Annotated in this window: 51 protein-coding genes (2 of these 51 only partly in view); 34 read left to right on the top strand and 17 right to left on the bottom strand. The window is 40.3% G+C overall.

Annotation, left to right across the window (positions count from 1 at the left end):
• The 3 genes from ACH11B_RS24625 to ACH11B_RS24615 all read left to right on the top strand — a co-directional run.
• Positions 1-441, top strand: partial view of a gluconokinase gene (locus ACH11B_RS24625; protein ID WP_130858456.1) — the final stretch only. The gene continues 1,053 nt to the left of window position 1, outside the view; the window shows 441 of its 1,494 coding nt (coding positions 1,054-1,494); its start codon lies beyond the left edge, outside the window; it ends in the stop codon at positions 439-441.
• A 239-nt stretch (positions 442-680) separates the two neighbouring features.
• Positions 681-1,934 carry an MFS transporter gene (locus tag ACH11B_RS24620; protein ID WP_377610907.1) on the top strand — a complete coding sequence of 418 codons (1,254 nt, stop codon included), beginning with the start codon at positions 681-683 and terminating at the stop codon, positions 1,932-1,934.
• A gap of 16 nt (positions 1,935-1,950) precedes the next feature.
• Positions 1,951-2,166 (top strand): DUF2905 domain-containing protein, encoded by a 216-nt coding sequence (locus ACH11B_RS24615; protein WP_013667779.1) that lies wholly within the window; start codon positions 1,951-1,953, stop codon positions 2,164-2,166.
• Between the two features lie 80 nt (positions 2,167-2,246).
• Here the strand turns inward: ACH11B_RS24615 and ACH11B_RS24610 are convergent, their stop codons facing one another.
• A complete protein-coding gene (locus tag ACH11B_RS24610) occupies positions 2,247-3,500 on the bottom strand; it encodes a BamA/TamA family outer membrane protein (protein WP_130858454.1) in 1,254 nt (417 codons plus the stop codon).
• A 319-nt stretch (positions 3,501-3,819) separates the two neighbouring features.
• On the opposite strand from ACH11B_RS24610, the gene ACH11B_RS24605 reads away from it, so the two are divergent.
• Positions 3,820-4,689 carry an SDR family oxidoreductase gene (locus tag ACH11B_RS24605; protein WP_377610905.1) on the top strand — a complete coding sequence of 290 codons (870 nt, stop codon included), beginning with the start codon at positions 3,820-3,822 and terminating at the stop codon, positions 4,687-4,689.
• Between the two features lie 74 nt (positions 4,690-4,763).
• Here the strand turns inward: ACH11B_RS24605 and ACH11B_RS24600 are convergent, their stop codons facing one another.
• From ACH11B_RS24600 to ACH11B_RS24590, 3 genes are all read right to left on the bottom strand, one after another.
• Entirely contained in the window at positions 4,764-5,189 is a 426-nt protein-coding gene (locus tag ACH11B_RS24600) for a thioesterase family protein (protein ID WP_130858452.1), read from the bottom strand.
• Between the two features lie 11 nt (positions 5,190-5,200).
• The gene (locus ACH11B_RS24595; protein WP_377610903.1) at positions 5,201-7,171 is read right to left on the bottom strand and encodes a M1 family metallopeptidase; all 1,971 of its coding nucleotides are present in this window, start codon (positions 7,169-7,171) and stop codon (positions 5,201-5,203) included.
• Positions 7,172-7,295: 124 nt separating this feature from the next.
• Entirely contained in the window at positions 7,296-8,573 is a 1,278-nt protein-coding gene (locus ACH11B_RS24590; RefSeq protein WP_013667774.1) for an NAD(P)/FAD-dependent oxidoreductase, read from the bottom strand.
• Positions 8,574-8,940: 367 nt separating this feature from the next.
• On the opposite strand from ACH11B_RS24590, the gene ACH11B_RS24585 reads away from it, so the two are divergent.
• Entirely contained in the window at positions 8,941-9,642 is a 702-nt protein-coding gene (locus ACH11B_RS24585) for a hypothetical protein (RefSeq protein WP_149105976.1), read from the top strand.
• 32 nt (positions 9,643-9,674) lie between these two features.
• Here ACH11B_RS24585 and ACH11B_RS24580 read toward each other — a convergent pair whose 3' ends face one another.
• Positions 9,675-9,917: a hypothetical protein gene (locus ACH11B_RS24580; RefSeq protein ID WP_130858448.1), complete on the bottom strand. Its 243-nt coding sequence runs from the start codon at positions 9,915-9,917 to the stop codon at positions 9,675-9,677.
• Positions 9,918-9,987: 70 nt separating this feature from the next.
• Positions 9,988-11,613, bottom strand: coding sequence for a dihydroxyacetone kinase subunit DhaK (locus ACH11B_RS24575; RefSeq protein WP_377610902.1), 1,626 nt, complete (start codon positions 11,611-11,613; stop codon positions 9,988-9,990).
• Between the two features lie 281 nt (positions 11,614-11,894).
• Between ACH11B_RS24575 and ACH11B_RS24570 the strand changes: the two genes are divergently transcribed.
• From ACH11B_RS24570 to ACH11B_RS24535, 8 genes are all read left to right on the top strand, one after another.
• Positions 11,895-15,047, top strand: a complete 3,153-nt coding sequence (locus tag ACH11B_RS24570) for a SusC/RagA family TonB-linked outer membrane protein (protein WP_377610900.1) — start codon at positions 11,895-11,897, stop codon at positions 15,045-15,047.
• A 10-nt stretch (positions 15,048-15,057) separates the two neighbouring features.
• The gene (locus tag ACH11B_RS24565) at positions 15,058-16,470 is read left to right on the top strand and encodes a SusD/RagB family nutrient-binding outer membrane lipoprotein (RefSeq protein ID WP_013667769.1); all 1,413 of its coding nucleotides are present in this window, start codon (positions 15,058-15,060) and stop codon (positions 16,468-16,470) included.
• Positions 16,471-16,501: 31 nt separating this feature from the next.
• Positions 16,502-18,607: a S9 family peptidase gene (locus ACH11B_RS24560; protein WP_377610898.1), complete on the top strand. Its 2,106-nt coding sequence runs from the start codon at positions 16,502-16,504 to the stop codon at positions 18,605-18,607.
• The gene (locus ACH11B_RS24555) at positions 18,604-21,042 is read left to right on the top strand and encodes a serine hydrolase (protein WP_377610896.1); all 2,439 of its coding nucleotides are present in this window, start codon (positions 18,604-18,606) and stop codon (positions 21,040-21,042) included. The genes ACH11B_RS24560 and ACH11B_RS24555 overlap by 4 nt, the downstream gene beginning before the upstream one ends.
• Before the next feature lie 137 nt (positions 21,043-21,179).
• Positions 21,180-22,214 carry a methionine ABC transporter ATP-binding protein gene (locus ACH11B_RS24550; RefSeq protein WP_377610894.1) on the top strand — a complete coding sequence of 345 codons (1,035 nt, stop codon included), beginning with the start codon at positions 21,180-21,182 and terminating at the stop codon, positions 22,212-22,214.
• Positions 22,207-22,863 carry a methionine ABC transporter permease MetI gene (gene metI / locus ACH11B_RS24545; protein ID WP_013667765.1) on the top strand — a complete coding sequence of 219 codons (657 nt, stop codon included), beginning with the start codon at positions 22,207-22,209 and terminating at the stop codon, positions 22,861-22,863. The genes ACH11B_RS24550 and metI overlap by 8 nt, the downstream gene beginning before the upstream one ends.
• A gap of 11 nt (positions 22,864-22,874) precedes the next feature.
• The gene (gene metQ / locus ACH11B_RS24540; protein WP_013667764.1) at positions 22,875-23,678 is read left to right on the top strand and encodes a methionine ABC transporter substrate-binding lipoprotein MetQ; all 804 of its coding nucleotides are present in this window, start codon (positions 22,875-22,877) and stop codon (positions 23,676-23,678) included.
• Between the two features lie 263 nt (positions 23,679-23,941).
• Positions 23,942-24,121 carry a hypothetical protein gene (locus ACH11B_RS24535; protein WP_377610892.1) on the top strand — a complete coding sequence of 60 codons (180 nt, stop codon included), beginning with the start codon at positions 23,942-23,944 and terminating at the stop codon, positions 24,119-24,121.
• Positions 24,122-24,242: 121 nt separating this feature from the next.
• On the opposite strand, the gene ACH11B_RS24530 is transcribed toward ACH11B_RS24535, so the two are convergent.
• Complete coding sequence (locus tag ACH11B_RS24530; protein WP_130858436.1) at positions 24,243-24,587, bottom strand: helix-turn-helix domain-containing protein; 345 nt, start codon at positions 24,585-24,587, stop codon at positions 24,243-24,245.
• Between the two features lie 251 nt (positions 24,588-24,838).
• Here ACH11B_RS24530 and ACH11B_RS24525 point away from each other — a divergent pair, with 251 nt between their 5' ends.
• The 7 genes from ACH11B_RS24525 to ACH11B_RS24495 all read left to right on the top strand — a co-directional run bounded on the left by ACH11B_RS24525 (position 24,839) and on the right by ACH11B_RS24495 (position 31,384).
• Positions 24,839-25,213 (top strand): helix-turn-helix domain-containing protein, encoded by a 375-nt coding sequence (locus tag ACH11B_RS24525; RefSeq protein ID WP_013667760.1) that lies wholly within the window; start codon positions 24,839-24,841, stop codon positions 25,211-25,213.
• Positions 25,210-26,166: a PstS family phosphate ABC transporter substrate-binding protein gene (locus ACH11B_RS24520; protein ID WP_013667759.1), complete on the top strand. Its 957-nt coding sequence runs from the start codon at positions 25,210-25,212 to the stop codon at positions 26,164-26,166. Before ACH11B_RS24525 ends, ACH11B_RS24520 begins: the two co-directional genes overlap by 4 nt.
• Positions 26,163-27,053: a phosphate ABC transporter permease subunit PstC gene (gene pstC / locus ACH11B_RS24515; RefSeq protein ID WP_013667758.1), complete on the top strand. Its 891-nt coding sequence runs from the start codon at positions 26,163-26,165 to the stop codon at positions 27,051-27,053. The genes ACH11B_RS24520 and pstC overlap by 4 nt, the downstream gene beginning before the upstream one ends.
• On the top strand, positions 27,046-27,888 hold the full coding sequence (locus tag ACH11B_RS24510; protein WP_377610889.1) for a PstA family ABC transporter permease: 843 nt from the start codon (positions 27,046-27,048) through the stop codon (positions 27,886-27,888). Before pstC ends, ACH11B_RS24510 begins: the two co-directional genes overlap by 8 nt.
• Positions 27,885-28,646 carry a phosphate ABC transporter ATP-binding protein gene (locus tag ACH11B_RS24505; RefSeq protein WP_013667756.1) on the top strand — a complete coding sequence of 254 codons (762 nt, stop codon included), beginning with the start codon at positions 27,885-27,887 and terminating at the stop codon, positions 28,644-28,646. Before ACH11B_RS24510 ends, ACH11B_RS24505 begins: the two co-directional genes overlap by 4 nt.
• A 363-nt stretch (positions 28,647-29,009) precedes the next feature.
• Entirely contained in the window at positions 29,010-30,746 is a 1,737-nt protein-coding gene (locus tag ACH11B_RS24500; RefSeq protein WP_013667755.1) for a GMC family oxidoreductase, read from the top strand.
• Positions 30,747-30,751: 5 nt separating this feature from the next.
• On the top strand, positions 30,752-31,384 hold the full coding sequence (locus ACH11B_RS24495) for a gluconate 2-dehydrogenase subunit 3 family protein (protein WP_013667754.1): 633 nt from the start codon (positions 30,752-30,754) through the stop codon (positions 31,382-31,384).
• Between the two features lie 14 nt (positions 31,385-31,398).
• On the opposite strand, the gene ACH11B_RS24490 is transcribed toward ACH11B_RS24495, so the two are convergent.
• From ACH11B_RS24490 to ACH11B_RS24475, 4 genes are all read right to left on the bottom strand, one after another.
• The gene (locus ACH11B_RS24490) at positions 31,399-33,624 is read right to left on the bottom strand and encodes a sensor histidine kinase (protein ID WP_404273990.1); all 2,226 of its coding nucleotides are present in this window, start codon (positions 33,622-33,624) and stop codon (positions 31,399-31,401) included.
• Positions 33,587-34,288 carry a hypothetical protein gene (locus ACH11B_RS24485; RefSeq protein WP_377610884.1) on the bottom strand — a complete coding sequence of 234 codons (702 nt, stop codon included), beginning with the start codon at positions 34,286-34,288 and terminating at the stop codon, positions 33,587-33,589. The genes ACH11B_RS24490 and ACH11B_RS24485 overlap by 38 nt, the downstream gene beginning before the upstream one ends.
• Before the next feature lie 280 nt (positions 34,289-34,568).
• Positions 34,569-36,932, bottom strand: coding sequence for a carboxypeptidase regulatory-like domain-containing protein (locus ACH11B_RS24480; protein WP_377610882.1), 2,364 nt, complete (start codon positions 36,930-36,932; stop codon positions 34,569-34,571).
• A gap of 86 nt (positions 36,933-37,018) precedes the next feature.
• On the bottom strand, positions 37,019-37,591 hold the full coding sequence (locus ACH11B_RS24475; protein WP_377610880.1) for a Crp/Fnr family transcriptional regulator: 573 nt from the start codon (positions 37,589-37,591) through the stop codon (positions 37,019-37,021).
• 403 nt (positions 37,592-37,994) lie between these two features.
• Between ACH11B_RS24475 and tpx the strand changes: the two genes are divergently transcribed.
• Positions 37,995-38,492 carry a thiol peroxidase gene (gene tpx, locus ACH11B_RS24470; RefSeq protein ID WP_130858429.1) on the top strand — a complete coding sequence of 166 codons (498 nt, stop codon included), beginning with the start codon at positions 37,995-37,997 and terminating at the stop codon, positions 38,490-38,492.
• Positions 38,493-38,662: 170 nt separating this feature from the next.
• Here tpx and ACH11B_RS24465 read toward each other — a convergent pair whose 3' ends face one another.
• Positions 38,663-39,859 (bottom strand): IS4 family transposase, encoded by a 1,197-nt coding sequence (locus tag ACH11B_RS24465; RefSeq protein ID WP_013663818.1) that lies wholly within the window; start codon positions 39,857-39,859, stop codon positions 38,663-38,665.
• Positions 39,860-39,979: 120 nt separating this feature from the next.
• Between ACH11B_RS24465 and xth the strand changes: the two genes are divergently transcribed.
• Entirely contained in the window at positions 39,980-40,759 is a 780-nt protein-coding gene (gene xth, locus ACH11B_RS24460) for an exodeoxyribonuclease III (RefSeq protein ID WP_377610878.1), read from the top strand.
• A 175-nt stretch (positions 40,760-40,934) separates the two neighbouring features.
• On the top strand, positions 40,935-41,363 hold the full coding sequence (locus ACH11B_RS24455; protein ID WP_377610876.1) for a CBS domain-containing protein: 429 nt from the start codon (positions 40,935-40,937) through the stop codon (positions 41,361-41,363).
• Positions 41,364-41,421: 58 nt separating this feature from the next.
• Here ACH11B_RS24455 and ACH11B_RS24450 read toward each other — a convergent pair whose 3' ends face one another.
• Positions 41,422-42,189 (bottom strand): methyltransferase domain-containing protein, encoded by a 768-nt coding sequence (locus ACH11B_RS24450; protein WP_377610875.1) that lies wholly within the window; start codon positions 42,187-42,189, stop codon positions 41,422-41,424.
• A gap of 603 nt (positions 42,190-42,792) precedes the next feature.
• Here ACH11B_RS24450 and ACH11B_RS24445 point away from each other — a divergent pair.
• From ACH11B_RS24445 to ACH11B_RS24405, 9 genes are all read left to right on the top strand, one after another.
• A complete protein-coding gene (locus ACH11B_RS24445) occupies positions 42,793-43,200 on the top strand; it encodes a DUF983 domain-containing protein (RefSeq protein ID WP_013667745.1) in 408 nt (135 codons plus the stop codon).
• A gap of 60 nt (positions 43,201-43,260) precedes the next feature.
• Positions 43,261-44,118 (top strand): helix-turn-helix domain-containing protein, encoded by an 858-nt coding sequence (locus ACH11B_RS24440; protein ID WP_377611589.1) that lies wholly within the window; start codon positions 43,261-43,263, stop codon positions 44,116-44,118.
• Positions 44,119-44,395: 277 nt separating this feature from the next.
• The gene (locus ACH11B_RS24435; protein WP_013667743.1) at positions 44,396-44,779 is read left to right on the top strand and encodes a helix-turn-helix transcriptional regulator; all 384 of its coding nucleotides are present in this window, start codon (positions 44,396-44,398) and stop codon (positions 44,777-44,779) included.
• A 257-nt stretch (positions 44,780-45,036) separates the two neighbouring features.
• The gene (locus ACH11B_RS24430; protein ID WP_377610873.1) at positions 45,037-45,501 is read left to right on the top strand and encodes a 3-oxoacyl-ACP synthase; all 465 of its coding nucleotides are present in this window, start codon (positions 45,037-45,039) and stop codon (positions 45,499-45,501) included.
• 474 nt (positions 45,502-45,975) lie between these two features.
• On the top strand, positions 45,976-46,329 hold the full coding sequence (locus ACH11B_RS24425) for a YciI family protein (protein WP_377610871.1): 354 nt from the start codon (positions 45,976-45,978) through the stop codon (positions 46,327-46,329).
• 17 nt (positions 46,330-46,346) lie between these two features.
• A complete protein-coding gene (locus ACH11B_RS24420; RefSeq protein WP_013667738.1) occupies positions 46,347-47,600 on the top strand; it encodes an RNA polymerase sigma factor in 1,254 nt (417 codons plus the stop codon).
• 227 nt (positions 47,601-47,827) lie between these two features.
• Positions 47,828-48,427 (top strand): hypothetical protein, encoded by a 600-nt coding sequence (locus tag ACH11B_RS24415; protein ID WP_013667737.1) that lies wholly within the window; start codon positions 47,828-47,830, stop codon positions 48,425-48,427.
• 539 nt (positions 48,428-48,966) lie between these two features.
• Positions 48,967-49,245 carry a hypothetical protein gene (locus tag ACH11B_RS24410; RefSeq protein ID WP_130858425.1) on the top strand — a complete coding sequence of 93 codons (279 nt, stop codon included), beginning with the start codon at positions 48,967-48,969 and terminating at the stop codon, positions 49,243-49,245.
• 6 nt (positions 49,246-49,251) lie between these two features.
• The gene (locus ACH11B_RS24405) at positions 49,252-50,901 is read left to right on the top strand and encodes a PepSY-associated TM helix domain-containing protein (RefSeq protein ID WP_377610869.1); all 1,650 of its coding nucleotides are present in this window, start codon (positions 49,252-49,254) and stop codon (positions 50,899-50,901) included.
• A gap of 86 nt (positions 50,902-50,987) precedes the next feature.
• Here ACH11B_RS24405 and ACH11B_RS24400 read toward each other — a convergent pair whose 3' ends face one another.
• Positions 50,988-51,392 carry a hypothetical protein gene (locus ACH11B_RS24400; RefSeq protein ID WP_377610867.1) on the bottom strand — a complete coding sequence of 135 codons (405 nt, stop codon included), beginning with the start codon at positions 51,390-51,392 and terminating at the stop codon, positions 50,988-50,990.
• Positions 51,393-51,864: 472 nt separating this feature from the next.
• Between ACH11B_RS24400 and ACH11B_RS24395 the strand changes: the two genes are divergently transcribed.
• Complete coding sequence (locus ACH11B_RS24395; protein WP_377610865.1) at positions 51,865-54,021, top strand: GH92 family glycosyl hydrolase; 2,157 nt, start codon at positions 51,865-51,867, stop codon at positions 54,019-54,021.
• Between the two features lie 20 nt (positions 54,022-54,041).
• On the opposite strand, the gene ACH11B_RS24390 is transcribed toward ACH11B_RS24395, so the two are convergent.
• The 3 genes from ACH11B_RS24390 to ACH11B_RS24380 form a co-directional block, all read right to left on the bottom strand.
• Positions 54,042-55,628, bottom strand: a complete 1,587-nt coding sequence (locus tag ACH11B_RS24390; protein ID WP_130858422.1) for a response regulator — start codon at positions 55,626-55,628, stop codon at positions 54,042-54,044.
• A 131-nt stretch (positions 55,629-55,759) separates the two neighbouring features.
• Positions 55,760-56,182, bottom strand: a complete 423-nt coding sequence (locus ACH11B_RS24385; RefSeq protein WP_013667730.1) for a VOC family protein — start codon at positions 56,180-56,182, stop codon at positions 55,760-55,762.
• Positions 56,183-56,276: 94 nt separating this feature from the next.
• Positions 56,277-56,678 (bottom strand): VOC family protein, encoded by a 402-nt coding sequence (locus ACH11B_RS24380; RefSeq protein ID WP_130858421.1) that lies wholly within the window; start codon positions 56,676-56,678, stop codon positions 56,277-56,279.
• Positions 56,679-56,956: 278 nt separating this feature from the next.
• Between ACH11B_RS24380 and ACH11B_RS24375 the strand changes: the two genes are divergently transcribed.
• Positions 56,957-57,671, top strand: partial view of a glycoside hydrolase family 2 TIM barrel-domain containing protein gene (locus ACH11B_RS24375; protein WP_377610863.1) — the 5' end (the start) only. The gene runs 2,168 nt beyond the window's last position; 715 of the gene's 2,883 nt are visible here — the first part of the coding sequence; the start codon lies at positions 56,957-56,959; the stop codon falls past the right edge of the window.

Below are 57,671 nucleotides of genomic sequence, written 5' to 3'. Positions count from 1 at the left end.
CGTGCTCCCCATTGGGACGCAAATGCAAAAGGCGTCTTCTTTGGTGTTCAAAAGCATCATAAACAAGCCCATTTTATTAGAGCCATGATGGAAGGTGTACTCTTTGGCTTGTACAGTGTGGCGCGGGCTTTGGAGGAGGCCTCCGGTTCTTTCCGTTGCATTTTCGTGAGCGGCGGTTTTGCCCGATCAAGTGATTGGGTACAAATGCTTGCAGATATATTCAACAAACAAGTATTTGTTCGAAAGACCATTGAAAGTTCAGCGATGGGAGCGACCATTGTTGGTATGAATGCATTACAATTAATCGATGGCTTTTCTATTTATAATGATCAAGATGTAACCATTTCTTCTTTTTTGCCAAAACAAGCGGACCATGAGGCTTATATGAATAATTTTAAAATTTTCGAGCGATTGTATATCAAATTAAAAGACGAATTTTAACGTAGTTCAGTATACTTGCGAGATAAGGAGCATTTAGTTAATTTTGCTCTCAATTAAAATTATAACCGATGAGGCTAATTTTTTCCGTTAGAATTGTTATGTATAGAGATAGGGCTTAATAAGAGCACTTCTTTAACACTTATCTTATTTCAGGACATCTCCTGGAACATTACTTTTATTTTAGATTCTGTTTAACATCCTTGAGTTCAATAGGTTCTTGAGGTATTAATCATTTTTTTATGGAAATCTCTTGGAAAAGAAAGTTTCTCGTTATCTGGACGGGTCAATTTATATCCTTATTAAGTAGTTCAGCAGTTAATTTTGCGGTTATCATTTGGTTGAGCATAGAAACGGGCTCCGCAGAGGTGTTAGCTTATGCGGCTATTGCCGGTCTTTTGCCACAAGCTCTTATAGGGCCCTTTGCCGGTGTCTTCATCGATCGGTGGGACCGAAAAAAGACGATGATTTTTGCAGACGGCTTTATAAGCATTTGCACCATCGTTATGTCCTTACTTTTTTATGCAGGTCATTTTGAGTTAATATATATCTATTTGTTGTTGGGACTCCGCTCGGCTGGGTCTGCTTTTCATATGCCAGCCATGCAAGCGTCTGTGCCTTTGTTGGCACCTGAATCGCAGCTATTACGTATAGCGGGTATTAATCAAATTATCCAATCTGTTTCCAATATTGCGGGACCCGCATTGGGCGCATTTGCCATCGGTCTTTTAGATATTGGTCATGTTCTTTTACTCGATGTTGTTGGCGCTTTTATTGCAATTTTGTCGTTACTGTTTATACGTATTCCAAATCCAGCTCAACAAATATTAGATAAAGCAAGTATTGAACAAGTAGGACGGGATATCGTGATTGGGGTCCGTGCCGTTACAAAGAATAGAGGACTATCTTATTTGTTTCTTTTTTCCATTTTAGCCACGTTTTGCATTATGCCGGTAGCCGTCCTTTTTCCGTTGTTGACATTACAGCATTTTGGAGGTGGCAAATTTGAAATGAGCTTAATTGAAGTCGTATGGGGAATAGGAATGTTAGTGGGAGGCGGGTTATTAGGGGTTTTTAAACCCAATGCCAGTAAAGTTATTTTAATTAACTACATGCACATACTGTTGGGCCTTTCTTTAGCTATTTCCGGTATGTTACCGATGAACGGTTTTATTTTCTTTGCAATTTTAACCGCCATTGGCGGTGTCGCCGCCTCTATTTATAACGCGAGTTTTACGACGATTATTCAAGAGGAAATTGATCCCGCTATGATGGGAAGGGTATTTTCCATGTTCTATAGTATTGCGATATTACCCTCCGTCATCGGTTTGTTGAGCACGGGGTTTATAGCTGATTATATTGGAATCGGCCGCACGTTTTTTATATTAGGCGGAGCAATTGTATTAATAGGTTTGATTTCTTTTACGGTATCTCCGTTGATGGCACTTGGACGCCGGAAAGAACGATCGGAAGTTGAACAGGATGAAATAAATTAACAAATTTAAAAAAAGTATGGCTAAGGTAGTAATCTACATAGGAAGTCTTTTGGTAGTTATAGGCTGTATTATGTACTTTACCAATTCTAATCTGAATTGGTTCGGAAAGCTCCCTGGGGATATTCGCATAGAAAAACCGGGATTCACTTTTTTTATGCCCATTACCAGCATGGTCATCTTATCTGTTTTTATAAGTTTGTTGATTTGGATGTATCGGAAATTTTTGGAATAACCGATACATCGAATGCAGCTGCCTAACTTTTTTCTGCCTATCGGAATAGGTATATTTCCTTGGACTGACTTGAGAATTTGCTAAAAGGCTTCGTTCAGTCCGAGGAAAAAACCACGGGCGCCATATCGACCAAAAGCATAATCGAGGCAAAGATTGGTGCGGGTCGCTTTGTTGAAGAGTACACGAAGTCCTGCTCCTCCCCCTGGTTGCCAACGCTGGAATAGCTTAGTGCCTAGATCGTCATTCGCAGTTTGTACATGGAAAAAAGTAACACCACTCAGGAACTTGTTTCGTGTAATGGGGAAACGATATTCAACTTCCGAATAAAAATACAATGGACCCTTAAAATATGAAACGGTATAACCCCGGCCACTCCGGAAACTTGGGTCTTTACCTGTACCAGGTAGCTCCAAATAAGGTAGGGCTCCACTGACGAGATAAGAGCCCCAATTCCAGAATGCGATAACATGTTCAGGGTTGCGTTTCGACAAGCTCCAATATTTGCGAAAATCGGTCGTAATCTGTACAGCACTTTGGCTACTTCCTATCCATGTTTGATTAACGCGGATGCCAACGTCGGAATAAATACCTTTATACGCACGATTTTGATTATCGCGGGTAGTATATTGTACATTGAACAGGAAGCCATTCGCCATATAGTCTTCTTGCTTAAAACCATATCGCTCGTTATAGATATGATAAGGAGTAAGTCCCTGATCTATTTGTCTGTCTACAATTTTCCTACGGATATCAAAAGATACACCTGCTCCGAGAAATAGGTTTTCCTGAATCTGTTTGTAGATTTTTTCTCGGAAGTTATAGTATTGTGCATGTTGCGTATAGCCTCTACGTTCGGGATTGGTCAATACCCGGTCTTCGTCAGTGTCACCGCCCGCGTGCCCAATTCCAATCCCAAAGTCGGGTGATACGGTTCTTGCAGCTACTAAGCTTCCTTGTAAATTCCATTTATTCCCGGGTGTGTAAACGTTATGACTTAAGTAAAAGTAAATGATGCCTTTTGTAGTAATCGAAGCTGAAGTAGCAGCAACCGACATCAACGTGTTGGGGTCGTTTCCTAAAACTTTTCCTGCCACTGCCTTAATTCCAATCTGGGCTCCAATACTTGGATTGTAAGCTATATTAGGCATAGGGGTAATACCTGATTTCTTCTTAAGCGAATCAGGTTTTCTCTTAGGATGGATAATGTTCCTTATTAAATCACTGATATCATATTGATAAAAAGTTGAATCAGCTTTCTGCTTAGGTTCATCTATTCTCACTGCAGTTGTATCTTGTCCGTAGCTAAATACATATACATTTAACAAACAGAACATGCTTAGCCATGTCTTTAAGTGTTTTTTAAACGTTTGGTGCTTACGAAGAAGCGACTTCCGAGAATTAAACGAGCTGTTAAATTTCAAAATATTCTTCTTTGTTTTAAACATGTTCAGAACGAACGTAAACAATTTTCAATCCAAAAATTTCAATTGCTTTTCGCCCGAGCAATATCCATAACACGAAATGATTATTTTATGTTTAGATGATTCGTGTAATATTTCTATCGATAAAGCAACATTGGTAAAATAAACATTTCGTTTTCTTACAATTTTGAATGGTTCATCAAGCCGAATTTTGCGATATAAATATAACGTTATGACAAGCAAAGCATCTATTTTAATAGTCGGCGCAACGGGCGCGGTAGGCACACAATTAACCGCTTATTTAGCTGAAAAAAATGTCTCATTTAAAGCGCTAACAAGGGAAGGCGCAAAACAAACAAGCTTAATTCAATATAAAGGGGCGGAGATTGTTCACGGAGATCTTGCCAATATGAATAGTCTCAAAAAAGCATTAGAAGGGATAAAAAAAGTATTTCTGCTAACAGATTCCTCTGAACAGGCCGAATTCTTGCAGTTAAATTTAGTGAAAGCGGCGAAAGAGGAAGGTGTTGAACACTTGGTTAAATTGTCCCAATTTGCAGCAGATCCGGTTTCCCCTGTGCGTTTTTTAAGATATCATGGTGTGGTTGAGCAGAAAATAGCGGCCAGTGGCATACCTTATACTTTTTTACGACCTAATTTATATATGCAGGGGCTATTAGGTTTTAGAAAGCTTATTTCCGAACAAGGATTGTTTTTTGCGCCCATTGGCAATGCTCGTATAAGTTTAATTGATATCCGCGATATTGCTATGGTGGCTGGCGAAGTGCTGACTGGTAAAGGACACGAAAATCGGATTTACGATCTTACAGGCCCAGAGGCAATCACGCATGAGGAAATAGCTGCTTGTTTTTCAGAAGAATTGGGTCGGCCCATCCGATTTATAAATGTAGGACCCGATGAAATGTATCAAGAGCTAATTCGCTTCGGGTTTCCTCAATGGCAGGCGGCGGGGCTAATAGAAGATTATGCTCATTACGCTAGGGGAGAGGCCGCAGGAGTAAGTGCTGCGGTAAAAACAATAACAGGCAGATCGCCCCGGAATTTTCGAACTTTTGCTCAAGATTACGCTTCTTTTTTCTAATGCGTACTTTCTAACGCCTAGTCGCGAAATCTTTAGCAAATAAAGACTTCGCGGCTAAGCGTACATCTACAAGTTTAGATGTATTCAAAATCTGCTGTTTTAGGGAAGTTTTCCATACCTTCAAGTACGATTGGAGGGACAGGGCGTGCTAATTTTCGTTTGATGGTATCCATCCAACTTCCTTCCACTTTAAGAAGGGCGTGTAATGTATCCGTTTCCGCTATAAAGCTGTGTTGAATTACCCAAAAAGAAGCGTCGCGTTTCATTTTCAGAACTTTTGTGTCAATATATATACGGGAAGATAATCGGATTTCCCGTTTAAATACGCACTCCTCTTTAAATAGTACCGGCCCAAAATGTTGATCGATCATAACAGCAGCATTTATGCCGTAACGATCTAAAATTGCAATTCTTTCCTGGGCTGCAAGGTCATAATAAACACTATGTCTCAAATGAAAATTAGGATCGAGATCTGCCCACCTTAAATTTAAAAATTCCATTGTCCTCTAATTTATTTCCAACTATTATTTGATCGGTCGATGTCCGGAATTTTATGCTCGGGATCTAATTCAACACTTATTATTTTTGATTGCGTGCTCACATTAAACGTAGCATCAGCTCCCCGTTGCCAAATTTCTACAGGAACGGTGAAATTGTGAACTGTACCATTACTTTCTTTAATGCGTGCCAAAATAGGCATAGCCATTTGTTGTTTGTTTTCCACCGTGATAATTACTCCGTTTTTTGGTTCTCCATTTACATAGCTCACCCCTTTAATGGCTTGATCTAACTGCCAATTATGATAATACCAAGCCCTCCAAAACCAGGATAGGTCTTCTCCTGCACCGTTTTCTATCGAACGGAAAAAGTCTGCCGGTTGTGGATGTTTATAAGCCCAATTATGAATATATTGTTGGAATGCGTAGTCGAATCTTTCCGGTCCGAGAATGACATCCCTAAGTAAAACCAAACCAAAAGCAGATTTGAAATAGGCGAGAGGATGCACATATTTACGATCCATGGCGTCGGGAGGCGTCATTAGCGTATTAGCTTCTCCGCTTTCCGCAATCACTTTAACAATTTCATCCGCCGGATGTCCACCTCCCGGTGCATACTCACCGTCTCTTTTGGGAGCAAATTCCCCATCATTAAATTCTTCCTGCGCCAAAATATTAAGAAAAGTATTGAATCCTTCATCCATAAAAGGATAACGACGCTCATTAGATCCTACGATCATTGGAAACCAAGTATGTCCTATTTCGTGTGATGCCAAAAGATACATGATATAGGGTTTCGCTTGATAACCATTAAAAGCCATGCCGGGAAACTCCATGCCGCCAACAGGCCCAGCGACGCTGGTAGCTACCGGATATGGAAATGCAAACCATTTTTTTGAATAGTGTTCCACTGAAGCTTTGATCATTTCCGTTGACCTTGGCCAAGCAATCGAGTCGGTTGTAGATTCAATAGGATATACCGACTGTGCCAAGGCTGTTTTACCATCCGGTAGATTAATGCGCGCTGCGTCCCAAATAAAAGCAGAGGATAACGCCCAGGCTACGTCGCGCGTATTTTTCATATTAAAATGCCAGGTTACCGTGCCACGTTTGTTTTTTGTTAAGCCTTCTTTTAATTCTGATGCTGAGCGTATCATGACCGTTGCGTCCGATTCTTGAGCTTTGGCAAGCCGGGCTAATGTTTTCTCTGTTAAAACTTCTTCTTTATTGATTAGATCGCCTGTAGCAACGACCAAGGCACCGGCGGGTGCGGTTATCGAAAAATCAATATTTCCATAATCGAGATACATTTCTCCGCTACCCATAAAAGGTAGCGTATTCCAGCCATAATAATCATCATAGACACATAAGCGCGGATACCAATAAGAAAATTCAAAAATCTTACCGTTTTTAGTATCTAGATAGCCGGAACGCCCTCCACCGCCCTGTTTCTGTAAAGTATAAGCATATTTGATGGAAAGCTTGAGTTGTTCACCCGACTTTAGTGGGTGAGCTGCCAGTCGGATCTGCATGCGGGTGTCTTCAATTAGATAACTTGCATCTACCCATTCCCCGTTCCTTTCTATTTTAACCGAGCTGATTAGATAGCCTTTACGCGCATCTACAGCTGCGATCGGTGCTTGTATTCGATTCCCTCGTGTACTAGCCAAGGTATTGTTTTGGTCCAGCTGAAGCCAAAGTTGGTCTAGTTTATCTGGGCTGTTATTCTGATAGCGGATTTCCACTATTCCCTCCAAATTATAGTTAAGTGTGTCAAAAGATGCCTGTATACGGTAATCTGCCTGATTTTGCCAATATTTAGGGCCAGGTTTGCCACTGGCACTTCTGTATTCGTCTCCTTTATAGGTATAGAAGTCCGGTGCAAAGATTTTTTCGGGATAAAATTGAGCAAAGGCGTCTATCACGCTAAACTCCATCGCTATAAATAATGAGAAAAAAAGCGTTAAGATTTTTGTGGTTTTCATTGAAGAACGAATGTAAAGGATGGAAAATTCTATTAAATTGCTGTTGTCCGGGATTTGCCAGTGTAAAAATAGCTAATCTGGCGGACGTTTATTTAAGATAAATGCTGTTTCGTTCTGAAACCAATTAAAAATCGTCTTTATCTCTCTTCTTTTGATGCGAGCCTGGCCGAAATATTAAACGTAAGGTAGGATCATTGGTAATAAAAGACCACATCCAGCTGAATATCAGCTTCATCTTATTTCTAAACCCTATTAAGGGGATTATATGGATAAATAACCAAAGCACCCAGGCAAAAAATCCTTTAAAAGAAAACTTTGGAAGATCAGCTACTGCTTTGTATTTGGAAATGATGGCCATGCTTCCCTTGTCGTTATAGTGAAAAGATTTTTGTTCTTGACCGCTAACTGCCCGGGATAAATTCTTTGCCAGTAATTTTCCCTGTTGTATAGCCACTTGAGCAAGCTGTGGGTGGCCCTCAGGAAAATGGGGGTCCGTTGTTTGATAGCATATATCGCCAATGGCAAAAATATTGGCAGTATCTACTACTTTATTAAAAGCGTCGACTATAATCCGCCGTCCCCGGGTTATAACCTGCGATGGTAATCCGGGAACTTCTCGTGCTATAACTCCCGTAGCCCAGATAAGCGCTTCCGTCTCAATTGTCCTTCCATTCGACAAGATGACACGCCCATTGAGGTAATCCTTTACTGCCGCATTTAAAATCACATTAACACCTAACTTGGTTAAAACTTTCTCCGCTTCTTGTTGGGCAGTTTTACTCATAGGGCCCAGTAATACAGGCCCGGAATTGACAAGGTAAATATGCGATCTAAAATCTTTGATCTCAGGATATTCTTTTGCCGCTATATAACCGCCTAATTCAGCCAACATTCCCGCAAACTCAACACCGGTAGGCCCACCTCCCGCCACAACAATATTAAGTAAGCCATCTCGCCGAGCGGTGTCCTGCATTCTGACTACTTTCTCCATATTTAAGAGAATATGGTTGCGTAAATGAAGGGCTTCGTCTATTGTTTTCATGGGTAGCGAGTCGTTTTTTACCGACTCCATGCCGAAATAGTTTGTCTCTGTACCTAATGCGAGAACAAGGTAATCATATGATAAAGTTCCTGTATCTGTATCGATTGTGTTTTCCGATACATTCACTTGAATTAAACTACCCATGTGAAAACGCAAATTATCTTTTTTCTGAAACATTCGGCGAAAGGGGTAGCTAATATTGGACGGTTCAATAAATGCGGAAGCGACTTGATAGAGGAGCGGAGGGAAAAAGTGATAATTATTTTTATCCACCAAAGTGATTTCGAATCTTTTATCCGATTCGATGGATTTTATGAAATTAATGCCGGCAAATCCACCGCCAACAACTACTATTTTCATATATGTTATTGTTTTTTGTTTTAACAATACCAGGTCCTGAATGCTAGGTTAATTTTTTGAATTTCTGATCCAGCACGTGCAGGTCACCTATTTAACTGGTACAAAGTACATATTGTTTGGCATAGAAAAGAATCGTCTTCGGCTCTTATTCGTAATTATTAAGTTGTAATGACTAATTTAGGTAACAGGAAGGAATACATTTTTACGGATAAACATGAAACTACAAGCTTTATCGCACGGTGTCTTTATAAGTGGCTAAGAATAGCTATAACAATATCATGGTTTTTTAGGATGTTTTCTTTTCAGGCAGCTCATTATATTTGAACCAGTCTTGGAGTTAGTGAGAACTATTGAAAAGAAATATCTTATGAAAAAGAGATTGTTGATTTTTGTTTTTTTTACGATTGGCGTCATCCCAATTACTAACAGCCAACAAAAAGAAAAAGATATAAGGCAAGGACCGTTGGCAATTGAAGGTTGGTTTTTTAGAGCGATTAGCGGCTATCCGGTGTCCATTACCTTTGAACCCCTTGTGCTATTTAAAAACGGCGATTATTTTGAGGTAGGTGAAGAGCCGCTCGATGAAGTGGAGATTGGTACTTCCAAACAGCAAAAGCCGAAAGCTTGGGGCAAGTGGCAATTAAAGAACGGTGTCTATTACCTCACTAATTATAAAGGAAAAACTGTTGACTACAAATTAGGCTCAGGAAATTGGTTCCCAGCTTATGCATATCATAAGAGCCTACCATTAAAAAACGTATATAAGCGGACGAGCGGCGGAGACTATGGCAACGGTACCCATGCACTGATCATTAATAAGATTAGCTTTCTAGATAATCAGTACTTCGAAGAAGGAACTAATTCAGGCATCAGTACACCGAGCTCCGCTGCCTGGAAAAAAAGTAAAAATGCCGGCACTTATACTATTGATGAACATACGTTGACTCTTCGTTATAATGACGGTCGGGAAGTACGTCGCTCGTTTGCAGTAGGTGCTTCAGGTAGTCCGGCAAGGCCTTCTATGAATATGTTATTTATTGGGGGAGATGCCTTTGTTGATGCTGATTAAAGTTACTGTATTTAACAATAAGAAAAGTGCCGCTAACTAGTAATTACTTTATGCTTAAATAACTCGCTTTCCTCCATAAGTAATGCTTCTTCCAGCGTAAAAAAAGCATCTTGCTGATAATCGGGAAGCGCTGTTAAACGTTGGAATTCATCAACATCCACTCCGATGGGTATAAATACATAAGATTGCTGATGATGCTGTCCGGGCGCGAAAAGAACGGTGAAGCCGTCCTCCTTTAATTTATTCAGTAACTCGTGTGTTAATGCTTGCTCCATGCTGCAAACATACTTAAATTAAAATACAATTGCCTCGCCGATATAAACCCTTTGATAGCGCTTCGCTGTTTTATAAAGAAGCAATACGTTCAAATATACGCGCGACAATTTCTGCGCCCGGGTCCGGTACACTTTTTAATACAGCTTCGGACAGATATGCGGAGCGGCCGAATTTGGTCTTGGTTATATTCTTTGTTCCATCGGCACCTTTTCGAGCTTGCTTCGCTACTTCCTGAAGATCCTTTTGTTGAGCCAATGCTTCAAAAGCGGGTTGCAGTGCATTCACCATGGTGCGATCACCTACTTGAGCCCCGCCGTATGTGTTCATTTTCTTTAATCCTTGCAGAAGCGCTTGCCCCATGTCTTGTAAGGTTGAAAATTCATTTCCGGCGGCGGTAAACAGGATGGATAAAAGAACACCACTGGAACCACCGGTTTCCCTTGATAAGATACGACCTATACTTGACAATAATTTTTCAGGCTCATTTAAAGGTAGTGCATGAATGGACGATAACAAGCGCCGTCCGGCAATTGCAAAAGTAGAGCCCGCATCCCCATCGCCAACTTGTATATCCAATTTATTGATTTCCGCTTCCGACAAAATCAAAAGTTCAGCAATGCATTCTATAAATTGTTGTACACGACTATTGCTTGATGCTTCGTACGGAATGGTTTTAGGAAGCATCGGGTGTGGTACAACGTTCGGTTTCGAAAACGTCTGTATTTGCCAAGTAGCGAGATTAACAGGTGCTATTAACGCCCTTTCAAGGTCGTTATTTAACGCGAGCAGCGAAACGGAGAAGCCGCTCATGTTAATAGACGACATCAGTGCCGCCGGGCCAACAACATATTCAACCTTATCGGCCAAATGTGTTTTACGAAAACTATTGAGCAATAAGTTCATTTCTATTGGACTTACACTTCCCATGTTGTTGAAAATCATGGCGTATTTTCCGTTCTCTTCAGGTAAGTGCTGTGCTAATTTGTCGACCACCAGCTCCATGAGCTTATCAGCTTGTGCGTAAGGAATAACTTCTATTCCGGGTTCTCCATGTATACCCAAGCCTAGTTCAACTTCATTGTCATTTAATCGCATGGTAGGTTCTTGCCCTAAATGTTGACATTCGGTAAGTGATAGCCCGATGGATATCGTGTTATCAATCACATGCTGTGCTGCCTCTACAATTTCCTGCAGCGACTTGCCTTCCTCGGCTAGATACCCTGCTATTTTATGAACGAATAATGTCCCCGCCAGACCTCTTCTTTTTACATCGGTGCCAAGTGCAATATCATCATCAACGGTTACAATCTCGACCTGAAGACCAAGTGCTCGTGCTTGTTCCGCAGCTAGGCCGAAATTGAGCCGATCGCCTGTATAATTCTTTATAATAAGTAGACACCCTTTAGAACCAGCCGTAGCTAAGATGGCTGATAAAACGGCATCAACGGATGGAGAGGCAAATATGTCTCCGCAAACGGCGGCTGTTAGCATCCCTTTTCCTACAAAGCCGGCGTGGGCAGGTTCATGCCCGGATCCGCCACCGGAGATGACTGCAACTTTTGACTTGTCCCAATCTTTGCGTAGTACAACACGTACTTCTGGGAAACTATCCAATTTAACCAAATTAGGATTAGTTAAGAGTCCGTCTATCGCTTCATTTACGATTTGATCCACTTTATTGATAAAGAATTTCATGATCGATTTTTTTGGCAAGTTAATGAAGAATTTCTCTTAGATGTTCATTTATTGGTAAGATTGTAAAACTGAAGAAGTTTTATGCGTTATTTTTCGTTTTCGAAAAAAAATACTACAAAAAACGCATAATCCAAAGATTTCTTTTTAAATTGGCCTTACCATTATAAACGTATTAAATCAAGGGATTAGTTTTTTATAGCTGTTCGCTTTTCGATGTATGAAGAGTTTGAACTTCATGTTTATTTAAGTTGTTTGCCACCTAATTAACTAAACAAAATGATATGAAAAAATTAAGACAATTTCTGTTGTTTCTTTTTGTGCTGAGTTCAAGCTATGCCTATGCACAAGAAAAGACCATTCAGGGTAGGGTTATTGATATAAACACGGGAGAAAGTTTATCCGGTGTAACGGTAACCATCAAGGGCACCGAACGGCGAACACAAACCAACGCACAAGGTATTTATGAGCTAGTTGCCACCCGCGGAAGTATCCTTGTGTTTTCTTACATAGGCATGGAACCATTAGAACTTACTGTCGGCGCTGAAACACGTGTTGATGCCCGTTTAAAACCCATCGCCTCCGGATTAGACGAAGTGGTGGTGACTGCTTTAGGTATTCGAAGAGATGAGCGTTCGTTAGGATATACTGCGCAAAAAGTGACAGCTGAAGAGCTCAACTATAATAAGCAACCTAATATGGTAAATGCTTTACAAGGTAAGGTTGCGGGAGTTACCATCAGTAGTACCGGTGGAGCACCCGGGCAGGGAGCAAGGATCCAGATACGGGGTATCAACTCATTGGATCCTGCACGGGATAATCAGCCCTTATTTGTGATCGATGGCGTATTAATGGATAACAGTACATCCGTTCAAGGCGAAGGAGCAGAAGGTAGAGGATTGAGCAATAGAGCGGTTGACGTCAATCCCGATGATATAGAAACCATTAATATCTTACGAGGAGGCGCCGCTACCGCTTTATATGGTTTACGGGGTGCCAATGGCGTGGTCGTTATTACCACGAAGTCAGGTAAGTCCGGTAGTTTGAAAATTGACTATCAAGGAACAGCCGGTTTTGAAAACGTTGCGCGTTTCCCCGAGTTGCAAAACACCTATACGCAGGGGTGGCAAGGAGAGTATGATCCAGCGTCTTTCTGGCCGTCTTGGGGACCAACGGTAGCCGACGCACGCGCTATTGATCCAACGCATCCTGCCCAGTTATATGACCATGTTAAAGATGCGTTTAGGACAGGTTCTCAGTTTAAAAATACGTTGACATTGTCGGGTGGCTCAGAAAAGATTACTTTCCTATCTTCCTTGTCCCAGCTAAATCAAGAAGGGGTATTACCGGCGACAGATTTCAAGAATTACCAGGCCCGATTGAATACGACCTTTAAATTAAGCGAAAAGTTCAATGGCGGTGTCAACATGAGTGTTAATAATTCGGGTGGTTATCGGGGTAATGCCGGTAGGTACATTGAGCAATTAATTTATTGGTCGCCCCGTCATGACGTGAATGACTATTTAGAAGACAATGGCACGATGCGTTCTTACGGAACAACGACCAACCCTCGATACGTAGCCGAAACCAATCGTTTTAAAGATGACGTTTTACGATTTATAGGAAATGTCAACTTCTCCTATAAACCAATTGAGTGGTTAAACCTTTCTTATCGGGCCGGAATAGATACTTATCGTGATAATCGTTTGGGCACTGCCCTAGGGTTTAGAGATTTGGTAGGTGAGCGATTGGTGGAAGAAAACGGAACCGATGCGAATCCCGGGCTAGGTTTCATGCGGGTTTATAATCAAAACTTCCGTTCCATCAATAGCACTTTCATTGCAAGCGCTGATCACCAGTTTTCAGATGATTTCGGTGCGACTTTACGGTTGGGACACGATTTATACGATCGTTATATCCGGCGGGAAAATACAGAGGGATCTAATTTAAGTGTATATGATTGGTTTTCATTACCAAACGCCAAAACAATTCAGGCTGACACTTATGAAGAGAAATACAGGCTCATGGGTGTTTTTGGTGAACTTTCCTTTAACTATAAAAACTATCTATATTTAACACTAACCGGTAGAAATGATATCACTTCCTCCTTGGTAAATCCACGGAACTCCTTCTTTTATCCATCTGCCACACTTAGTTATGTGTTCTCTGATCATCTGAAATTGCCTGACGGCATTGATAATGCCAAGTTCCGTTTCTCCTATGCTAGGATCGGTAAGGACGCTGACCCATATTCAACCAGTCGTGGCTTAGCAATCTACCGCGGTCTCCCCACAGGGTATAGTGGGTTTACGCGACCAAACTTATTAGGTGACCCACTGTTGAAGCCGGAATTTACAGACACATGGGAGACCGGTTTAAGCATGGCTTTCTTACAAAACAGATTAAGTTTCGATTTTAATTATTATCATTCTGTAAGCAAAGATCAAATTATTAAGATTCCGGTATCTTCAAGTATCGGTTATGTGAACGCCGCGGTTAATGCGGGCAGTATGCGCAATCAGGGGATAGAGCTCTCTGTTAATGCAAGACCTGTTCAGTTCGATGATTTCAGTTGGGATACGCGCTTGAATTTTTCAATGAACAGAAATAAAGTTTTATCGCTTCGGGAAGATTTAACGCAAATAGAGGCGGGAAATGAATTTGGTTATTTGAGTTCCAACGTATACATGTGGCTGATCCCCGGAGAAGCCTATGGCGACTTATATGGTCGGGTATTAAGACGTTATTATACACCGGACGAAATAGCGCAAGGTTTGGATCAATCGGATGAAATTGATCCGAACAGACCACTTTTAATAGGGGATAACGGTTTTCCAATACTGGATGCGGTTGCTAATAAGAAGAAGTTAGGAAATGTGCAGCCGGATTGGTTAGGAGGATGGAGCAATACCTTTAATTATAAAGATCTGTCTTTATCCTTTCTTATTGACGCCCGAGTGGGTCAGGAGCGATATAATCAATTAGCGAATTTTTACTCAGCCTTTGGCATGGCCAAGTACACGGAAAATAGAAATGACCATATGGTTTTTGAGGGTGTATTGGCAGACGGCACACCAAATACAAAGGAGGTATGGCTCGGTCAGGGTGTTGACCCTGCCACGGGACTTAATTATGGCGATGGCTATTATAGAATCATCCACCGCGGTGTATCCGAGAACTTTGTAGAAGACGCTTCATGGGTACGCCTTCGTTCGGTTTCGTTAGGATATCGATTTCCACAAAAGTGGTTGCAAAATAGTTTTGTAAAAAGCGTTCAGTTGTCGGTCACCGGAAACAACTTGGCTTTATGGACAGATTACTCGGGTTTCGACCCGGAGAGTACAACAACAAATAGCGGTTCTAATGTGGATGCTTTTGCGGGAATGACTTATCCATCCGTTAGAAGCTTTTTGTTTACTTTAAATGTTGGTTTTTAAACATACGATTATGAAGGCAAAATTTATATATATAGCGCTACTGGGAATTATTTTATGTTCAAGTTGCAAGGATTATTTTGATCTGAACGAAAATCCCAATTTGGTGCAAGATCCACCAATCAATGCCATGTTGACAACAGCGACGCAAAAAGCAGCGTTGAATATGCAACAGTTTGGTCTGATTACAAGCTATTATACGCAATATCTGGCAAATCCCTCAGCTAGTGGGGCAGCTGACACCTATCAAGTAACGGATGATTCAGAAGAATGGAATGACGTTTATTACGCAATGGCCGATCTATATGATATGATCCAAAAGGCCGATTCAACAGATGCGTTTCACCATGCAGGAGCAGGTAGAATATTGATGGCTTATCAGCTAGGTTTGGTAGCCGATGTTTGGGGAAGAGCCCCCTTCTCACAAGCCTTTTATGCTAATGATATATTAACGCCGGCTTATGACAGTGAGGATGCACTGTACAGCGAGTCCCTTCAACTGATTGACCGAGGAATAGCAGACCTACGAAAAACCGGCGTTACAAGCGAATTGGATGAAACCTCGGATTTAATGCACCACGGAGATGTAAGCGCATGGATTAAAACTGCCTACGGGTTGAGAGCACGCTTGCTGAATAAGCTGTCCAAAAAGTCGAGCTATGATCCAACGGCTGTTCTCGCCGCATTGGATAGCTCTTATCAATCAACGGATGACGAGTCTAGCATGAATACTTTTCTAGGTATAAATCCATGGGCGCAGATTGCTAGAAATAATGCTAATAATCTATTAGGTGGTTGGTTATCAGATAATTTTGTTAATCATCTGAATGGGGCTACCTATGGTTTCGAAGATCCGCGCATCGCTAAAATTACTGATAAGACTATTAATGGCAACTACGTTGGAACTCGCAATGGTCAGGGCAATGTTGGAGGTCCGAATACAGTCCACGATGAATGTTATATCAGTACCAATTCACCTCTTACCGCAGAAGCAGCTCCGTTGGTTATTATGACTTACGCAGAACTTAAACTTGTTGAAGCAGAGGCTGCATTACGTGTTGGAAACAATAATCGTGCTTACGAGGCTTATTTAGCAGGCATCCAAGCCCATATGGACAAACTGGGCGTGGCTGTTTCTGATAGGGATGCGTACCTGCAAAATACAACGGTAGCAGTTGGAGCAGCTAACCTAAGTTTGGAACTGATCTTCAAAGAAAAATACGTTGTTACCTATTTGAATCCCGAAGCTTGGAATGATATGCGAAGAAATGACTATCAATATAAAGATTTTAGGTTGCCATTGAACGCTTATCTAAATAATTTTATTAGACGAGTTGCTTATCCCGCTGATGAACGTGGCCGAAATAGTAGTAATGTGCCGGCAGATGAGCCCTTAGATACCCCACTTTGGTGGGATCAACCTTAATAGCTATCGCTTAGTTTTAGAACAATAAAATATGCACCTTAAAAAGAATATTCTTGGTTGTCTTTTTGTTATTGGTTGCTTCTTTTGTAAGTCGCAGGAATTGAGTTTAGAAACACTTACATCCTATCCCTTTCCTTCTTCCTTAGTAACGGGTGGTACGGGAAGTAAAATAGGATTGGCGATCAATGAGCAAGGGAAGCGAAACATATGGGTTGCCGAAGGACCAACTTTTGAATTGCGTCGGTTAACCAACTTCTTAGCAGACGATGGGCAAGAACTGAGTGGTCTTAAAATTTCGAACGATGGGAGATGGGTAGTTTATGTAAAAGGCGGTGATCATGGTGCCTTTGACGAGAGTGAGCCAAGAAATCCTTCATCTCTCCCTATTAAGCCAAAAGTAGAAGTTTGGAGCATACCCTTTGAAGGCGGAAATCCAATATGTTTAGGAGAAGGAGATTATCCCGTCATTGCACCGGATAGCAAGGAGGTTTTATTTGAGCAAGATGGACAGCTTTGGACGGTTCCCATTAATGGTGGGCAAGAAGCGAAGCCTTTATTCTTTGCTCGTGGTAAAAATGGCGGGGCCCAATTTTCGCCGGATGGTTCTAAAGTTGTTTTTGTCTCCGATCGGGATGATCATTCACTCATTGGCGTATTTCATGATATAAAAACACCCATTCAATGGTTAGCACCGGATTTTAGTCGGGATTTATCCCCTCGATGGGCGCCTGATGGCACTGCGGTTGTTTTCGTAAGGACAGCAGCCATTGGTGGTGCCTCAGACTCGTTAACGGTACAAAAAGCGAGGCCTTGGACGATTTGGCGCTGCGATTTGGATGATGGTCGCAGTACGAAAATATGGTCTTCTCCCCATAGCCTAAGTGGTTCAGTTCCAACTACAGATGGAGGTTTTAATTTGCATTGGGCGGATAAAGAACGTATTGTGTTTTTATCTTATCATGACGGCTGGCCACATTTATATAGCATTTCATCAGCAGGTGGCGAAGCCTCATTGCTTACACCAGGGAACTTTATGGTGGAGCACGTACATTTAAGTGCTGATAGAAAGTGGCTGCTATTCAGTGCTAATACAGGTGAAAATAACGATGATATCGACCGACGTCACCTGTATCGAGTGTCCGTTAGTCACAGTCAAATGGAAGCGTTAACAAAAGGAACAGGGATTGAGGCTTTTCCACAGCTTACGGGAGATGGCGGGCACGTAGTATTTGTTAAATCAACCGAACAACTAGCTCCGACACCGGCAGTGATGCCATTTCAAGTCAATGCCTCCGTAAAGCTCATTGGAGAAAAGTTAATCCCCCAATCACTTCGTGATGCTTCCTTAATAAAGCCAAAGTCGGTAAGTTGGAAATCGATAGATGGAAAAACCGTATACGGGCAACTGTTTGAGCCTAAGAATAAAGTTAAACGGCATCCGGCCATCCTGTTCATTCACGGCGGTCCGCAACGACAAATGCTAGCAGGATGGCACTATGGTGATTATTATGCCAACACTTATGCCTTGAATCAATACTTGGTGAGCAAGGGTTTCGTTGTATTGGCAGTTAATTACCGTCTGGGTATCGGTTATGGTTTCGAGTTTCACAAACCGGCTAATGCAGGACGATTTGGCGCATCGGAATATCAAGACATCCAATCGGCCGGTGAATGGCTTGCAAAGCGCAAAGATGTAGATGCACAACGCATAGGCGTCTATGGAGGTTCTTATGGTGGATACCTTACTGCCTTGGCCCTCGGCAAAAATGCAGACCTTTTTGCGGCAGGTGTCGATATTCATGGTGTACATAATTACATGGAACGGATTAACCTCCGTGCGACTGAACCGGCGCCTGACTTGGATCTAGCTATGCAGTTAACTAAGGAGTCATCACCCGTTTCGTGGGTTGATCATTGGAAATCGCCTACATTAATTATACACGGTGATGACGATGGCAATGTCGACTTTCACCAAAGTATTGATTTAATTGAGCGTTTAAAGAGGAAATCGATTCACTTGGAAACGATTATGATTCCTGACGAGACACATCATTGGATGCGCTATCATAACCAATTAAAGGTTGACCGCGCAGTCGCTGATTTTTTTGAAAAAACGTTAATAAAAACAGAGAAGTGAAAATTTTTATTTTTAAGATTCAGTATCTGAGATTACAGGTATTCATTTATAGTTTCCTTTGTTTCTTGCTTCCGGTCAGCTTGGTACTTGCGCAGGATTTATCTCTACCCCAAGGCTTTGACAACTATGTGCATCAGGTGCTGAAAACTTTTGATGTGCCGGGGCTAAGCGTCGGTATTGTAAAAGATGGAAAAATCATACTGACTAAAGGCTACGGTGTGAGGAGGTTAGGCGAAGCCGCACCTGTGACAGAAGAAACACTTTTTAGTATTGCTTCCAATAGTAAAGCCTTTACGGCAACGGCTCTAGCCTTATTGGTAGAGGAGGGAAAGTTAAAATGGGAAGATCGAGTAATCAAGTACTTGCCCTGGTTTCAACTGAATGATGATTATGTTACAAGTCATTTAACGATACGTGATCTATTGGTGCACCACAGCGGATTACCCGCATATGCCAATGATTTGTTGTTGTTTCCACCCTCTACCTTTAGTCGACAAGAATTATTACGGAAGTTGGCGGACGTACCCCTTCAACATGACTTTCGGTCTGTATATGCCTATGATAATATTCTCTATATAGCAGCTGGTGAAGTGATTGAAAAGGTGTCGGGTATAACTTGGGAAGATTTTATTAAAAAGAGAATTTTCGATGTTGTAGGTATGCAACACAGCATCAGCCGGTTTTCCATGCTTAAACAGCAAAAAAACGTTGCTTATGCACATGTGAAACGAAAAGGCCAATTGAAGGTAGTTGCCAGTTTTTTTGATCAGAATATTGGCGATGCAGGAAACCCGGCGGGAGGGATAGCATCCTGTGCCGTTGATATGACGAAATGGGTAGCCGCGCAATTGGACTCGGGATTAACATTAAGCGGAGGACGCTTGTTTGCATCGAACGCGACGCAGGAGCTTTGGAAGATCGTAAGACCTATGCCGATATCGAAGGAGCCTGCTTGGCTTCAGCCTGCACAGAAAAATTTCTATGGATACGCTTTAGGTTTCAGAAAATACGACTATAGAGGGTATGAGGTAATCGGGCATGGTGGACTTTTGACGGGTTTTGTTTCACAAATCGCAATGGTACCACAGAAACGTTTGGGCATTGTTGTATTGACTAATCAATTATCGTCGGGAGCCTATTGGTCCATCATTAATCACTTGCTAGATTATTATTTACAAACACAGTCCTTTGATTGGATCGCCGGCTATAAAAAAGAAGCAGATAACGCGAGCATTAAACAAGATTCTATAGAGAAACAGCTGCGTCCCGACTCCACGTTAAAGTTAAGTTTACCTTTAGAAGCCTATACCGGTGTATATACCAATAAGTTATTGGGAAAGGTTCGTATTAAAGCCGAACATGATTCGTTAAAAATACGATTCTTAAATTCACCGCAATTAAATGCATCGTTACGGCACTTTCATGGAGATATCTTTAATCTAGCTTTTGACAACCGGGATCGAAGTTCAGCGCCCATGTTATCCTTTTCTTTGAATCCCGACAAATCAATCCGTGAGGCGAACTTCATATCGACCTTTACTGATGCAGATAACGACTGGGAGTCGGTAATTCTCAAACCTGATAAAAACGCCATAAATGGTACCTTAATGTTAAAGAGAAAAATAGAGAAAGTTCTTCAAAAAGGAAATCCCGGAACTTTCGCGATAGCATTTAAAGATTTATCGGATAACGATACCTTTTTCTATAATGAACACCAATTGTTTCATGCTGCCAGTACAATGAAGACACCTGTATTGGCGGAGACATTTAGGCAAATAGAACGCGGTAAGTTAGCGCTGTCGGACTCTGTTGAAGTTTATAACGAATTCAAAAGCATTTATGATGGTAGTAGTTATGCAATTGACGCACGGGACGACAGTGAACAAGGACTTTATTCATTAATAGGAAAGAAGGCGACGCTTGCCGATTTGCTTTTGCGAATGATAACACAGAGTAGTAACCTTGCGACTAACATTGTAATAGATCTAGTGGGGGCAAAGAATGTGATGAAGACAATGGAACGTTTAGGAGCGAAGGAAATGAAAATTCTTCGAGGTGTGGAAGATAGTAAAGCCTTTGCACATGGAATGAACAATATGGTAAGCGCCTATGATCTATCACTCTTGTTCGTACAACTGGCAAGAGGCGAAATGATTAACAGCAGATCGAGCGAACAAATGCTCGATATACTGATGAAGCAGCATTTTCGAGGCATAATCCCTGCAGAGTTGCCAGCGGACGTCAAAGTGGCTAATAAAACCGGCTCAATCAACAAGGTTTGCCATGATTCAGGTATCGTTTTTTTACCGGACGGAAGGAAATATGTACTCATATTACTTTCTATGGGAGTCGATGAAAAGTTGGCGCAACAATACCTGGCTGAGATATCAGGTGTTTTTTATCATTATGTATGTAATAAGGATACAACCGAATAAACCTTAATAGTCTATTAGAGTTGTAGATTTTTAACTTTTATTCTACCTTTGCCTCTCTATTCTTGTTGAGGCTGTAATTTGGTTTTGATATATCAATAATACATCAGGACATCGTCGGCTTTACGGACGGTAAATATATGATTGAACTAAAGGATATAAGCAAAGTTTTTCGGAAGAAAAACATCGATATTAAGGCGCTTACCGAGGTCAACTTGAAAATTCCGGAAGGTCGTATATATGGAATTATTGGTTCATCGGGTGCTGGGAAAAGCACGCTCATAAGATGTATTAATTTACTTGAAAGACCTACCCAAGGTCAAGTGCTGATTAATGATGTGGATCTTATGACATTGTCACCAGGTAAACTCATCGATGTCAGAAGAAAGATCGGTATGATATTTCAGCATTTTAATTTATTGTCCTCGCGAACAGTTTTCGAAAATATCGCTTTTCCCCTTGAATTAATTGGCACATCAAAAGACCATATTCAATTAAAAGTTAAAGAACTGTTGGATTTAGTTGGTTTGGAGAGTAAAAGTGACGATTATCCCGCTAGCTTATCGGGTGGGCAAAAGCAGCGTGTAGCCATAGCCAGAGCATTAGCGAGCGATCCTGCTGTTTTGCTTTGCGATGAAGCAACCAGTGCGCTCGATCCGGCGACAACTCGATCCATTTTAAACTTGCTAAAAGATATCAATAAACGATTAAATATAACGATTGTGCTAATCACCCATGAAATGGATGTAGTGAAGGCAATTTGTGATGATGTTGCTGTTTTATCGGAAGGGAGAGTAATAGAGCGGGGCAGTGTGCGGGAAATATTTTCAAATGCAAAGACTGATTTAACGCAGCAATTTATAAATTCTTCCCTTCACGTAGATATCGCACACGAGTATCTGAATCGTTTAGTACAGGTTTCTGAAGATAACGGCAAGGATTTATTGTTAAAAGTGCGTTTTAATGGAGCTAGCACTGATCAGCCTTTGCTTTCTTCCATTGTCAAGTTATTTGGCATTGATTATGAAGTATTGAATGCGAAAATGGATACGCTAGGAGATATGCAAGTCGGTGTTATGTTATTGAAAATCAGTGGTAGTATCGATGCGATAACAAATGTGATTAATTATTTTAAAGACAAAAAATTAGAGGTGGAGGTCATAGGTTATGTCTGACGCAATGCTGCTGATGCTATTAAAAGGAACCTGGGAAACAATCGTTATGACCTTTGTATCGGGTTTTTTTGGTTTCTGTTTGGGTTTGCCGACGGGTGTTTTATTGTTTATGACACGCGAAGAACAGATGTTGGCTAACAGAAAGTTAAATAGAGTTATCGCGGTAATTGTAAACGTCTTTCGTTCGATTCCTTTTATTATTCTTATCGTTTGGATGATTCCTTTCACCCGTTTGGTAGTAGGTACATCCATCGGAGTTGGGGCCGCCCTAGTGCCCTTAAGTATCGGTGCTGCGCCCTTTATTGCCAGAATGATTGAGAACTGCTTGTTGGAAGTGCCGCACGGACTGGTTGAAGCAGCAAGAGCCATGGGAGCTAAGCCTATTCAGGTTGTTCGTAAAGTATTATTACCCGAAGCCCTTCCCGCCATTATAAACAGTGCAAGCATAACGCTTATTACCTTAGTTGGTTATTCAGCTATGGGTGGGGCTGTGGGGGCTGGGGGATTGGGGCATATCGGTTACCAATATGGCTATGTAGGCTACGATGCCGTAGTAATGAATGTTGTGCTTCTATTGCTCGTTGCGCTGGTATTCCTTATTCAGTTTCTAGGCGATTTTATTTCAAAGAAGGTAGATCATAGAAAATAATTGAAGAATTTATGAAGAATTTTAGCTTGTTAGGGATAATCCTTTTAATTGTGTTTGCATCTTGTGGAAATGCATCTAAAAATAATCCCAATCACATCAAAGTAGGTGTGGAAGCCGGTCCGGAGTATAGCCTCGCTGAAGCGGCCCAACGAGTGGCAAAAGAAAAATACGGACTGGAAGTCGAGCTTGTGCAGTTTAACGACTATGTGATGCCGAATGAGGCGCTTCGGCAAAATGATATTGATGTGAATGTTTTTCAAAACAAGCCCTATTTGGATGTGCAGGCAAAGCAACGAGGTTATGATTTCGCTATTTTAGGTAACACATTCGTTTTTCCATTGGCTGGTTATTCGAAGAAAATAAAAAATATCGATCAATTGCAAGTGGGTAATACCATTATTATTCCTAATGATCCTACTAATGGCGGGCGTGCTTTGTTGCTAATGGAGAAAGTCGGCTTGATCAAATTAAAAGACGGTGTCGGTCTATTACCCACAGTCAATGATATTGTTGAGAATCCGAAAAGTTTGCGAATTCTCGAATTGGAAGCGCCTCAGTTGCCGAGATCTTTAGATGATGCCCAGGTTACGGTAGCGATCATAAACAATACCTTTGCCGCTTCTATTGGACTGGTTGCGAAAAAGGATGGGATTTTCGTGGAAGATGAAAAATCGCCTTATGTAAACATAATCGTATCTCGTACTGACAATCAGCATGAAGAAAAGGTGAAAAAATTTGTTGAAGCCTACCAATCCCCCGAAGTGGAGGCTGTCGCAGAAAAAGTATTTAAAGGAGGCGCTATCAAGGGTTGGTAAGTGATTGAGGAGTTTATGGGCCGAACGAACGTTGCGCGTCTGCAAAATACGTGCGTGTGTAAACGATCTCCTAGTCACTTTAATAAGCAGTAAAATATAGTATACTAATTTTATAGACTTAATATTCTTTATTAAAAATTCTTTATCTTTGTTTGAAAAATCATTCTGTGTTTTTGGTAGGTGTGCATTAGATACTACTTTAAGGACTGAATAGTAAGCGCTGTTTGCCACCTATGAGGGATTATTATTTAAAATATTAAATCATGAAAAGAGGGGGAATTGAATCCGACGAAGAGCAAGTATACATAGATGTTCAATATGACTATTGCTTGCGTTGCCTGGAAATAGAAAGCGATGAAAATATGTCGGTAAGAGAAAAAAAACGCCAAAAGAAAAATGAAGTTAAATCCTTAAACAATGGGGAGGGTAGTCAAGATCTTTAAAAAATGTCGCGTGACCGAGCGGTTAGGTGGAGGTCTGCACGACCTTTTACGGTAGTTCGAATCTACCCGCGACTTCAAAGGAATTTCCGCTGATGGGGGGCGTTACATTCACTTCTACTTCTTATAAAAAATGCTTGTTTTCACGTAAGATTTCTTGGTAGAACTTGATATCATTTTCTAGCTTTGTGATGTACGTTTCTTTTTCCATAAGCAATTTATGGTATAGTTCCTTCTCTATATTTTTGCCCGCCATTGTCTCCGGTGATTGATTAAATACAGTGCTTAAATTTAAGTCAATTAGACTTGCGATTTGTTTCAATCGCTCAATATCCAAGCGAGTGATGCCGCTTTCTATGTTCTGGTACGTCTTAAGAACAATGTTCAACTTATTCGCCATATCGCCTTGCGACAAGCCTTTGGCTTTTCTATGACTTTTTATTTGATAAAGTAATTCCGCATTTGTCATCCTTGAATCTTTTTGTCTAGATAATCGTGTCCGCCATCCTTCTTTGTAACTATACTGTCGTCAACAAAAGTAAACAAGAAAGTCTACTAAATCAATAGACTTTATTTATTTTTTTATTACATCATAACAAATGCTAATAACGATCGTAGACAACCTTCCTGTTTATAAATATAATGTCTATGGTTTTTGTAGATTTTTGATTTTTTCTATTAACTTTACCCCTTATCTTATTTAGCAGTAAGTGATAGAAAATGGAAACAACTAAAGAATACCCGCTTGATTCGATTTTGCCTGACTTTGCTATTGACCTATCTTCTATCCATGAGGCACAAAATGCTATAGGTGGTAAATGGAGTTTAAAATTGATTGTTGCTTTAGCCAAAGGACATAAGCGCTTTAACGAAATAAAAGAATATATCGGAAATATTTCACCTAGGGCTTTATCAAAAGAACTAAAAGTGCTGGAACGAAACGGGTTGATAACAAAAGGTGCCTGCAGGGAACGGCCAATATATACGGAGTATCAGCTAACGGCCATCGCGTATGAGCTAAAGGGCGTGATTGAAGAAATAAGTAATTGGGGTAGATGTTTCCGAGCAAGAAAATTGAATCAACTTAACAAATGATAAAATACTTATCTTTCGGATTGATAGGTGGCGTTTTGCTTGGAATAATCGGGTGTACCTACACAGAAAAAGAACGACAGGAAAATCAGGAGACCATATCTATATCGGGTGCTTTTGCGCTTTATCCGATGCTCATACAGTGGAGTGAAGATTTTAAAGAAAATCATCCAAACGTACGTTTCAATATTTCAGCGGGAGGTGCCGGTAAAGGAATCGCCGACGTATTATCCGATATGGTAGATATCGGTATGGTGTCGCGTGATATTCATCCGGAGGAGTTCGAGAAGGGCGCTTTTCTAGTCAACGTAGCAAATGATGCCGTCGTGGCAACTTGTAATGCCAACAACCCTGCGGCAGAACAGATTGTAAAGCGTGGATTAACAAAAGAGGAATTTATTGATGTTTTTTTGAAAGCAAAAATCACCCGTTGGAATCAGTTAGCAGGTATTGACAATGACTACGACATGCACGTGTATGTTCGATCTGATGCAGCCGGTGCTGCGGAAACATGGGCGAAATTTCTTGACGCTTCCCAAGAGGATCTGTTGGGAATAGGTGTGTTTGGTGATCCGGGCCAGGCTCAAGCGATTATGCGAGATCCATTATCGATTGGTTTCAGTAACTTGAATTACGTTTATAGTTTAAAAGATCGAAAGCCGCAGCAGAATGTGCAAATCATTCCTATTGATTGGAACAAAAATGGACAAATTGACCCTTATGAGTATTATTATCAAAATCTTGATAGTTTAAATCAAGCAATCGGTGACGGTCGTTACCCTTCCCCGCCAGCAAGAACACTTGGCCTCTTATTCCATGGCAAACCAAAAAACAAAATACTCATATCCTTCTTAGAATATATTCTTTCAGCAAAGGGGCAGGCTCGCTTACCTGAGAATGGCTACGTGAGTTTGAATAAAGAATTAACGGCTCAGGAATTAGCAAAAATAAAATGAAAATACGTTTGTTCAAGGATAAAGTAATTAGTGGAGCGATGCTCGTTTTCTCCATTTTATCCGTATCAATGGTTTTGTTGATAGGTGTTGGACTTTATTGGCGCTCTTTGCCTATTTTACAAGACTATTCCATCTGGGAGTTAATAAGTTCGAATGTATGGCGTCCCCTAAAAGGATCCTTCGGGTTTTACCCTTTCATTATGGGGACATTGTGGGTGACGGGCATGTCTATAGCGATTGCTATTCCATTATGTTTGCTTACTGCGATCTATGTCTCTGAATATGCGCCCAATCGGTTTAAGAATTTCTTTTTACCTATGATCAACATGTTGGCTGGTATTCCACCGGTTATTTACGGTGTATGGGGAGTGCTATTTGTTGTGCCTTTAGTCCAAAAGTATGTTGCCCCTTTTTTTGTTGATTTCTCAACCGGTTTTACGGTTTTAGCTGGCGGGATCGTATTGGCTGTTATGATATTTCCGCTAATTGTAAGTATTATAGTTGAGGTTTTGCAAACCATTCCGAAGGAACTGCGGGAGGCATCGCTTTCATTGGGTGCTACGAAGTGGGAGACCATCAAAAAGGTAGTTTTAAGGAAGGCGATGCCGGGAATCATAGCCGCCATCGTGCTGGCTGTATCCAGGGCATTTGGCGAAACAATAGCCGTTTTGATGGTTTGCGGCAATGTACCCATTGCGCCGCAGTCGATCTTTGACCCGGCTTATCCTTTGCCGGCCTTATTAGCTAATAACTTTGGCGAAATGATGTCGGTTCCTCTGTACGATGCTGCGCTTATGTTTTCAGCCTTGGCTCTATTCGTCATTATTTTGATCTTTAATATAATTTCCAGGTTAATCCTCCAAAAAATAAGCGTTCGAAATGCGTAGAAGAAAAATAGAAGAACTTATCTTTAAGGGTCTCATGATAGGCTCGACTATTTTGGTAGGGCTATCGCTCTTTTTAATCATTGGCACGGTTATTATAAAAGGCTTGCCTTTTTTAAGTTTAGATATGTTAACAAAAACCCCGAATGGTGGCTATTATTTTGGACGATCGGGCGGCGTCCTGAACGCAATAATCGGCTCGATATACGTCGCCGGTGGCGCAACATTGCTAGGTATGCTCATCAGCTTACCTGTGGCAATTTACTTAAATATCTATCTAAAAAAAGAAAATCGTTTTGCACGTTTTGCCAAACTTTCCTTTGATGTCTTGTTCGGGATCCCATCCATTGTTTATGGTGCCTTTGCTTTCAGTTTGATGGTTTATCTAGGAGTTAGGGCCTCCTTATTGGGCGGCGTCATTGCAGTGGCTTTATTGGTTATTCCTATAATGGTAAGAACCTTGGACGAAGTGATTATTCATGTGCCTAAGGAATTAAAAGAGGCCGTGCTGTCTTTAGGAGCAACGCGTTGGGAGATGGCAAAAATTTATTTTCGACAAATTAAAGCCGGTATCTTAACAGCTGTTTTATTGGCTTTCGGAAGAGGTGTAGGAGATGTCGCCGCTGTTATGTTTACTGCAGGTTTCAGCGATAACATTCCCACTTCACTGAACGAGCCGGCGGCAACCTTACCTTTGGCCATATTTTTTCAATTGGGTAGCCCGATTCCGGAAGTACAAGGCAGGGCCTACGCTTCTACATTCATTTTATCCATTTTCATTTTAATTATTGTGGTTTTAAGCACGTTGCTTACTAATAAAAGACGCAAAAAGTCATGACGCAAACCCCTCATATCAGTGTAAAAGATTTAAATGTACACATCAGTGGTAATCACTTGTTAAAAAACATCAACATAAATATTCCTGATAAAAGCGTCACCTCTATCATAGGCCCTTCAGGTTGCGGCAAAACAACCTTATTGAAAAGCCTTAATCGGTTGCTGGACGATATCCCGGAAGTAAATATAAGCGGAAGTGTGTTAGTGGACGGAGAAGATATTTACGGACCAAAAACGGAAGTTACCCACATACGAAAAAAAATGGGACTACTCGCGCAAAGGCCATTTCCATTACCGATGTCAATTTATGATAATATCGCCTATGGCCCACGTATACATGGTTTAAAAAATAAGAAAGAGTTGAATGTCTTAGTGGAACATTACCTACAAGCAGTTGGACTTTGGGAAGAAGTGAAGCATCGTCTCCATACGTCTGCCAGTGCTCTGTCTATTGGGCAACAACAACGATTATGCCTCGCTAGGGGACTTGCTGTTGAACCGGAGATTATTTTGGGGGATGAATCAACCTCTGCACTCGATCCAATTTCTACGAAGACAATCGAGGATTTACTCATCAAGCTGAAAGAAAACTATACCATCGTACTTGTTACTCATATTTTACGTCAGGCCAGAAGGGTGTCCGACTTTATTGTCTTCGTATATATGGGGGAAATTATCGAATTCGGGCCAACCGAAGAAGTGCTGTTGAACCCAAAAGAAGCATTGACTAAAGATTATGTAAAAGGTTTTATAAGCTAACAAAAAAGGGAACGGAAACCATTCCCTTAGGATTTAAAGAGTTGGCTATCAATTTGGCGTTGCACCAATCTCTTTTGTAACTAAACCCAACACAAAGCTAGCTAAAAAAGCTTGTAGATACAAGCTTTCCAATAGACGCGTTGTGACGTTTGTGACAAAACGCTTGCTAATCATGATCACCTAAAACATATTAGCATGGCTAAAAATGCATTTTTTTTATTGCATGTTTATAGAATTTCCAAAATAATCATCTATCTTTAGGGGCTAACAACCAACATGTCTAATGCGGAATATATATAAATCGGAATAAAACTTTTGTGTGCGTTTCGTTGAAGGCATTAACGATAAACTAAACTACGTTTAATGAAACATTTTGAAATTCAGGAGCAGGACCAAGTGTATGATGCAATTGTAGTTGGCTCCGGCGCCGGCGGTGGCATGGCGGGATACGTTCTAGCGAATGCGGGACTTAAAGTTTTAATGTTGGAGGCGGGTCCCTTTTTTGACCCAGCTAAAGATGCTTTGCAACTTAGATGGCCGTGGGAATCACCTAGACGCGGCGCATCCACGGTAAGGCCCTTTGGCGACTTTGACGCCGCTTACGGAGGATGGCAGCTGGAAGGTGAACCGTACTCTACGGTTGACGGAACTGATTTCCAATGGTTTAGGGCGCGTATGCTTGGTGGCAGAACAAACCATTGGGGACGTATCTCTCTTCGAATGGGACCAGCTGATTTCAAGCCTACCGACGGTGTGACTGACGAATGGCCCATTACTTACGAGGAGGTAAAGCCGTTTTATGATAAAGTGGATCGACTGATTGGTATTTATGGTACAGTTGAAGGGCTACCAAATGAACCCGATGGTATTTTTCTGAAACCACCAAAACCCCGTTTAAACGAGTTGTTTATTAAACGAGGCGCAAAAAAAGCCGGTGTCACTGTTATTCCAGGCAGAGGCTCCGTATTGACGGAGGCGCTTCCCGGGATGAAGGGGCGTGGAACATGTTTTTATTGCGGACAATGTGGGCGTAGCTGTAAAGTTTATGGCGATTTCTCTTCGTCTTCCTGTTTGGTAATTCCGGCAATGAAAACCAATAATTTGAAGGTGATCGATAACGCGATGGTACGTGAAGTACTCACCAATGACGAGGGTTTGGCTACCGGTGTCTCTTATGTGAATACGGTAGATTTGAAAGAATATAGCGTACGGGGTAAATTGGTGATATTAGGCGCCAGTGCTTGTGAGTCTGCCCGGCTTTTACTGAATTCAAAATCGAAGGCTCATCCCGGCGGACTGGGTAATAGCAGCGGATTAGTAGGAAGGTATTTACATGATTCGACAGGTTCAAGCATGTCGGGCTTTATTCCGGAATTAATGGAGAGAAAGCGCTATAATGAAGACGGAACAGGCAGTGTACATATTTATTCACCATGGTGGCTCGATAACAAAAAATTGGACTTTCCGCGTGGGTATCACATAGAGTATGGCGGCGGCTTACACATGCCTTCTTATGGTTTTCTGGATTGGGTTCCGTCGGTGAATGGAAAGGTACCTGATAAACATGGTAAAACGAAGGAACAAGGTGGTTATGGTGTTTCATTAAAGAATGATTATAGGCGCTTTTATGGTGCAAATGTAGGAATGGCAGGACGAGGTACTGCCTTAGCACATAAAGATAATTACTGCGAAATCGATCCGAATAAAGTGGATAAGTTCGGCATTCCGGTATTAAGGTTCCATTATAAATGGGGTAGGGAAGAAGTGGCTCAGGCCAAGCACATGCAGGAAACTTTCCAATCTATTATGCACGAAATGGGTGCGATCATAACATCTCCTACCTATGGCGCAGATACATCTTATGGTTTAGAAGCGCCGGGAAAAATCATTCATGAAGGAGGTACGGTTCGTATGGGTGACGATCCAAAGAAATCGGTGTTAAATAAATGGTGCCAATCACATGATTGCAAAAATTTATTTGTAGTAGATGCCGCACCTTTTGTACAACAGGGAGATAAAAATCTTACCTGGACGATTTTGGCACTGTCTATGCGAACGGCAGAACATATTTTAGAACAAAGAAGTAAACTTAATATTTAACGACAATGAACAGGAGAGAGTCGATTAAAGCGATAGGGCTTACTACGGTGGGTACAGGCCTTTTGTTAGAATCATGTAGACAAGGAGATGCTAACAAAACGGTGGAAGAGTCTGTACAAAATTCAGGTAAATTACCTGGTGTGCAGGAATTCGAACATGCCCGTAACACGGAACTAAATAAGGAGCGTTTTTTTTCGGAACACGAAATGGCCACTATTACGGTGCTTGCAGATATTATTATCCCTAAAGACGATTTTTCGGAAAGTGCTTCAAAGGCCGGCGTACCGGCTTTTATCGAGTTCATGGTAAAAGACATTCCTGACTACAAATTACCCATGCGGGGAGGTTTAAAATGGCTGGACGTGCAGTGTTTAAAGCGTTTTAATAAGCCTTTCGTTGAATGCAGTGAAAGGGATCAGCTAACGCTGATAGATGAAATAGCCTATCCGCTGAAGGCAAGACCCGAAATGCAGCAGGGGGTGGCTTTTTTTAGTTTAATGCGAAATCTCACCGCTTCCGGTTTTTTTACCAGTGAAATTGGGGTGAAGGATATTGGTTATGTCGGTAACCGCCCCGGGCCGTGGGATGGAGTCCCGGAAGATGTATGGCGGCAATATGGTTTTACCGGTAACGACTAAATTGTTTAATGTCCTTATACTTCGTTACATTCAATGGTAACCGTTGTACCAGCTCCTATTTCTGAATGGAAATCCATCGTTCCATTCAGAAATTCAACCCTGGATTCTATATTTGTTAAACCCGCTCCCTTACCAGCTGCTAATAAAGCTTTCACATCGAAGCCGTTTCCATCATCTTCCACAATAAGTGTTACAGACTGCTCGATCTGCTGTAGTTGAACCAGGATAAGAGATGAATGTGCATGCTTTACTGCGTTATTTACCAGTTCTTGCATGATTCTGTACAGTACCAATTGCCTGGAGGCTTCCATTTTATTGGTGTAGTGATAGATTTGACACTGGATGTTAATACCGGAAGATTTCAATTTTTGGCAATATTCACGTATGGCTTCTCCCAGTCCGTAACGCATGAGTATCTCAGGCATCATACTGTGAGCAATTCGTCTGAGCTCTCCAATCGCTCCGTCCAAATGCTGTAAAGTTCTATTCATTAGCTGTTGTTGACTATCGTTTTTTAAAAGTTGCATGAAACCTGCCAATTCTATTTTTACTCCTGATAATAATCCGCCTAAACCATCATGTAAATCACGTGCTAACCTGCTCCGTTCTTGCTCCTGGCCATCGAGCATGGCGGATAAAAGGGAAATGCGATGTTCCTGCCTGATTTTATTTACTTCCATTTGGTGCAATTTATCCTGTTGCTTCATGGCCTTCACCCGCTGCTTATAGGCATAAAAAAGAAAGAGGAGCGTTAAAAAGCTTGTCAGACTGAATGCGATGTAAATGCGATTCAGCTTCTGGTTAAATTGAACTTGCTGCTGTAATACCAGGAGTGCCTTTTCTTTTTTTCCTGCCTCATATTGAGCGTCTAAACGTTTACCCAAGCTCATTTTTTCCGTATTGAATAATGTAGTGTAGGCATCTACATAAAGTTTGTAATTGCGAAGAGCGCCATTTAAATCTCCTTGCTTTTCCTTCATAACGGCAAGGCAGTAGAAAATTTTTGCTTCAATTTCATTATTAACGGTAGGGTCTCGATGAAGTGCCATTATTGCGTTTCCCACCAGCATCTCGGCCTCAGTCAAATTGCCTTTTTCAATTTGTTGTTTCGCTAGCATGACGTAGCTGTCTGCAAGCACTGTGTTTTCTTTGCTGAATTGAGCTTCTTCAATAGCGATTTCCAGGTAATAACGAGCAGAATCGTGTGAACTTTCCGGAAAATATTGCTCGTAAATAGCGGCAATATTTTTGGCTAATGCGGCAATTTCAGTAACATGAATAATACGATCTTTGTTCTTTTTTGCCAAAGAGAAAGCCGCTTTATTTCGTACAAGCGCAGAGTCCAACAATTGTTTTCGGATCGTGTTGGCTTCATAGTGCGCCATAAAGTTATTGGCTGTACATCGATACGCAGCAATTAACTTATCGAGATCTTTACTCCTTTCAGCGCTATAACGCGCTATTCGCGCGTATTTGTCTTGATTGGGAAGATCAGACCATTGGCCATAAATGGTGGAAATTGTTGTATAAAGGTTGCTTTCATAGGAATAATCATGATCCCCGTCGAAGTCTTTGGCAGCAAGCAATAAACTGGCAATGGCTTCATGCGGCTCATTTTGCGCAAGCTGAATTGTCCCTTTGGAGAGCTGGACTAAGGCTTTGCTCCGTTTGTTCGCTGATCTTTTTGCATAAAATTGGGCGCTATCTAAACTTGACAAGGCGAGCTGTATATTTCCATCGTTGCTATGCTGCATGGCAAGAAGCGCGTATAAGCTCGTGGTTTGATCAATATTATCAAGCCGTTTTGATAATTTTAGTGCTTTATCTAGTAACTCGAAGGCTAACCTGGGATCTCTTCTATAATATAAAAATTCAGCTAACCGAGCCATTGTTTCTAATCGATCTTGGCTAGATAGCTCTTTTCGGTCTAAAACCAATCGCAAAGAGTCTTCCGATAAATGGGCATAAGAAGTATTGAATGCTATTGAAAGCAATAAACATAAAGTAAAGGTGAACCGCACATGTTGAAATAAATGTAAGCCTGTGTTGATGCTGATAAATAATAGCTTACCAGGTATTCGATAAAGGATACGGTTTGAGATGGTAATCGTGCGGGAAATGCGTTGCATGATCAAAGATACGTAAGATTCAAAGGCTGTCAATCCCCGTTTCCGGGGGTTTTGAAGCAAAGATGTTTTTGGATTACCGGTGTTGATCGAATTGAAACGGCGTTCGGTCAACTTTTTTGTCGATCTGCAGTTCCTTCGTTGTCATGACCAAGCGTTGAGAACCGGTGGGTTTTTCAAAAGCAAGGACCAGTGCCCCTGGGGCAGCATGATTTTTCCTCGAAGGCAGCTCGCTAAATCCCCATTCCCTCCCGTTAGACCATATTCTTTCCATACTGGAGTCGGGATAAGTCCATTCGACATAAGGTTGTTGAAGCAGTACACCCCGTCCTGTCAGCTGTACGTCTGTCGGTATGTTCTCCTCTTCCTCGGTTGAAGGTTTTATTGGGAGCGCTTTGAAGTGTAACAAAAAAGCTTCCGGAATTCCCGCTTCCTGATCAATCATTTTCCGGTTTTCCAGATTGTATTTAACCGAACGATTTGGTGTTTGTATACTTAGAGTGCCCGTATAAGTAAGTGAAAAAATACATTGTCCTGGATTGCTTGCCGGGCCTTGAAAACTAAAGCCCCAAGATTCTTCACGGGCGCCTATCGTGTCGGCTGTTATGAGTAGTTGGTTACGGCGAACCCCAATCTTTTTGAATTCTTCGTCGGTGAGCGCTGTTACAGCTAATCCGGTAGATTTGGCAAGACTTAAGGCCTGCAAGTAGCTTTTTTTTATGATGTTGGTATCTCGAAGATACACTTCTGTCTGCTGATCAACATATATTTCAGGCATCTCTTTTCCACTACAGCCAAACAGTGTGCTGATTATGAGGATTCTAAGCCATCTGATTTGGCTTTTATGGGTCAATGGATAGTATGTAGAAAGCCTTTCGTGTTTTTTCACACCGACAAATAAAAGCTAAATATAAATATTGTCTGAGGCTTGCCCAAATTATTTATCAATCGCCGTGAAGTACGAATGAAGAATAAACGCATGGGCTGATGTTTGAATAAGGAGCATACTGAGATAAGTATCAATGCTTATCTCAGTATGTAAAGCATCGATAACATTATCAAAATGTGAATCGCACAAAAGGAACGGGAAAAAAACCTTGCTGGTAGACGTTGATAACATTAAGCTGTTGAGCATTCCACTCCTGGCGAAAAATATTCTTATTATCGGTTACATTTTGCAGGTCGAGAGCGAGTTCCATAGTTGCCCGCGTGAATTCTTTGCGATAGGAGACTTTTACATCTGCCCGGAAATAAGCAGGCTGCTGTAAAGAATATGCCCTTGTTTCCTCGTACTGAATTTCGCCGTCGATAACAGAAGAAGCGATGTCTACCGGCGATAAATAACGTCCACCCACCCGAGAAACCTTTACGCTTAAACCGAATATGTTTTCCTGTTTTCCTACTTTCCATTCCTTACCCCCCAATAAGTTAAAAACATTTTTCATGTTAAATGCAGTGTTGCGCCATATGCCATCACTTCCCTGATACCTAGAACTGAAAAAGGATCCGGTTAGCAAGTAATAAAAGCCTTTATTGAAAAGACGTTCCAGCGTGATGTCTAAGCCATAATTTCTTCCAACTCCTTCATTTATCAGGTTATCGCGCAAAACAGGAATGGTTTCGGCGCCAAGATTTAATGTTGAAAAAGAGCTCGGAGCTTTCGTGACCGGAACATCAAATAGCCGCTGAAAATACAGTTCTGTTTTAAGATGGGTATTGGAACGTATGTTCCAATCATGTGATAAAATAAATTGGTGACTGCGTATAAATCCCAACGATTCATTAGTATATCGATTGCCTGCCGCCGTTGTCGTAACTGTAGCATAAGTGAGAATATTGTCCATTTGACTGTGTAGGCCGTATGCAAAGCCAAAAACATGGGATCCTAAGCCCTCGTATTTAACACCGATTCTAGGTTCTAAACTATTCGTTTGTGAAAGGCTTAAGTACTGATAATGCAAGCCGGAGACCATACTAAAATGATCTGTCATTCTGAATTTCCACTGAGTAAAGACTTGCATTAAGCCAAAGTCACCATTCCGATTGTTCAGTATCATTTCACTTACTCCATGTCGCATCCTCCTGTTAAAAAGAGTGTAATTGGTGAAATCCTCTGTGATACCCGCTACCAAGCTATGCTTTGCATTGAATTTATGATGGAGGTGAAGAACGCCGGAGAATTTGTTTATTTTAAAACGCCAATGCCAGTCAGGTATCGTTTGGTTGATGTTTTCTTGATTAACCGAATCTCGATCAAATTGCTCGTTCGTACGGCTATAACCCAGAATAAAGTTGATAGCGGTTTTTTTGTTCAGTTGGTATTTATAACTTAATCCGCTTATGCTGGTCTGATAACGGGGATAACGGTTACTATATTCGTTGCCATAGGATTGACCTTCGGGATCATATTCGCTTGCCAAAATATCCATGCTGCTTCTTCCCCAAATGCCAAATAAGGAAAGATTACCATGCTTCCCGATACGACTGTTAATTTTATAGTTTAAATCCATATATTCAGGAGTGGCTCTGCCGGTGCCAAACTCAATACCTAAATTCTGAAAAAGCGATAAGGTGGAATAGCGGGCATTTATCAAATAGCTCGCCCCCTTACTGTTGCCTATAGGGCCTTCTGCTCCACCTTCAAAGCCATTGAACCCCATCTGCGTTACAAACTCGTGTTTCTCACTATTTCCGTTGCGAAGTTTTAGATCAAACACACCGGATAATGCGTTGCCATATTGGGCAGGAAAAGCCCCTGTCATAAAATCAGATTGATCAATCAAATTGCTGTTCAGCATACTAACGGAGCCTCCCATGCTATTAAGAGAACCAAAATGATTTGGATTTGGTATATTAAGCCCCTCCAGTTGCCATAGCATAGCATTTGGAGAGTTTCCTCGGATGATGATGTCATTTCGAGTATCATTGGTAGAAACAACACCTGCAAAATTAGTAGCCATTCGCGCGGGATCGCCTAACGAACCTGCGTAACGTTTCGTCTCATCCATATTAAAAGTTCTGGCGCTCACACTTAACATATCGTTGTTAACCTTACGTCCCCCGCTATTTTCATTAGCTGTGATCTCGACGACGTCCAAATTCATTAAACTTTCACGCAAGCTGATTGTTAAGTCCACTTCCTTGCCTGCTGTTACAATAATGTTATTTAATGAAAGAGGTTCATAGCCAACAGCGGTTATAATGAATCGCTGTCTGCCAAGCGGAATGTCCGTTAATTTGAAATTACCCGAGGAATCACTTAGGGTGGTTTTGGAAAGGTTAGAAGCAAGTCGAATCGTAACACCTTGCAATGATTGCTTAGAAGCCTCGTCGCTAACATTGCCTTTAACAATTTGAGTTACTTGTTGGGCCTTGGTCTGTACAAGGTGAAATGTAATGAATAGGAAAAAAACGATTTTCATATATGCCTTTTTTTACAAAAAAAATGGCATTTTCGGATCTTTCTGTTGATCGAAGTCAATAAACGATTGCTTATAGTGCGTAGTTTTCACATTATCCGCTTCCGAATCCTACTCAGGGCTTCCGGTGTAATGCCTAGGTAAGATGCAATGTGGTATTGAGGTATGCGTTGTATAACCTGCGGCTTCGCTTTAATAAGGTTTAGATAACGTTCTTCAGGCTTTTCAGCTAATAAAGACGCGTTTCTTGTTGTCAGTCTCAAAAATTGGGCTTCGGCAATTAGTCGACCCGCTCGTTCAAACACCGGATGCTTCTCATACATTAACTGTAAACCGTTGTAGTGTAATTGAAACAAAATACAGTCTTCAATTGCCTCGATACCATATAGAGCGGGTTTACGTGTCAGAAAACTTTCATAGTCGCCTGTGTACTCATTTTCGAAGAAGAAATTATAAACACATTTTTTATTATCCAGATGGTTATAAACCATTACTGCTCCTTTTTGAATAAAAGATACAATGTTGTTTGTTTTTCCTTCTTCACTGATTATGTCGCCCTTCTTGTAGTGTTTGACTTGTTGAAGGCTAACAAAACTATTCCAGGTTTCATCATCTAATTTAGGTATTAGTTTATGAAAAAATATTCTTAAGGTGTCATACATAGCTTTTTTATTTGCAACCGGCAAAATAATCATTGTGCCATAGAATGCATAAAGAAGTTTAAAAAAGGTCTCCCATAACAATTGTCATCATCATCTTCCTGCCGGGGTGAATGCTATTGGTGTTTGTGAGCAAGATTTTTGATTCGGCGCAATTGCCTTCAAACCAATAGTATATCGATTTATTTCACTTCGTACGAATGACTCATCGTACATTCTTTTGTAAAATAATAGCCATGTTAATAATAAAGCGATGAGGAATTCGAACAAATCCGCTAACTTGCTTGTATTTAATAATAGTATGATGAAATATTTAATGCTCTTTTGTTTTATTTTTACTTTATATGGGGAGAGCTATGCTCAGTCACCATCGACTATAAATCAACAATTAAATAAAATAACAAAAATGACATCTATTACATTAAAGGGCAATGCCGTACATACGGTTGGTACATTACCTTCCGTTGGGAGTGAAGCAAAAAACTTCAGGCTGACCGCTATTGACTTATCTGAAAAGACGCTGGACGACTTCAAAGGAAAATACGTAATCCTCAATATTTTTCCCAGCGTTAATACCGGTGTTTGTGCAGCGTCTGTACGTAAATTTAACGAAGACGCAGCTAATCTACCCAACACGACCGTGTTATGTATATCTAAAGATTTACCTTTTGCTCAAGCACAGTTTTGCGGGGCCGAGGGGATAAAAAATGTTGTTATGTTGTCCGATTTCCGTTCAAATTTCGGTGAGGAGTACGGTGTTGAAATTGCAGACAGCCAAATGAGAGGTTTACTAAGTCGCGCCGTAGTAGTAATTGATCCTCAGGGCAAAATCATTTATGAAGAACAGGTGCCCGAAATTGCTCAAGAACCAAATTATCAGGCCGCTTTGAAAGTTATCCAATAACATAGGATTTACTGGGTCCAATAAAAGTGAATTTAAAGTGAAAGCCGGTTACTTGTTAACCGGCTTATTACGTTAAAAATCACTAGTGTCCGGTTAAATTTGCAACATGCTTAAAAAGCCTGTTTGTTTTCTATTGAAGGCTGTTTTACTGTTTAAAGTCGATAGCAAGGTCATGTCTGAAAGATATTTAACTGATTTTGATCTCCTGATGTTAACTTATTCCAGTTCACGTTTGGATTATCCAGGAAGTTAAAGAGATTGATATAAGTTAAAGCATGGTTTCTGATAAATGACACCATGTTGGAAAAGGCCCATCTACGTTTTGTCCTTTCTTTAATTACCAGCAGGATGAGCTGGGCGATCAGGGATACCCATATCTGGATCTCAATAGCGTTCTGCGATTCCCCGAGAAAATATTTAAGGGGGAAGTTCTGTTTGAGCCTTTTGAACAGCGATTCTATCTGCCACCTCTGCCGGTAAATATCGGCGATAGCGGTGGCCTCCAGCTCAAAGTTGTTGGAGAGGAACTCATAGATGTTATCGTTTTTATGGTCGTAATAGAATACCCTTCGCAATAATAAAGGGCTGCCTTTTACCTCTATACTGATCACCTCATCCTCCATTACACGGTCTGCATCTTTTTGATTGATGGCAAACTGCTCTAAAGACTCATAAACTGCGTTTTCCTTCTGTCTGGTCACGAAGAACACGCCTTCCATATCCCAGCCGGCATACTGGGCATAATCAACATACCCTTTGTCGAATACCACAAAGGAACCTTTCTTAAGCTCCAGTTCCTTTAGGAATACATGGTCATGGGTGGCCGCCGATGAGAAACGTACCAGCGAAGGCACATCTTCCCGTGAGCTGATCATGGTATGCACCTTGATGCCCCCTTTCTTTTTCCCTTCTTTTGGGTTACGCCCGGCACCCTTGAGCACATCGCTGAAGAGGCTGATGGTGGTCGAGTCTACAATATACAGATCTTTCACCCGTAATCTACCATTCCGGCTGTCCGGTAAAAATGAACGGTAGCGTTTATATAGCTTTTGGTAGATCATGCCGAAAACATGGCTGCTGCGATTGCTGTTGGCCTCGGCGAAAGTGCTCCGCCGTGGAAAGTCCTTCAGTCCCAGATGGCCTATACGGCCCTGACAGGCCAGAAAAAGACCTGAAATCTCCCGCAATGAACTGCATCCACTTATTACTGTCATTAACATCGTTACCAGATGGTCATAGGTGTGAAACTTTTTATAGTACCTGTCGCTCCCTGCTTTTTTGGCTGTCCGGTTAATTTCTTCCCTGTCCAAAAATTTTATCAATTGACTCACTAGCGGCTGTCCGCTGAAATATTTACTTTTGTTCATACTTTTTTGTCGCAACTCAAAAGTATAAATCCCGGAGCAGTCTGATTAATTTCTACTGCTCCTTTTTATTTTTCCCCGGACAACAGTGGTTAAAAATAAAAGAGGCTTAAAAATACAAAGATGAAAATAGCTACATACAATGTAAATGGTGTTAATGGCCGATTGCCCGTATTGCTTCGTTGGTTGGAAGAGGCGAAGCCCGATGTCGTTTGCTTGCAGGAGTTAAAAGCCCCTCAGGAAAAATTTCCCGAACAGGCAATCCGAGAAGCTGGTTATAATGTTATATGGCATGGCCAGAAAAGCTGGAATGGCGTGGCCATCCTCGCTCGACATCTAGATATAAGAGAGTTTGGACGTGTACTTCCGGGAGATCCGGAGGATACACATAGCCGATATATCGAAGCAAGTATCAATAACATTCATATAGGATGTCTCTATTTGCCAAACGGTAATCCGGTTCCCGGACCTAAGTTTGACTATAAGCTCAAGTGGCTTCAGCGTTTAGCCAATCACGCACAGGAGTTATTGAATAAGAATATTCCTGTGATATTAACGGGCGACTATAATGTGATCCCCACCGAACTCGATGTATACAAACCGGAACGTTGGGTAGACGATGCATTATTTCGGCCGGAGGTGCGTATGGCTTTCTCCGATTTAATGACGCAAGGATGGACGGATGCAATTCGACAATTATATCCCAACGAGCGGATTTACACTTTTTGGGATTATTTCCGTAATGCATATGGCCGCGACGCCGGCTTACGTATTGATCACTTTTTGCTCAGCCCACAACTGGTTGAAAAACTGGTTGCAGCCGGAGTGGATCGTTATGTGCGTGGGTGGGAAAAAACAAGCGATCATGCCCCGGTTTGGATAGAATTGCGTGATCTACCGTAAGCAAATATGGAAATCGCTACGAATCGCCGACACAGGAGCTGTAGAATTAGTTGACTTTTTTCATTAAAAGTATTAATTTTAGGGTAATTATGCATGTTGCTATATTGCCTTAGCCGATCCTTTGCTTATCAAGCCCCATACTTTTTGTTTGCCAATTACAAAACTAAGTTACGTTATGAAAACAGTTAAGTATATTCTTGAAAATAAGGCTAAATCCATCGTGTCGGTATCTCCCAATGATTCCGTTTTGGAGGCTTTACGAATTATGATGGAAAAAAACATTAGCGCATTGTTGGTCGTTGATCAAGGTGTGTTACTCGGTATCTTTACGGAAAGGGATTACGCCCGAAAAATTATTCTCAAAGGCAGGGCCTCCGCAAATACTGCCATTCATGAGGTAATGACATCAAATCCACATACCGTTGGACCGAATCATTCCATTGATCATTGTATGCAGCTTATGACTGATCGGCACTTCAGGCACTTGCCGATAGTAGAAAACGGTAACTTGATAGGAATTATATCAATAGGCGATCTTGTTAAATATATTATTGAAGATCAGAAGCAAACTATCAGCCACTTGGAGAGTTACATTAATAGTTAAGAAAAGAGTTAGAATAAAAAAGCTAAGCAGGTCAACTAATGAAAACTCGCTAAATGACTCAAAAATCACCTTTAATCAGTATTCTTTTAAATGCATATAAGATAGGGGAGGCGGAAAATCTCTGCTGTACACGTCTTTGATACTCTTGGATAAATAAGGTTTTGATATCGTCCGTAAAACGTTCGAAATAAGGTATTAATGCAGATCCTGAGATGAATTCGAGGAGCTCATTGCTGTTGTGGACTATTAAAGGATAAACTTTCTGAATAATATTCATTTCTTTACAACCATTTTCGAATAAGATTTGGGCATATTCATCTATACTCAATATAGGAGAGATCTTTTTCCATCCCTTTAATGCGCTTGAAAACGGCTCTTCCTGAACCATATCCAATAACATTTGATTCAGCACATTCTCCTTTTGAGAAGGCATTTGAATAGCCAGCTGTCCATCGGATTTCAGAATAGAAATCATTTTCGGTATTAAACGGGCGTGATCGTCAATCCATTGGATTGCCGCGTTGGAAAACACTAGGTCCCATTGACTTGGTTCGTTTAGTTGTTCTTCGATTGTCTTTCGCTCAAAAGAAACACGTTCGTTTTGGTAGTGTTTAGATTCTTCCAGCATTTCTGACGATGAATCTATTCCTAATACGCTTTCAGCGTTTTGGAGTTCTTCAGAAAGCATTTTGGTTAATTCACCGGTGCCGCATCCTAAATCAAGAATGGTCATTCCCTGCTTTGAATTAATGAGTGCTAAAAGATCATAAAAAGGTGCATACCTTTCCTTTTTAAACCTGTTATAGAGAGCCGGATTCCATGCCATAGTTTTTGATTTTATTCATAAAGGTAAAATTTATCCAAATGAAATACGATAAAATGGAGACCAATTACAAGACGTCGTTCGAATGGAGGTTCAATCCGGCCAGTTTAATAAAAAGACAGTCGATATAATAAAAGCTTTTTCTTTGTTACAAAACATTATAAATTGTTTAAAATCAGGTATTTTGTGTTGTTTTATAAACTTTTAATATAGGTTGTATTCTAGTCTTTACAAAAAAAATGCCGGGAAGAGGAGATTCCCTAATGCGCGCTAAGCCATGTGTTCCCTAAATAGGTGATTATGCAGCTTCTAGCTTTATGTATTATTTTATTAATGTCAACTAATCTTTGCTAGTATTATGTATAAAAAGTTTATATAGATCATATTATTTATTTGATAACTAATGGTATATTTTTTATTTCTATTTATTTGGTATGCTCTGGTCTGCCTCATTTTGAGCCGTAACACCTATGGTTTCAAGAAATCATGCCATCGAATCGGTAAATTATACCATTAGCTCCGTAAATCACACCACCGGTTATAAAGTGCGTTGTTTAGTTTTGGCAAATAAAGGATAAAGATGTCCCTCAGGTTGTAAAAAGAAATATGGAAAATTCGAAAGAAATCAGTGAGTGGAGCGCTGCGCTAGAAGCGAAATGTCCACGTTGTCGTACAGGCGCCATGTTTACCGGGAAAGCTTACGGGCTTAAAATTCAAAAAATGAATGAAAACTGTCCACATTGCGGTTTGAAGTTTGAGCGCGAGCCCGGTTATTTTTATGTTGCTATGTTTGTGAGCTATGCCATGAACGTGGCCGAGTTAATCGCCGCCTGTGTAGGCACCTATTTACTAACTGGTAATTTGGAGTCACCCTGGCTGTATTTAGGTGCAGCACTTGCAGCAGCGCTTTTGCTTTCGCCATTAAATTATCGATATTCGCGTGTCATCTTGCTGTTCTGGTTAACCCCGGGACTACGTTATATACCCGATTTTGTTCAACAGCAGAAGAAATAATTTGTGGAAGTATTATTTATGCATTATGACTGACGAATAAGCGATACCTTTGTGAGGCATATGAAGGCTTTCCCTGTTTATGATATTATTGGTTTGGGGGTTACGCAGAATGATATTTTAGTTAAGCCGTTTGCTCCCTACATCCTGGAACATCAGAAGTTGTTGGTTCCCCATCGACACGCTTTCTTTCATGTAGGTTATTTTAGACAAGGACAAGGTATTCATACAATCGATTTTGAACAGTTTCAGGTAAAGCCTTTTCAGATTTATTTTATGGTGCCGGGTCAAGTGCATCACTGGAATTTTGAAGGCGAGATAGAAGGATATGTACTGAATTTTTCCACCTCCTTTTTCCAGTCGTTTTTAATGCGGTCGGATTACCTTAACGATTTTACTTTTTTTAATGGAATAGCTAAGGATTCGGTCTTGGATATTCCCTTATCGCTTCAAGGAAAGATTGAAAAGATTTTTGAAGAAATGATTAGTCTTCGGGAAACTATTAATCCAATGAATCTAGATGCTTTACGCGTGAAAGCATTAGAACTATTTCTATGTATTGGTGCCTCCCATATAGGGAAAAGCCATGGTAGTTCTTTGGTTAATCAAACAGTCATTCGGAATTTTCAGCGGTTAATAGATCAGAACTTTCAAACTTTGCGATTGCCGAAAGAATATGCGGCACTTTTATATGTAACGCCCAATTACCTAAATGCACTTTGTTCAGATATGTTGGGTATATCAGCGGGTGAATTAATTAGAAATCGTATTGTGTTGGAAGCAAAACGTTTACTTGTTAATTTGGAACTCCCGATTTCCGCTATTGCGTACGAATTAAATTTCAACGATCCTTCCTATTTCACCAAGTTCTTTAAAAAATATGTCGGATTAACGCCTGAGGAGTTTAGAAAGCAGTTTTGAAGAATAACCGGCTTTATTTTTTTTGCTGCCCAGCCGGTTTGCCATTGCTTTTCTACAGTAAGGTCTTTTGGGTTTATCAGTATTGCGTTTTGTTTATCGAAATTAAGTTATTGTTAATATATTTTTATCTTTTCTGTTTGTTTGTTGCCTTTATTTTATGATTTATTCTAAAATACAGGGTATTTCCTGTGTTTTTTGAAGGGTTTTCCTCTAGTTAATCACGGATTTGTCGCCTTTCTTTGTATAGAAATTGTTTTTACCGCTTAAAATTAAAAATATGGAAAAGCATTACGGTGAAATTATTGAAAGAACCATCCGTCGCAATGGCTATAGTATCAGCGAATTGTCGAGATTGATGAAAGTGAATAGAAGATCTATTTACAATTGGTTTAATCAGCCTAAATTTAAGCCTGAAATCATTTTTAAAATAGGCTGCGCTTTAAAACATGATTTTTCGAATGAATTTCCTGAGCTTTTTTCTGCTGAGGAGTTTCAGAAAGTTTTTAATGATAGCAAGATGTTCCATATGCGATTTTTAGATGAGGAGCGTGAAAAGATAAACTATTGGAAGGACAAGTACATCAGTTTATTGGAAGAATATAACCATATTCTTGCGGCAAACAATATCCAGACGAGGACGATCTCGATTTCCGCATTATAGCAGCGGTTTTTATCAGTTGATCCGAAAACGTAGGTGCTTCTAAAGTTCTGAACTAATGTTTTGTTGGCATGACCTGTACGGTTATAGGTGTTTTATTACATGGAATTCCAATGCGTTCGGCTGGAAGATTGACTTTAGAAATTATTAAAACGGTATGATGGCTCTCTATAACACGGCCGATATGGATAGCCTACCGCTTTACAATTATGTAATAGAGAAGGATCAGGAAGCAATTATTTTTTCGAAATTAGCTTCCTATGAATAAAGAATTGAATGAATTAAAAACTAAGCTGTACAAACGTTGCTATGAGATCGTGAACGAGCGTATTGATCATGCAGAGCAAGGGATTTGCTATGCAAAAGATGCCGCAACGGATGATACAAAAAGTAGCGCGGGAGATAAATACGAAACTACGCGCGAAATGATGCAACAAGAAATCAATAGAAATGAACGTCAATTGGCAGAAGCAAACCGTCTAAAATATCAACTTGAGGGTGTTTCTGTTGCGTTAGCGAGTGATATTGTTCAATTGGGAAGTCTGGTGCAAACCAATGATGGCTTATTTTTTTTGGCAATTGCCCTTGGGACAGTTGAACTTTCGCCCTATAGCTTTTTTGTTATCTCTCCTGTATCTCCTTTTGGACAGACGATGTTAGGAAAGCGTATTGGGGAGTGCCTTACATTCAATAAGAGGAGTTATCAAATCTTAGCTATCGTATAGAGCCGGGTTATGCGATATTTGTACACTTAGCATAAAGTGCCTGGCAAATTCCAAACGTTGGGCCTTTTCTTTTCAGAAATGCTTAACAGCAGCTTCTTAACCTTGGTTCATTTTTTTCCCTACAATTTTTTTTATCCCATGGGTCTATTTTTCGGCATTTTTACGACCCATGCCATCATTTCAAAAAACACACGGTTATCCGACCCGATAACCGCTGAACTCCTTGTTTATTGATGAATGCAACAATAAATAATCTTTTCTAAATTAGCTGGCTGTATATAGAGAATATAAAAAACTTCGTCTGTTGTCCAATTTTTAAAGTTCAAATGTCTTCTCGTTAAAGCAGATAAATAGAAATAATGAAGACATGGCTTAGCTCCTTTGATGTCCATTCAACAGTAGTTACGTAAACTTTATCTTTGAACCGATGAAGTCGAAAAAGAATTTTTTATTGTAAATCAAAAAACGAAAGTAATGAATGAGTTTTTATTAATATTCCGTAGATCCTTTACTGGCGAAGAGGCACCATCGCCCGAACAATTGCAGGCTAGTATAAAACCTTGGCAGGATTGGCTGGGAAATATCGCCGCACAAAATAAACTCGCTAGACCATTGCAACGTTGGGATGCCAAAGGAAAGGTGGTTACGAGTAGCAAAACCGTGATTAACGGACCTTATGCCGAAATCAAGGAATCCATTGGTGGCTTAATCATTATAAAAGCGTATGATTATGACGAAGCTACTGAGATCGCAAAAGATTGCCCCATCTTACAGATGGGGGGAAATGTAGAAATAAGGCTAGCTGTGCCGGCCGATTATCATGAATAAAGCTGCTTGACCGGACAATGCACAACAGCGAGCTTTTGCCACATTTATTTCGTACAGAGTACCGTAAGCTGGTTTCGGTACTCTGTTATCTGTTTGGTATAGAACATATAGAAATAGCGGAGGATATCGTAAGTGATACATTTCTTTCTGCCAGTGAATCATGGAGTATAAAAGGAATTCCCGATAATCCCACCGCATGGCTATACACGGTTGCTAAAAATAAAACAAAAAATCACCTAAAACGGAGTAACTTATTTGAGCAGAAATTATCACCTGATTTAAAGCACATTACCGATAAAGTTGAAGAACTGGAAATTGATTTATCAGAAAAAAACATTAGTGATAGCCAGCTGGCAATGATCTTTGCGGTCTGCAATCCTTGTATTTCAAGCGAGGCGCAAATTTCTTTAGCCCTCAATCTGTTATGTGGCTTTAGTGCACAAGAAATTGCAAACGCTTTTTTAACAAACAAAGAGGTAATCTATAAAAGAATTCAGCGAGCCAAAGAAAAGTTAAAAGATGAAAATATTAAGATTGAGCAACCTAAAATAACTGAAATTAATGCTCGATTGGATACCGTTTTAACGGCATTATACCTGTTGTTTTCAGAGGGTTATTATTCTATCTCTCATCACACCGTCTTGCGTCGGGATCTCTGTGCTGAGGCTATGCGTTTAACCTATTTGTTGATGGAGAACCATCACACAGACAAACCCGCAGTAAGTGCTTTGTTATCACTTATGTGTTTCCACTCATCGAGATTTGACGCTCGTATTCGTCAAAACGGAATGATGATTTTGTATGACGATCAAGATGAGCAACTCTGGAACAAAGAGCTGATCGAAAAGGGGATTTATTATCTGAACCGAGCCTCCCAAGGTAGTCAACTAACCAAATATCACTTAGAAGCAGGTATTGCCTATTGGCACACGCATAAAGAAGATACAAAAGAAAAATGGGAGAATATTTTACAGTTATATAATCATTTACTCATTTTGGAATATTCACCCATAGCAGCCTTAAACCGAACCTATGCATTGGCTAAAAGTAATGGAAAGGAAGAAGCTATTAAGGAGGCAGAAAAATTAAACCTTGCAGATAATCCTTTTTACTATTCATTACTGGGAAATCTGTATACGGGATTGGATAATCAAAAAGCAGTAGCTTATTATCGAACCGCGTTAGTCTACACGCAATCAGATGCTGACCAAAGCATTCTCAAAAAATATATTGAGCAATTGTTACACAAAGTAGACCCTCTCACTAAGTAGCAATCTTTCTGTTTGTCAATCAAATTGTTCAATAGCGAACAATCCATCGTTCATTTTCGAACAGTGTAACCTAATATTTTATAATTTATTTAATTGATAATCAGTTGTTTATTGTTTTGGAACGATAATGTGAATTATTGGCATAAATGGTCATTGGGGCTAAAACATGGTTGATGATTTCGATCGTTCCAATGTGGAAAATAAGATTAACAATAAATAAAGAAAGTATGAAAACGTTAGTATTAAGTAGTCTAATAGCAATTGCAAGCGCTGGTAACGCACTTGCTAATCAAACGACAAGTGGCGCTCACGAGAATTTCAGAAGTGGGCCGGAATTAGTGATACCAGCCAAAATGATAGACGATCTGAAAAGTCAAATTGAATTTCATCAGCGAAACATTGATATTCTTTGGAACCAGTACGACCTCATGGTTGCCCGTATTCAAGGCAGTAAAGGAAACCGAATGGAACTCCAAAGTGATAAAGCCTATTTTATCAATGTGCATGAGCAAAATATCGGAAAGGGAATCGCAGTAGAAGAAAGTAAAAAGGCGATTGAAGAAATTGAAAAAAAATTTCAAAAGGAACTTGCTAAACGAGAAGCTTATGAAGCAAAAGAGATCGCTCGCATGCAACGTTCATTAAAGGAAGCGCTCACATTGGAACAAAGAAAAGTAGCGAGGCTGCGGAAGAAGAATGCCGACATAGCGAATCAAGAAGCGTTATCAAAATTACAAGAGTTGGATCGCTACTTTTCGCAATCAATTCAACGTATAGCCGATCTTCAGCAAAATCCCTACAAAATAAGTATAGCGGCTGACAAGTAATTTCCCTGTCGGAGGAGTCGTTGAATAATGTTGGCAAAGAAAGTTGCCCTAAAGTAATATGAAGCAATCTGTTAGTCAAGTTACAGGTTGCTTTTTTTGCTTGGAAGGAAAATACTTATTTAAAGCTTGCTAAAGACACTTTTTTGTTTACCTTTGTATTGTTTGTAATCAATCTAATTAATAATAGTAAAAAATCAGGCGATTATGTACAGTACAGTTTTTATTTTACTTCTTATTGCCTTCTACCTTTTATATAATCTTTCTCAACGGGTTCCGAGTAAGAATAAACCGGCCCGGGCAATATACTTCAGAGAACGAATTATTTTAACACGAATGCTTAGCTTAATTTTGATCCTGGTGACATCGGTTTTGTTGATTAACCGATTAGGAATAGGGGCTGGTATTTTCTGTGCAATGCTGCTATTGATGGTGTGCGCCAGTTTTGTTGTGGTGTTGTCACCGTTACGTTATATTCGATGGCACCATTTACTTGCCATTTATTTTTTTTCCATTGTTCTTGAAACCTTTATCTTTTAGTCATGCCAGCTAATAAAAAATATTTAACTTCTTCACCGTGGCAAAGATGGATGAAAATCAGTGCGGGTTTTTTCGGTGGATACGGTGTTATGATCTCGTTCTTCTTAATGCTCGCTTGTTTTCTCGAAAAAAAGAATGTTATTGTAACCGGCGCCGTAGTAGGCTATGTGCTTTGGGCCTTACTATTGCTTTTCGCTTTCCTCTCGAGGTCGTGGTGGAAGCCGTGGATCATCTATTTAGCGTTAACCATCGTCTTTTTATTACCCTACCTACTAAAATAGCACGTTATGAATAACCGAAACTACAATATTTATTTCCATACCCACACGATAAGCGGCATTATCATAGCATCGCTATTATATGTTATTTTTTTCGCCGGTTCATTTTCTTTTTTTAAAGACGAGATCAGCGCTTGGCAAAGCGGCAAATCAGTAAATGAAAAACTATCTCACGGATTACCCTATCAACTACTCTTGGATTCCCTTGATTCAAAATACAATCTTGCAGGTAGGGATGTTAACTTTTACCTTTACCCCAACACGAGTCATTGCTATATAAATATAGCGCCTTCTAAGGACACGCTCCATAATCCTAAAGCAAAAGAGCGGGCTTATATAGGGTATGATTTTGCTGAGCGTAAGGAAAAAAGTTATGAAGAATCGTATGATATGGGCGAGTTTCTCTATCGTTTGCATTTTTTGGCCCAACTCAATCAGGCGATCCCCCTACGAATAGGATACCCCATTGGCTATCTGATTGCAGGTCTGGTGGCCTTTCTCTTCCTGTTTGCGTTAATTACGGGCTTATTGCTACACTGGGACAAGTTGGTTTCCAATTTTTATCTATTCAGACCCTGGTCTAAATGGAAGACCCTGTGGACAGATCTACACACAGTTTTGGGCGTAATCGGTTTTCCATTTCAATTCGTTTTTGCCCTTACCGGTATTATCTTAATCATTAATACCGTTTTTTTGGCACCCTTTAGCCAACTACTCTATAAAGGCGATATGGAAAAAGTATTTCAAGATTTGGAATATGCGACAGCTGCTGAAGCTACTTTCATCGGCAAGCCGTTAACGTCAACGCCCAATATTCAAGAATATATGGATCAAACACAGAAAAGATGGCCAGGTGCTTTCTTCAATCGTGTAGCTATTAAGAACTATGGCGATGAAAGTATGTTACTGTCGATCGAGTCAGAGGCAGATCGTAAACAAAGCTTTGCAGGAACCGGACAAATTACTTATGAATTGAAGACGGGAAAGGTCTTGACCCATCGTTCACCCTACGATACGCCAACCTACATTGCATCGGTTAAAAGCTTTATATATCGATTGCACTTTGGTGACTATGGGGGGTATTTTGTAAAACTTGTTAATTTTATTTTGGGAATAGCGGGTTGTGTGGTTATTATATCCGGTATCTTGATCTGGCTGGTTGCGCGCGACAAAAGCAGTGTCGCTTCTTATAAGAGAAAATTTAATTTTTGGTTGTCTAACGTTTTTTTAGCCATCTGTCTAACGATGTTCCCTGTAACTGCTTTTTCATTTGTCCTAATCAAGTTCATTGGTAACGTAAATCAAACCTTAATCTACCAAATTTACTTTTGCAGTTGGCTGGTAATTAGCCTATATTATATTCTTAGGAGAAATCTCAGGCGTACTAATGCAGAGACTTTACTTTTAGGCGGTATATTAGCTTTGCTGGTTCCTGTTGTTAACGGCGTTTTTTCCGGTAATTGGCTATGGAATACCTGGGCTCGACATGCAACGGATATTCTGCTAATTGATCTACTTTGGATATCATTAGGATTGGTGGCGCTTATAGCTTTTGCAAGAATCAAAAAATATCAGGCCTTAAAAGCGCCGGTTGAGAGAATCAATCAAGTTCCTGTCCCTGATGATCAACAGGCTTATACCGGAGATTTAACATATTGATAAAAGGCCACTGTAATTTTGCAATAGCCTTTTCTGTATTATGATGTGCACATGAATGATAAAGGGTGAGAATCTTGGTTTGTTCCTTACAGTTGCTTTAGACTCATGTAGGCACTTGTAGGCGCATCCTTGCCTTTTATAGCCAAAATTTCGTTATATTCCTCTAACAAGGATATATATTTATCCTTCCAATAATTTATTTTTTCCAATTCACTCGCTAAAAAATCGTCACTGAAAGATCTGCTTTTGCTAAATGCCTGCTGGAAATCCGCAGGTGAGAATAACTCGGGAAATTCGTCCGAAAAATCGTGTTTCAAAGCACAACCGATCTTAAAAATAATTTCAGATTTAAACTTAGCTTGATTAAACCAATTGTAAATAGATCGCCTATTTACTTTCATCAATCGCGACAGTTCGCTAATGCTGTAACCATTACGTCTGATAGTGCGTTCGATGATCTCGCCATAGTGTTTGTCAATATTATTTCTCATTTGGTTGATAATTTTGTTAACACAAAGAACCGGGTAAAAAAGTGTAAAAACTAGAGGAAAAAGGAGAGAAATAAACGGGGTATTTCCTGTTTTTTTACCACATATTACCATAATATATGAAATAACTGTGCCTCCTCGCGGCATTTTACGCATGATCATAGGTTGCTACTGCTAATTTGAACCTACGAGCTGGATTAATCGGAGAACATGATCTTGAAATGTTAAAGATTGTTAAGGTTTTGCAAAAAAGCCAACGATGGCGTAGATTTGTGATATCATAATTTAGGTTTATAATTGGTTAATAAAGCCTTCAATCTCCCCGGTTGAAGGCTTTTCTTTTGACAAGTCTTCATAAACGTCCTTTTCAAATGTAAGCTCTTGAGTTTGCTAAATCGATTTTGTAACATTTCTGGTGCATTGTAAGTATAAGAACCTGAATGTATATATTTGAAAAGCCAAGCATAAATATAAGATGAATAGTCAAGCAAAAAAAACCTTAATCTTTACAATGATTCTATCGTTTATCGCTCTTTTCGGTAGGGGGCAAACCAAACAGAATTATATACAGTATGTAAATCCTTTCATCGGTACTGCGCCACTTACGGATCCAAAAATTCTTGGTTATGAGCTTCCTACAGGTTGGAGGTCATGGGCAGGTCTTACATTTCCGGGAGCTTCTTTGCCTAATGCTATGGTTCAATTGAGTCCGATTACGGAATATGGTTCAGGCGCCGGCTACGAATATGAAGATACAGTAATTTATGGTTTTACTCATACAAATAAAGGGCATTGGAATCTTTGTAATATTCCCATACTTCCCATATCTAATCCCGATGATTCTTTCGGTTCGAAGTTCACACATAAACGCGAGCAAGCCGCACCTGGATTTTATCAAGTATTTTTAGATGATTATCAGGTTGATGTTAAATTGACCACAACGCTTCGCTGTGGGTACCATTCATATGATTATAAAAATACCATGAACCGACAGATACTCTTCGATCTTGCCAAGGCAAATAACCGAGTGTCGGCGTGGCAAATTGATCAAATAGATAGTAGAACGCTACAAGGATATCAACAAACAGGTGAGCGCATATATTTTTATGCCGTTTTGAATACGGATATAAAAAAGCTCCAGAAGAATCAAACAGAAAAGTCAAAGGGCTTTGCTCTTGTTCATTTAACAAATGAAAGTAAAGCACCTGTTGAACTTAAAATAGGTTTGTCATTTGTTAGCATGGAAAACGCTAAACAAAACCTTTTACAGGAAATAGGTAATAAAAGCTTTGTTGAAATTCAAGAGGAGGCTAGCCGTCAATGGAACGAAATATTATCTTCTATAGAAGTAACAGGGGGAACAAAAAAACAAAAAGAAATGTTTTACTCATCCCTATACCGGTCTTTGTTATGGCCTGCTTTACGTAGCGACGTGAATGGAGAATTTACCGACGCAAAAGGAAACGTGGATAAAGCAGATTTCAACTATTATACTGAACCTTCCCTTTGGGACACTTACCGGAATAAGGACGTACTCCTCGGGTTACTTGCTCCGCAGGTCGCATTGGATGTCATTAAATCAATGAAAGACGTGGGAGATAAAACAGGGTTTATTCCAACTTTCTTTCATGGTGATCATGGAGCTTCTTCTATAGTTGGCGCTTATTTACGTGGCATCAATGATTTTGATGTTCAAGGAACTTACAAACTATTATTACGGAATGCAAATGCGTCAAATGGTGCCCGCCCTTATGTAGATGAGTATATACAGAAAGGTTATATATCGGATCCTGACATCGCAAACCCGCATGTTGAAACAAAAGGGAAAGCGGGTGTTTCAAAAACACTCGAGTACGCTTATGATGATTATTCGCTTGCGCAAATGGCAAAAAAACTGGGCGATGAAGTCAATTATAAGCGTTTGATAGCCCGTTCAAAGAACTACAGAAACGTATTTGATCCAACGACAAAGCTTATGCGGGGCAGATTAGACAATGGAGACTGGATAACCCCTTTCAATCCGCAATACCCTTATTATGAATACATGTATAGAGAAGCCAATGCTTGGCAAGTGTCTTTTTTTGCACCGCATGATATGGAAGGACTGATTGAATTATACGGTGGAAAGAAAGCGTTCGAGTCAAAACTAGATTCGTTATTTACCATCCCATGGAATCCAACTTATATAGCAAGAAACGTTGAAACAATGATCGGACAGTATTGCCATGGAAACCAGCCTGACCATGAAGCACCTTTCGCTTATTATTTTATAGAGAAGCCCGAAAAATCGCAACGCATTATCGATTATATCTTAAATAATCTCTATGGTATTGGTGATGAGGGGCTAGCCCTTTGTGGAATGGATGATGCAGGTGAAATGTCCTCATGGTATGTACTGAGTGCATTGGGTCTATACACATATTCTGCAACGGATCCGACTTACCTTGTGACCGTGCCACTTTTCGATAAAGTGAAATGGCATCGAATGGGTGGTAAAGAACTTACTATAATAAAAGCTGGAGAAGGAAGGGCGCTGAAAAACATTATAGTCAATGATAAACCAAATAAAGGTTATTTTGTATCGCACGATTTGTTTCTTAAGGGGGGTGAAATAAGAGTTGAAACTAAATAATGAGGGAAGCTTTGTATTTGCTAATACGTATCGATAGTTTTCGGAAGCGAAATTTTTATTGCAGTACCTATACCAATTTGGGAACTGCAATGTATATTTCCCCTTAACATTTTTACTCTGTGCTTTATGGTGAGTAAGCCGGTAGCATTGTTGTCTTCTTTTTGAATATCAAAACCGATACCATTGTCCGAAACCGTTGCATTGATAAAACCTTCATTTGAATCATAGATTTTAATAGAGGCTTCGGTAGCTTGCGAATGCTTAACGATGTTCAAGGCGAGTTCTTGAACAATACGATAAACGGCTAGCTGAATCTCTTGGTCAGCCGGAGGGACTATGGGTTCGATTTCTGCAACGAAATTGCAGGGGCCGGTAAGTTGACTACAGATATTTTCAATAGCAGCCTCTAATCCGAAATCTTCTAAAATGCTGGGCATAAGCTCATGAGAAATTCGTCGGCTTTCTCGAATACAATTGGCAAGAAGTAATTCCGCATTTTTTAATTTTTTTCGGTTCTCCTCAGTCGAAAAAAGGGAATCGCTTAAATCAATCGTATCTAAATTCAGCTTAATGCTAAATAGCATCTGTCCGAGTCCATTATGTAGATTCTCCGAAATCCGCCTTCTTTCTTCTTCTTGGGTCCGAAGTGTTACGCGAAAAATTTCTCTTTGTTGTCGCGCTTCCATCTCTAACTGTTTTGCCTTCATTTGCTCATTCTTTATCTGTAACTGCTTTTCTGCTGTCATATCGTCCGCTATTACGATCAACAAATCATGAAGCTTATTCGCTTTAAATCGCAAGCAGCGATTTTTTCCATTTGTTTCGTACCATCGTTCAAAACTAGTTGATTGCCCCGTATAAACAACTTCTTTAAACAGGTCCAATACATCGAGCTTCGAAGCAGTAGGAAATAATTCGCGGTAACGTTTTCCAATAATATCGTGCTTTGGTCGATTAAGTGATTGGCACATTAAATCGTTCAATAAGAACATTTCAAAATCATCGATGGAATTATCTGCAGCATAGCATGTTTTATATACAGCAATCGAGCTTGGCACGCCGTTAAAAACAGACTGTAGAAGCTCTTCACTGCTCTTAATAGCCTGATAGGCTTGGTTTCTCGTTCTCTTAAGCGTGATATGCGCTTTAATTCGTGCCAATAATTCGGGCGGAGTGAAAGGTTTTACTAAATAATCGTCAGCACCGGCGTCGAAACTATCAATTTTTGACGCTTCGCTCGCTCTTATGGAAAGTAGAATGAGTGGGATATCATGTGTTCTCGGATCTTGACGTAACGCCTGCAATAGCTGTATTCCGTCCATCCCAGGCATTATAATATCGCTTAATATTAGGTCGGGTCGTGTTGTTTTTGCTAGCTCAAGAGCCATAATGCCATTCTGAACTACGGTTACTCGATATTGTGTCTTAAGTAAACAACTAACATATTCCCGCATATTGGCATCATCATCTGCGAATAAAACGTGAGGGAGTGTCTCGAGGGAAGCTGAGGTGTTGATTCCGTCACTCGCATTGATCCTTTGCGGTGCTTCCATTCTATTGCCGTCCGTTTGCTTTTTGTTGGCAGCAAGGAACCATTTTTTAGCCATGGTAAAATATCTTTGTTTTTACCATAACAATTCTGGCATTTGAAGGTTCGCGAGTTTTTCAGGAAGCGGCGAATAATCGTTAGGAAGTGGGCAGATGATTCGTCTCCCACTCCTTCAATACTTAAGATTTGTTATTTCGCCTTTTCGTTATAATTGATCATCCAACGAACACCGTACCTGTCTTCAAATGAACCAAAGTAATCGCCCCAAAACATGTCTGCCATAGGCATTTCGACTTTTCCTCCGGCCGACAATCCGTTAAATAATCTATCCGCCTCTTCGCGACTATCAGGTGTGATACAGATATAGTTGTTGTTTCCTACGTTTAATTGATGACCTGCTGATTTTAGACAATCGGAAGCCATTAAAAATTGTCCCTCACCAATGGGAATAGAGACATGCATCGCATAGTTTTTTTCATGGTCAGGAAGATTTTCACCTCCTGGAGCCGCACTCATTTTTTGGATAAATAATTCACCGCCAAAAACTGATTGATAGAACTTGAATGCTTCTTCTGCCTGGCCATCGAAGTTCAAATAAGGATTGAGTTTCATATTATTTATTTTAATTAGAGGTTATTAGCTGTTAGCTATAAAACTATTAATGTTTTATGTGTTACACATTACTAAAGGGTTAAATTCTCTTTCATTACTCCATTGAATACAAGCCAAAGAGGTTGCCCTCTGTATCCATGCACAGAGAACAATAGCCGTATTCGCCAATAGAAAATTTCGATTTATGAACTTTTCCTCCGGCCGCTTCTACACGGCTCTCTTCTATACTGCAATCTTGGCAGGGAAAATAAACGATGGTATTGACGCAAGCACCGTCGCCTTCTTTTGTGCCGGGCATTTCTATCAGTGCGCCGCTTACCTTATCGGTCTCCTCATCAGGCGAAGAAAAGAAAGTCATCTTCATTTCTTGAGGCGCTTCGCCTGGTGCGCATTCAGCATCAAAGAACGTTCTATTTAAAACTGTCCGGTAAAACGTCTTTGCCCTTTCTAGGTCCCGGACATATATTTCAAACCAGCATATAACATTGTTTTTCATAATTCAGTGTTTTATTTTTTGTTAGCTATTTTTTTTTGTCTTATTATCGTATAACAAAGGTATTACCTATTTATGAGAATAGAAGAGGCTCTTTATGCCATTTTTAGGGTGTATTTAAGACATTCCTTTTATAAAGGATAAATGAACTGTTTTGTTTTGCATATGAACTAAATCTCCCCATTTTTCCCGACTCAATAAGGTCTGCAACAACGCTATACATTTGGGTCTTAGTCGCGCTTGGCGGATAATCTAAACAATATTTTGTTTAATGCACAAAAATGCTGAAAATTGTAAAACTAACACTTATCATTATCGAGCCAATAATTATGCTTCAGCAATATAGAATTTCCGTAATCGCTTTTTGTAGTAGGCCACAAATAGGTCTTATAAGCTTCTTCCTTTTGTGCTTTCTGTCGGGATCAACGGTATTTAGTCAGGAAACAGTGGTCAAATATCTTTCAGGAACGGACAAAGATCATACTAAAAATTGGGATTTTATGGTTTCTTCCGGTGCAAAAAGTGGGCAGTGGACGACGATTGGAGTGCCCTCGAATTGGGAAACGCAGGGTTTTGGAACCTACCACTATGGTTGGGAAGAAGATTTCAGTAAAAACGAAATCGGTTATTATAAGTATCGATTTCCCAGCAACCCGACGTGGAAAAATAAAACCGTGAAAATAGTCTTTGAAGGTTCAATGACCGATACAGAAGTGAAGATTAATGGTAAAATCGCGGGAGCTATTCATCAAGGTTCTTTTTATCGATTTAAATATGATATCACTAAATTACTGAAGAAAACGGGAGATAACCTTTTGGAAGTTAAAGTCAGCAAAATATCGGCCGATACTTCGGTCAATCGTGCCGAACGGATGTCAGATTTCTGGGTGTTCGGCGGTATTTTTCGTCCCGTATATTTAGAAATTACGCCGCAGACACATATAGAATGGACGGCTATTGATGCTAGAGCAGATGGCAGTTTCGTGATGGACGTAC

Origin of the sequence: Olivibacter sp. EAT-5 (assembly GCF_044784325.1) — a bacterium.
Lineage (GTDB): Bacteria > Bacteroidota > Bacteroidia > Sphingobacteriales > Sphingobacteriaceae > Olivibacter > Olivibacter oleidegradans.
This window is presented reverse-complemented; position numbering and strand designations above follow the sequence as displayed.

Coding starts and splice junctions, on each gene's coding strand:
- ACH11B_RS24620 (WP_377610907.1), top strand. CDS start 681: ATGGAAATCTCTTGGAAAAGAAAGTTTCTCGTTATCTGGACGGGTCAA.
- ACH11B_RS24615 (WP_013667779.1), top strand. CDS start 1,951: ATGGCTAAGGTAGTAATCTACATAGGAAGTCTTTTGGTAGTTATAGGC.
- ACH11B_RS24610 (WP_130858454.1), bottom strand. CDS start 3,500: ATGTTCTGTTTGTTAAATGTATATGTATTTAGCTACGGACAAGATACA.
- ACH11B_RS24605 (WP_377610905.1), top strand. CDS start 3,820: ATGACAAGCAAAGCATCTATTTTAATAGTCGGCGCAACGGGCGCGGTA.
- ACH11B_RS24600 (WP_130858452.1), bottom strand. CDS start 5,189: ATGGAATTTTTAAATTTAAGGTGGGCAGATCTCGATCCTAATTTTCAT.
- ACH11B_RS24595 (WP_377610903.1), bottom strand. CDS start 7,171: ATGAAAACCACAAAAATCTTAACGCTTTTTTTCTCATTATTTATAGCG.
- ACH11B_RS24590 (WP_013667774.1), bottom strand. CDS start 8,573: ATGAAAATAGTAGTTGTTGGCGGTGGATTTGCCGGCATTAATTTCATA.
- ACH11B_RS24585 (WP_149105976.1), top strand. CDS start 8,941: ATGAAAAAGAGATTGTTGATTTTTGTTTTTTTTACGATTGGCGTCATC.
- ACH11B_RS24580 (WP_130858448.1), bottom strand. CDS start 9,917: ATGGAGCAAGCATTAACACACGAGTTACTGAATAAATTAAAGGAGGAC.
- ACH11B_RS24575 (WP_377610902.1), bottom strand. CDS start 11,613: ATGAAATTCTTTATCAATAAAGTGGATCAAATCGTAAATGAAGCGATA.
- ACH11B_RS24570 (WP_377610900.1), top strand. CDS start 11,895: ATGAAAAAATTAAGACAATTTCTGTTGTTTCTTTTTGTGCTGAGTTCA.
- ACH11B_RS24565 (WP_013667769.1), top strand. CDS start 15,058: ATGAAGGCAAAATTTATATATATAGCGCTACTGGGAATTATTTTATGT.
- ACH11B_RS24560 (WP_377610898.1), top strand. CDS start 16,502: ATGCACCTTAAAAAGAATATTCTTGGTTGTCTTTTTGTTATTGGTTGC.
- ACH11B_RS24550 (WP_377610894.1), top strand. CDS start 21,180: ATGATTGAACTAAAGGATATAAGCAAAGTTTTTCGGAAGAAAAACATC.
- metI (WP_013667765.1), top strand. CDS start 22,207: ATGTCTGACGCAATGCTGCTGATGCTATTAAAAGGAACCTGGGAAACA.
- metQ (WP_013667764.1), top strand. CDS start 22,875: ATGAAGAATTTTAGCTTGTTAGGGATAATCCTTTTAATTGTGTTTGCA.
- ACH11B_RS24535 (WP_377610892.1), top strand. CDS start 23,942: ATGAAAAGAGGGGGAATTGAATCCGACGAAGAGCAAGTATACATAGAT.
- ACH11B_RS24530 (WP_130858436.1), bottom strand. CDS start 24,587: ATGACAAATGCGGAATTACTTTATCAAATAAAAAGTCATAGAAAAGCC.
- ACH11B_RS24525 (WP_013667760.1), top strand. CDS start 24,839: ATGGAAACAACTAAAGAATACCCGCTTGATTCGATTTTGCCTGACTTT.
- ACH11B_RS24520 (WP_013667759.1), top strand. CDS start 25,210: ATGATAAAATACTTATCTTTCGGATTGATAGGTGGCGTTTTGCTTGGA.
- pstC (WP_013667758.1), top strand. CDS start 26,163: ATGAAAATACGTTTGTTCAAGGATAAAGTAATTAGTGGAGCGATGCTC.
- ACH11B_RS24510 (WP_377610889.1), top strand. CDS start 27,046: ATGCGTAGAAGAAAAATAGAAGAACTTATCTTTAAGGGTCTCATGATA.
- ACH11B_RS24505 (WP_013667756.1), top strand. CDS start 27,885: ATGACGCAAACCCCTCATATCAGTGTAAAAGATTTAAATGTACACATC.
- ACH11B_RS24500 (WP_013667755.1), top strand. CDS start 29,010: ATGAAACATTTTGAAATTCAGGAGCAGGACCAAGTGTATGATGCAATT.
- ACH11B_RS24495 (WP_013667754.1), top strand. CDS start 30,752: ATGAACAGGAGAGAGTCGATTAAAGCGATAGGGCTTACTACGGTGGGT.
- ACH11B_RS24485 (WP_377610884.1), bottom strand. CDS start 34,288: ATGCCTGAAATATATGTTGATCAGCAGACAGAAGTGTATCTTCGAGAT.
- ACH11B_RS24480 (WP_377610882.1), bottom strand. CDS start 36,932: ATGAAAATCGTTTTTTTCCTATTCATTACATTTCACCTTGTACAGACC.
- ACH11B_RS24475 (WP_377610880.1), bottom strand. CDS start 37,591: ATGTATGACACCTTAAGAATATTTTTTCATAAACTAATACCTAAATTA.
- tpx (WP_130858429.1), top strand. CDS start 37,995: ATGACATCTATTACATTAAAGGGCAATGCCGTACATACGGTTGGTACA.
- ACH11B_RS24465 (WP_013663818.1), bottom strand. CDS start 39,859: ATGAACAAAAGTAAATATTTCAGCGGACAGCCGCTAGTGAGTCAATTG.
- xth (WP_377610878.1), top strand. CDS start 39,980: ATGAAAATAGCTACATACAATGTAAATGGTGTTAATGGCCGATTGCCC.
- ACH11B_RS24455 (WP_377610876.1), top strand. CDS start 40,935: ATGAAAACAGTTAAGTATATTCTTGAAAATAAGGCTAAATCCATCGTG.
- ACH11B_RS24450 (WP_377610875.1), bottom strand. CDS start 42,189: ATGGCATGGAATCCGGCTCTCTATAACAGGTTTAAAAAGGAAAGGTAT.
- ACH11B_RS24445 (WP_013667745.1), top strand. CDS start 42,793: ATGGAAAATTCGAAAGAAATCAGTGAGTGGAGCGCTGCGCTAGAAGCG.
- ACH11B_RS24440 (WP_377611589.1), top strand. CDS start 43,261: ATGAAGGCTTTCCCTGTTTATGATATTATTGGTTTGGGGGTTACGCAG.
- ACH11B_RS24435 (WP_013667743.1), top strand. CDS start 44,396: ATGGAAAAGCATTACGGTGAAATTATTGAAAGAACCATCCGTCGCAAT.
- ACH11B_RS24430 (WP_377610873.1), top strand. CDS start 45,037: ATGAATAAAGAATTGAATGAATTAAAAACTAAGCTGTACAAACGTTGC.
- ACH11B_RS24425 (WP_377610871.1), top strand. CDS start 45,976: ATGAATGAGTTTTTATTAATATTCCGTAGATCCTTTACTGGCGAAGAG.
- ACH11B_RS24420 (WP_013667738.1), top strand. CDS start 46,347: ATGCACAACAGCGAGCTTTTGCCACATTTATTTCGTACAGAGTACCGT.
- ACH11B_RS24415 (WP_013667737.1), top strand. CDS start 47,828: ATGAAAACGTTAGTATTAAGTAGTCTAATAGCAATTGCAAGCGCTGGT.
- ACH11B_RS24410 (WP_130858425.1), top strand. CDS start 48,967: ATGCCAGCTAATAAAAAATATTTAACTTCTTCACCGTGGCAAAGATGG.
- ACH11B_RS24405 (WP_377610869.1), top strand. CDS start 49,252: ATGAATAACCGAAACTACAATATTTATTTCCATACCCACACGATAAGC.
- ACH11B_RS24400 (WP_377610867.1), bottom strand. CDS start 51,392: ATGAGAAATAATATTGACAAACACTATGGCGAGATCATCGAACGCACT.
- ACH11B_RS24395 (WP_377610865.1), top strand. CDS start 51,865: ATGAATAGTCAAGCAAAAAAAACCTTAATCTTTACAATGATTCTATCG.
- ACH11B_RS24390 (WP_130858422.1), bottom strand. CDS start 55,628: ATGGCTAAAAAATGGTTCCTTGCTGCCAACAAAAAGCAAACGGACGGC.
- ACH11B_RS24385 (WP_013667730.1), bottom strand. CDS start 56,182: ATGAAACTCAATCCTTATTTGAACTTCGATGGCCAGGCAGAAGAAGCA.
- ACH11B_RS24380 (WP_130858421.1), bottom strand. CDS start 56,678: ATGAAAAACAATGTTATATGCTGGTTTGAAATATATGTCCGGGACCTA.